Source organism: Clostridia bacterium (assembly GCA_019683875.1).
In the GTDB taxonomy this organism is placed as follows: Bacteria; Bacillota; Sulfobacillia; order RBS10-35; family Bu92; genus Bu92.
On the sequence record JADGHN010000001.1, the window covers coordinates 1 to 46,200 of the forward strand.

The 46,200-nt window shown below is 72.1% G+C and carries 46 protein-coding genes and 2 tRNA genes; 41 read left to right on the forward strand and 7 right to left on the reverse strand.

The features are described 5' to 3' along the window. Positions 1-19: 19 nt before the first annotated feature. Together IRZ18_00005 and IRZ18_00010 are read right to left on the reverse strand one after the other, a co-directional pair. Positions 20-95 (reverse strand) — tRNA-Ala (locus IRZ18_00005). A 67-nt stretch (positions 96-162) separates the two neighbouring features. Then, positions 163-921, reverse strand: a complete 759-nt coding sequence (locus IRZ18_00010; GenBank protein ID MBX5475495.1) for a hypothetical protein — start codon at positions 919-921, stop codon at positions 163-165. Positions 922-1,076: 155 nt separating this feature from the next. Here IRZ18_00010 and mraZ point away from each other — a divergent pair, with 155 nt between their 5' ends. The 13 genes from mraZ to IRZ18_00075 all read left to right on the forward strand — a co-directional run bounded on the left by mraZ (position 1,077) and on the right by IRZ18_00075 (position 16,145). After that, on the forward strand, positions 1,077-1,520 hold the full coding sequence (mraZ, locus tag IRZ18_00015) for a division/cell wall cluster transcriptional repressor MraZ (GenBank protein MBX5475496.1): 444 nt from the start codon (positions 1,077-1,079) through the stop codon (positions 1,518-1,520). Between the two features lie 75 nt (positions 1,521-1,595). Beyond that, entirely contained in the window at positions 1,596-2,555 is a 960-nt protein-coding gene (gene rsmH / locus IRZ18_00020; GenBank protein MBX5475497.1) for a 16S rRNA (cytosine(1402)-N(4))-methyltransferase RsmH, read from the forward strand. A gap of 102 nt (positions 2,556-2,657) precedes the next feature. Continuing rightward, positions 2,658-3,257, forward strand: coding sequence for a hypothetical protein (locus IRZ18_00025; GenBank protein ID MBX5475498.1), 600 nt, complete (start codon positions 2,658-2,660; stop codon positions 3,255-3,257). A gap of 55 nt (positions 3,258-3,312) precedes the next feature. Continuing rightward, positions 3,313-5,448 carry a PASTA domain-containing protein gene (locus tag IRZ18_00030; GenBank protein MBX5475499.1) on the forward strand — a complete coding sequence of 712 codons (2,136 nt, stop codon included), beginning with the start codon at positions 3,313-3,315 and terminating at the stop codon, positions 5,446-5,448. Between the two features lie 36 nt (positions 5,449-5,484). Continuing rightward, positions 5,485-6,999 carry a UDP-N-acetylmuramoyl-L-alanyl-D-glutamate--2,6-diaminopimelate ligase gene (locus tag IRZ18_00035; GenBank protein MBX5475500.1) on the forward strand — a complete coding sequence of 505 codons (1,515 nt, stop codon included), beginning with the start codon at positions 5,485-5,487 and terminating at the stop codon, positions 6,997-6,999. Positions 7,000-7,046: 47 nt separating this feature from the next. Beyond that, positions 7,047-8,426: a UDP-N-acetylmuramoyl-tripeptide--D-alanyl-D-alanine ligase gene (locus tag IRZ18_00040; protein MBX5475501.1), complete on the forward strand. Its 1,380-nt coding sequence runs from the start codon at positions 7,047-7,049 to the stop codon at positions 8,424-8,426. Positions 8,427-8,443: 17 nt separating this feature from the next. Next, a complete protein-coding gene (locus IRZ18_00045) occupies positions 8,444-9,400 on the forward strand; it encodes a phospho-N-acetylmuramoyl-pentapeptide-transferase (GenBank protein ID MBX5475502.1) in 957 nt (318 codons plus the stop codon). Next, complete coding sequence (ftsW, locus tag IRZ18_00050) at positions 9,401-10,495, forward strand: putative lipid II flippase FtsW (GenBank protein MBX5475503.1); 1,095 nt, start codon at positions 9,401-9,403, stop codon at positions 10,493-10,495. Between the two features lie 25 nt (positions 10,496-10,520). Next, positions 10,521-11,657 carry an undecaprenyldiphospho-muramoylpentapeptide beta-N-acetylglucosaminyltransferase gene (murG, locus tag IRZ18_00055; GenBank protein MBX5475504.1) on the forward strand — a complete coding sequence of 379 codons (1,137 nt, stop codon included), beginning with the start codon at positions 10,521-10,523 and terminating at the stop codon, positions 11,655-11,657. Positions 11,658-11,750: 93 nt separating this feature from the next. Next, positions 11,751-13,085: a UDP-N-acetylmuramate--L-alanine ligase gene (locus IRZ18_00060; protein ID MBX5475505.1), complete on the forward strand. Its 1,335-nt coding sequence runs from the start codon at positions 11,751-11,753 to the stop codon at positions 13,083-13,085. Further along, positions 13,082-14,038, forward strand: a complete 957-nt coding sequence (gene murB / locus IRZ18_00065; protein MBX5475506.1) for a UDP-N-acetylmuramate dehydrogenase — start codon at positions 13,082-13,084, stop codon at positions 14,036-14,038. The genes IRZ18_00060 and murB overlap by 4 nt, the downstream gene beginning before the upstream one ends. 20 nt (positions 14,039-14,058) lie before the next feature. Next, the gene (gene murA, locus IRZ18_00070) at positions 14,059-15,330 is read left to right on the forward strand and encodes a UDP-N-acetylglucosamine 1-carboxyvinyltransferase (GenBank protein MBX5475507.1); all 1,272 of its coding nucleotides are present in this window, start codon (positions 14,059-14,061) and stop codon (positions 15,328-15,330) included. Positions 15,331-15,422: 92 nt separating this feature from the next. Then, positions 15,423-16,145, forward strand: a complete 723-nt coding sequence (locus IRZ18_00075) for a ubiquinone/menaquinone biosynthesis methyltransferase (protein MBX5475508.1) — start codon at positions 15,423-15,425, stop codon at positions 16,143-16,145. Positions 16,146-16,230: 85 nt separating this feature from the next. Here the strand turns inward: IRZ18_00075 and folE are convergent, their stop codons facing one another. Continuing rightward, entirely contained in the window at positions 16,231-16,803 is a 573-nt protein-coding gene (gene folE, locus IRZ18_00080; protein MBX5475509.1) for a GTP cyclohydrolase I FolE, read from the reverse strand. A gap of 53 nt (positions 16,804-16,856) precedes the next feature. Continuing rightward, entirely contained in the window at positions 16,857-17,576 is a 720-nt protein-coding gene (locus tag IRZ18_00085) for a hypothetical protein (protein ID MBX5475510.1), read from the reverse strand. Positions 17,577-17,839: 263 nt separating this feature from the next. On the opposite strand from IRZ18_00085, the gene hemA reads away from it, so the two are divergent. From hemA to IRZ18_00135, 10 genes are all read left to right on the forward strand, one after another. Beyond that, on the forward strand, positions 17,840-18,763 hold the full coding sequence (gene hemA / locus IRZ18_00090; protein ID MBX5475511.1) for a glutamyl-tRNA reductase: 924 nt from the start codon (positions 17,840-17,842) through the stop codon (positions 18,761-18,763). 14 nt (positions 18,764-18,777) lie between these two features. Next, positions 18,778-19,284, forward strand: coding sequence for a hypothetical protein (locus IRZ18_00095; protein MBX5475512.1), 507 nt, complete (start codon positions 18,778-18,780; stop codon positions 19,282-19,284). Next, on the forward strand, positions 19,281-20,237 hold the full coding sequence (hemC, locus tag IRZ18_00100; protein MBX5475513.1) for a hydroxymethylbilane synthase: 957 nt from the start codon (positions 19,281-19,283) through the stop codon (positions 20,235-20,237). The genes IRZ18_00095 and hemC overlap by 4 nt, the downstream gene beginning before the upstream one ends. Continuing rightward, the gene (locus IRZ18_00105) at positions 20,225-21,154 is read left to right on the forward strand and encodes a uroporphyrinogen-III synthase (protein ID MBX5475514.1); all 930 of its coding nucleotides are present in this window, start codon (positions 20,225-20,227) and stop codon (positions 21,152-21,154) included. The genes hemC and IRZ18_00105 overlap by 13 nt, the downstream gene beginning before the upstream one ends. Before the next feature lie 6 nt (positions 21,155-21,160). Further along, positions 21,161-22,192: a porphobilinogen synthase gene (hemB, locus tag IRZ18_00110; protein ID MBX5475515.1), complete on the forward strand. Its 1,032-nt coding sequence runs from the start codon at positions 21,161-21,163 to the stop codon at positions 22,190-22,192. Continuing rightward, entirely contained in the window at positions 22,189-22,959 is a 771-nt protein-coding gene (locus tag IRZ18_00115) for a lipoate--protein ligase family protein (protein ID MBX5475516.1), read from the forward strand. The genes hemB and IRZ18_00115 overlap by 4 nt, the downstream gene beginning before the upstream one ends. A 92-nt stretch (positions 22,960-23,051) precedes the next feature. Further along, positions 23,052-24,662, forward strand: a complete 1,611-nt coding sequence (locus IRZ18_00120; protein MBX5475517.1) for a methylmalonyl-CoA mutase family protein — start codon at positions 23,052-23,054, stop codon at positions 24,660-24,662. After that, on the forward strand, positions 24,662-25,084 hold the full coding sequence (locus IRZ18_00125; protein MBX5475518.1) for a cobalamin B12-binding domain-containing protein: 423 nt from the start codon (positions 24,662-24,664) through the stop codon (positions 25,082-25,084). Before IRZ18_00120 ends, IRZ18_00125 begins: the two co-directional genes overlap by 1 nt. Before the next feature lie 46 nt (positions 25,085-25,130). After that, positions 25,131-26,129, forward strand: a complete 999-nt coding sequence (meaB, locus tag IRZ18_00130; GenBank protein ID MBX5475519.1) for a methylmalonyl Co-A mutase-associated GTPase MeaB — start codon at positions 25,131-25,133, stop codon at positions 26,127-26,129. Beyond that, on the forward strand, positions 26,126-27,271 hold the full coding sequence (locus IRZ18_00135; GenBank protein MBX5475520.1) for an acyl-CoA dehydrogenase family protein: 1,146 nt from the start codon (positions 26,126-26,128) through the stop codon (positions 27,269-27,271). Before meaB ends, IRZ18_00135 begins: the two co-directional genes overlap by 4 nt. A 40-nt stretch (positions 27,272-27,311) precedes the next feature. On the opposite strand, the gene IRZ18_00140 is transcribed toward IRZ18_00135, so the two are convergent. Next, positions 27,312-28,520 (reverse strand): D-alanyl-D-alanine carboxypeptidase, encoded by a 1,209-nt coding sequence (locus tag IRZ18_00140; GenBank protein MBX5475521.1) that lies wholly within the window; start codon positions 28,518-28,520, stop codon positions 27,312-27,314. Between the two features lie 149 nt (positions 28,521-28,669). On the opposite strand from IRZ18_00140, the gene IRZ18_00145 reads away from it, so the two are divergent. Then, positions 28,670-29,302: a CBS domain-containing protein gene (locus IRZ18_00145; GenBank protein MBX5475522.1), complete on the forward strand. Its 633-nt coding sequence runs from the start codon at positions 28,670-28,672 to the stop codon at positions 29,300-29,302. Next, complete coding sequence (locus tag IRZ18_00150; GenBank protein MBX5475523.1) at positions 29,293-29,733, forward strand: NUDIX hydrolase; 441 nt, start codon at positions 29,293-29,295, stop codon at positions 29,731-29,733. The genes IRZ18_00145 and IRZ18_00150 overlap by 10 nt, the downstream gene beginning before the upstream one ends. An 80-nt stretch (positions 29,734-29,813) precedes the next feature. On the opposite strand, the gene IRZ18_00155 is transcribed toward IRZ18_00150, so the two are convergent. Next, a tRNA-Pro gene (locus IRZ18_00155) sits at positions 29,814-29,890 on the reverse strand. Between the two features lie 69 nt (positions 29,891-29,959). Between IRZ18_00155 and IRZ18_00160 the strand changes: the two genes are divergently transcribed. Further along, a complete protein-coding gene (locus tag IRZ18_00160) occupies positions 29,960-30,169 on the forward strand; it encodes a hypothetical protein (GenBank protein ID MBX5475524.1) in 210 nt (69 codons plus the stop codon). A gap of 11 nt (positions 30,170-30,180) precedes the next feature. Further along, the gene (gene selB, locus IRZ18_00165) at positions 30,181-32,094 is read left to right on the forward strand and encodes a selenocysteine-specific translation elongation factor (protein ID MBX5475525.1); all 1,914 of its coding nucleotides are present in this window, start codon (positions 30,181-30,183) and stop codon (positions 32,092-32,094) included. A gap of 1 nt (position 32,095) precedes the next feature. Here the strand turns inward: selB and IRZ18_00170 are convergent, their stop codons facing one another. Beyond that, a complete protein-coding gene (locus tag IRZ18_00170) occupies positions 32,096-32,491 on the reverse strand; it encodes a hypothetical protein (protein MBX5475526.1) in 396 nt (131 codons plus the stop codon). A 128-nt stretch (positions 32,492-32,619) separates the two neighbouring features. Here IRZ18_00170 and IRZ18_00175 point away from each other — a divergent pair, with 128 nt between their 5' ends. From IRZ18_00175 to IRZ18_00240, 14 genes are all read left to right on the forward strand, one after another. Further along, entirely contained in the window at positions 32,620-33,258 is a 639-nt protein-coding gene (locus tag IRZ18_00175; GenBank protein ID MBX5475527.1) for an HD domain-containing protein, read from the forward strand. A gap of 138 nt (positions 33,259-33,396) precedes the next feature. Next, positions 33,397-34,665: a protein translocase subunit SecD gene (gene secD / locus IRZ18_00180; protein MBX5475528.1), complete on the forward strand. Its 1,269-nt coding sequence runs from the start codon at positions 33,397-33,399 to the stop codon at positions 34,663-34,665. Then, entirely contained in the window at positions 34,662-35,588 is a 927-nt protein-coding gene (gene secF / locus IRZ18_00185; protein MBX5475529.1) for a protein translocase subunit SecF, read from the forward strand. Before secD ends, secF begins: the two co-directional genes overlap by 4 nt. 25 nt (positions 35,589-35,613) lie before the next feature. Next, entirely contained in the window at positions 35,614-36,519 is a 906-nt protein-coding gene (locus IRZ18_00190; protein MBX5475530.1) for a cation transporter, read from the forward strand. A gap of 150 nt (positions 36,520-36,669) precedes the next feature. Then, the gene (fapR, locus tag IRZ18_00195) at positions 36,670-37,320 is read left to right on the forward strand and encodes a transcription factor FapR (protein MBX5475531.1); all 651 of its coding nucleotides are present in this window, start codon (positions 36,670-36,672) and stop codon (positions 37,318-37,320) included. After that, a complete protein-coding gene (gene plsX, locus IRZ18_00200; GenBank protein ID MBX5475532.1) occupies positions 37,317-38,348 on the forward strand; it encodes a phosphate acyltransferase PlsX in 1,032 nt (343 codons plus the stop codon). Before fapR ends, plsX begins: the two co-directional genes overlap by 4 nt. Before the next feature lie 26 nt (positions 38,349-38,374). Continuing rightward, a complete protein-coding gene (locus tag IRZ18_00205; GenBank protein MBX5475533.1) occupies positions 38,375-39,367 on the forward strand; it encodes a ketoacyl-ACP synthase III in 993 nt (330 codons plus the stop codon). A 53-nt stretch (positions 39,368-39,420) separates the two neighbouring features. Then, on the forward strand, positions 39,421-40,299 hold the full coding sequence (gene fabD / locus IRZ18_00210) for an ACP S-malonyltransferase (GenBank protein ID MBX5475534.1): 879 nt from the start codon (positions 39,421-39,423) through the stop codon (positions 40,297-40,299). Between the two features lie 13 nt (positions 40,300-40,312). After that, on the forward strand, positions 40,313-41,074 hold the full coding sequence (fabG, locus tag IRZ18_00215; protein MBX5475535.1) for a 3-oxoacyl-[acyl-carrier-protein] reductase: 762 nt from the start codon (positions 40,313-40,315) through the stop codon (positions 41,072-41,074). Between the two features lie 43 nt (positions 41,075-41,117). Beyond that, positions 41,118-41,354 (forward strand): acyl carrier protein, encoded by a 237-nt coding sequence (gene acpP / locus IRZ18_00220; GenBank protein ID MBX5475536.1) that lies wholly within the window; start codon positions 41,118-41,120, stop codon positions 41,352-41,354. A gap of 13 nt (positions 41,355-41,367) precedes the next feature. Continuing rightward, the gene (fabF, locus tag IRZ18_00225; GenBank protein ID MBX5475537.1) at positions 41,368-42,696 is read left to right on the forward strand and encodes a beta-ketoacyl-ACP synthase II; all 1,329 of its coding nucleotides are present in this window, start codon (positions 41,368-41,370) and stop codon (positions 42,694-42,696) included. Between the two features lie 143 nt (positions 42,697-42,839). Further along, positions 42,840-43,445 (forward strand): ribonuclease III, encoded by a 606-nt coding sequence (rnc, locus tag IRZ18_00230; GenBank protein MBX5475538.1) that lies wholly within the window; start codon positions 42,840-42,842, stop codon positions 43,443-43,445. Positions 43,446-43,560: 115 nt separating this feature from the next. After that, the gene (locus IRZ18_00235) at positions 43,561-43,821 is read left to right on the forward strand and encodes a stage V sporulation protein S (GenBank protein ID MBX5475539.1); all 261 of its coding nucleotides are present in this window, start codon (positions 43,561-43,563) and stop codon (positions 43,819-43,821) included. A gap of 32 nt (positions 43,822-43,853) precedes the next feature. Next, positions 43,854-46,200: AAA family ATPase (locus IRZ18_00240; GenBank protein ID MBX5475540.1), on the forward strand; the 2,347-nt coding region annotated here is incomplete at its 3' end.

Sequence of the window (46,200 nt, forward strand, 5' to 3'; positions counted from 1 at the left end):
TGCGGGGCTTGAAAATTCTTGGTGGAGACGAGGGGACTCGAACCCCCGACCTCTAGAGTGCGATTCTAGCGCTCTCCCAGCTGAGCTACGTCCCCGAAAAACGCTCAAAAATCGCGGCGTCGCGCGCCGCGTCAACCATTCTATCGGGCCGCCGCGAGACCGTCAAGGAACGCGTGGCATCGCGCTCGATTCAGCCGCGAGCCGTTCGCTTCGCCACAGTTGCCATCCGATGACAAAAAGCCATAGCCCGGCCGGCAACTGCGTCGACAGCAGCACGGCCAGCGCCGCGCGCGGCCACGCGGCGGCCGGCAAGAGGCCGGCCAGCGCAAGTCCGGCCAGCGCCGCGCCCACAACCGCAAGTCTCCGAGAGCCCGCATCGGCCGCGCGGCCGGTGGCTCGGGCCCATTCCAAAACGAAGACGGCGGCCCAGAACAGGAACGCGGCGACGTAACCCAGGAGAAGGTCTCTCGCGCCGTGTGCCCAGCCCACGGCGACGAGCGCGTCGCGGGCCTCGGGACTGACGAGGCGCGCGTAGCGGGCGGCAAGGGCCGTCATGCCGTTCGCTTCGTCGACGAGCACGTCCAGCCACAGGGCGAGCTGCGCCGCGATGAAGATCCGCCCGGCGCTTCCCGCCATCGATGCCCGGCACGGCCCGCAGGCGGAGTAGGCCCCGGCGAGCCCCACCGTGAGCGTCGCGGCGCCCACCGCGATGAGCCAGTGAATCGTGCCATAGTACGGCGTCGACGCGATGGTGGCCAGCTCCCTTTCCGCTTCGCCCGGGTCGAGGAGCGGGGGATGGAACGCCGTCGCGCCGCCGAAGAGCGCGGCGCCGATCCAAAGGCAGAGCGCCGCGAGCCGCGTCGACCGCACCCCTGCCGGTGTCTTGCCGCCTCCGGCGGCGACGTTCGCGGAGCCCGCCATCGCCGTTCCCCCTTCGCGCTGCTTGCCCGATCTGCCGTGCCCGCCCTTTCCCACATTCTTCCCGCCCCACTTGCAGGAGATTCCAACATGGGGGAGAATAGGCGCACCAAAGTGGTGGAAAGTGGTGTGAAGTGGTAGGAACGGGAGCGCCGGCCATGTTCATGGGCGAATACCGGCACACGATCGACGACAAGGGTCGTCTGATCATGCCGGCGCGCTTCCGCGAGGGCCTCGGGGAGACGTTCGTCATCACGAAGGGCCTCGACGCCTGCCTCTTCGCCTACCCGATGACGGAGTGGCAGCAGCTCGAGCGCAAGCTTCGCGCGCTGCCCTTCACGCAAGCCAACGCGCGCGCGTTCGTCCGCTTCTTCTTCTCCGGCGCCACCGAGTGCCAGCTGGACAAGCAGGGACGCGCGCTGATCCCGCCTCACCTGCGGGAGTACGCGAAACTCGAGCGCGACGCCGTCGTGCTGGGCGTCGCCTCAAGAGTCGAGATCTGGAGCCAGGCCGAGTGGGAGCGGTACGCCGACAAGGCGGCCGCCGAGTACGCGGCCATCGCGGAGCAGCTCGCCGGTTTCGACCTGAACTTCGATGCGTGAGACCGGCGGGCGCGGACGTGGGGAATGCTGTGGGGGGATCCGGCGATGGGCCTCGCGCTTGGGATGGCGGATGAGATGATCTACACGCACGTGCCCGTGCTGCTCGACGATGTCGTCCGCCTTTTGGCGCCCCGCGACGGCGACCTGATCCTCGACTGCACCGTCGGATCGGGCGGCCACGCGGCCGCGCTGCTGCACGCGGCCGGGCCCCGAGCGCGCCTTTTGGGCATCGACCGCGACCCGGAGGCGCTGGAGCGCGCCGCCCGCCAGCTCGCGCCGTTCGGCGAGCGTGTGCGGCTGGTGCGCGCGAACTACGCGCAGCTTGAGAGCGTGCTGGAGCGCGAGGGCGTGGAACGCGTCGATCGCGTGCTCTTCGACCTCGGCGTGTCCTCGCCCCAGCTCGACGACCCGGACCGCGGCTTCACGTACCGTGCCGACGCACCGCTGGACATGCGCATGGATCCCGCGGAGCCCACCACCGCCTACCACCTGGTCAACGGATTGACGGAAAGCGAGCTCACCCGGATGCTGCGCGATTACGGCGAGGAGCGCTGGGCGGCGCGCATCGCCCACTTCATCGTCGAGGCGCGGGCGAAGGAGCCCATCGCCACCACGGGGCAGCTGGTCGACATCATCAAGCGCGCCGTGCCGGCCGCGGCGCGGCGGCACGGGCCCCATCCTGCCCGCCGGACCTTCCAGGCGCTCCGCATCGCCGTGAACCGCGAGCTGGAGTCCCTTGCGGCAGGGCTGGAGGCGGCCCACCGGCGGCTGGCGCCGTGCGGGCGGCTGGCCGTCATCAGCTTTCATTCGTTGGAGGATCGGATCGTCAAGCACCGGTTCCGCCAGTGGGAAAAGGGCTGCCAGTGCCCGCCCGGCGCGCCTGCGTGCCGCTGCGGGGGCCGTCCGACGGTGCGCGTCCTGACGCGCAAGCCCGTGGTGGCCACGGAAAGCGAGATCGCGGCGAACCCCCGCGCCCGAAGCGCCAAGCTTCGCGTCGCGGAAAGGCTCGCGGGCGACGGGACGGGCTCGTTCTAGGAGAGACAAGGGGAGAATAGCGTGGTTACGACTCGTCGTGGATTGTACACTGGTGCCGCTGCGACGGCCGCCGCGGCGGGAACCTCCGCCCTGGCGGCGCCGATGCCCGCCACAGCGTGGGCCGGGCCGGGCTCCCTGGCGGAGGCGCCGCTGCGCCGGGACGAGTGGGAGCGCCTGCGCCGGCGCGAGGCGGCCGAGCGGGAAGCCGACGCCCGCCGGCGGGAGACGGCGCGCAAGCTCGAACGGGCGCGCCAGCGCGCCAGGGCCGGCCGCGCCTGGAGGCAGTTCCTGGGATCCGCGCTGACGATCGCCTTCGCGTTCGCCGTGCTCGTCGCCGTCGTGGCGCGCGGGTACGGCGTCATCGAGGCTGGATACCGCCTGGACAGCCTGCGGCAGAAGGTCCAGGAGGCCCAGTGGGAAGAGCAGCGGCTGGAGGCTGCCATCGGGCGCGCGAAGTCGCCGGCGACGGTCCAGGAAGCGGCAACCACGCGCCTCAGCATGGCCGTGCCGCCGCGCATGGTGAAGATCGCCGTCCACCCGGCCTCGCCGGAAGCCACGGCTGCTCCGGCCACGCGCGAGGCGACCGTCGCGCTGGCACCGCCGCCCAGCCCACGCGAGCGCACCGACGTCTGGACGGCCTTGAACGCGTGGCTGTACTCCTGGTTCTCCGGCGGCGAGGTGCAAGCCCGCACCCTGCGCTAGGGCGCCACCGGGTGCACGCCCAGGGCCGCCCATCGGGTGGGAGGAGACCACGTCCGTGCCCGTGCGCACCGTCCGGCGCCGCATCCTCTTCACGTTGTTCGCGACGTTCGCCGCCCTCGTGTTCCTCGTGGGCCGGCTGGCGTGGATCCAGTTCGTCGAGGGCGCCTCGCTGCAGAAGCGGGCGATGCAATCCCGCACCTTTGCCGTGCCCGTGCAGGCGAAGCGCGGGGACATCCTCGACCGGAACGGCCGGCCCCTGGCCCTGAGCATGGACCTGGAAAGCGTGTGGGCCAACCCGGCCGAGATCCCGCCGGATCGCGTGGACGCCATGGCCCATCAGCTCTCGCCCCTCCTGGGCATCAGCGAGAGGACGCTTCAGGCGCGGCTTTCGCAGTCCTCGGCGTTCGTTTGGCTCAAGCACGCCCTGGACGACGCGACCGCGCAGAAGGTGCGCGCCCTCGACCTGCCCGGCATCCACTTCACGCGCGAGACGGGACGCGTGTACCCCGAGGGGACGCTGGCGGCCAACGTGCTGGGCTTCGCCACCGTGTTCAACGCCTTCTACGGTGTGGAGCAGTACTACAACAAGGAGCTGGCCGGCACGCCGGGCAGCGTCCAGCTGCAGCGGGACGCGCTCGGCCGGCCGATCGCGGGTGCGGAGCACGAGATCGTTGCGCCGAAAGATGGCGAGACGCTGGAGCTGTCGCTCGACGCGACGATCCAGTACATCTGCGAGCGTGAGCTCGACAAGGCGGTGCTGGCGAGCCACGCGGTGGCGGGGTACGCCGTGGCCATGGACCCGTCGACCGGCGAGATCCTCTGCCTCGCGAACCGGCCGACGTTCGATCCCAACCACTACGCGGACTACCCGCAGGAGTCGTACCGGAACCGCGTCGTGACCGACACGCTCTCGCCGGGCTCCACGTTCAAGCCGATCACGGCCGCCGCGGCGCTGGCGGAGGGCGTCGTCACGCCGGACACCGGCTTTTACGACAACGGCGCCTACACCGTCCTCGGGAAGACGATCCACAACTGGAACGGGGCGGGCCTCGGGGCGACGACCTTCGCCAAGGGGTTCTGGGAATCGGCGAACACGATCTTCGCACGCGTGGCCGTGATGACGGGCAAGGAGCGCTTCTACGATTACCTCGAGAGGTTCGGGCTGACGAAGCCGACGGGCATCGACCTGCCGGGCGAGGTCTCGGGGATCCGGCCGGCCGAGAAGAGGGCGACGGACCTGGACCTGGCGATCATGGGCTTCGGCCAGACCCTCACCGTGACGCCGATCCAGCTCGTCACGGCGATCGCGGCCATCGCCAACGGCGGCGAGCTCATGTGGCCGCACGTGGCGAAGGCCTTCCTCGACGCCGACGGGCACGTGGTGCGCACGGTGCAGCCGAAGGCCGTCCGCCGCGTCATTACGGAGGCCACGGCGGCCCAACTGCGGGACCTGATGCAGAAGGTCGTCGACGAGGGCACCGGCCAGCTGGCGCAGATCCCGTGCTACACGATCGGAGGCAAGACGGGCACCACGCAGAAGGTCGTCAACGGCCGGGTGAGCGGCAGCGGCGCGTACATCGCCTCCTTCGTGGGCTTCGCGCCCGTCGACAGGCCACGCGTGGTGCTGTACGTGGCCATCGACGAGCCCAAGGGCGTGTTCTACGGCGGCCAGGTGGCGGCGCCGGTCTTCGAGGCGATCATGCGGGACGTGCTCCGCTACCTCGACGTGCCGCCGCACTGCACTCCGGGCGAGCAGCGCGACGCGTCGGAGGAGGCGCCCCGGCAGGTGGTCCCGTCGCTCGTGAACCTGCCGCTGCCGGAGGCGCTCGCCGCCGCCCAGGAGGCCGGGTTCACGGCCGTCGTCAAGGGTTCGGGCTTCCGCGTGGCGCGGCAGACGCCGCCGGCCGGAGCGCAGGTGGCGGCCGGGACGACGATCATCGCCTACACCGACGATTCGCCCCCGCCGGCGAGCGGCAAGGTGACGGTGCCCGACCTCCGCGGCCAGACGATGCGGGAAGCGGCGCGGATTCTGGGTCTCGAGGGCCTGAAACTCGACTTCGCGCCGGGGAGCACGGGGCTCGTCGTCTCCCAGGACCCCGCCCCCCTCACGCTTGTGGATCCGGGCACCGTGGTGCGGGTCGTCTTCCAGCCCCCCAACTCCAGCGAAGCGGCGCCGAATGGTCTAAGATGATGGCGATTTGGTAATTCCTACTAAGGGTTGACGCACATGGACGATTGGCTGCAGTTGATCCACGGGTTGGGGCGGCGGATCGGACCGGAGCCGGAGCGCATCGCCGGGATCGCTTACGACAGCCGCCGGGTCGAACCGGGCTTCTGCTTCATCGCAGTGCCGGGATTCCGCGTCGATGGGCACGACTTCATCCCGGACGCCGTGGCCCGCGGCGCGCGCGCGCTCGTCGTCCAGCGCGAGGACGCCGTGCCCGAGGGCATGGCGGCGGTCGTCGTCGAGGACGCGCGGGCGGCCATGGCGCGGTTGGCCGCGCGCTTCTACGACCATCCCTCGCGCGAGCTCGGCCTCGTGGGCGTGACGGGCACGAACGGCAAGACGACGACGACCTACATGTCCCGGGCCGTGCTGGAGACGGCGGGGCCCACGGGGCTCATCGGCACGGTGCAGAGCATCGTCGGGCGGCAGGCGCAGCCGGCGGAGCGGACCACGCCGGAGGCGCCGGACCTCAACCGGATGCTGAGGGCGATGCGCGTCGCCGGCGACCGCTTTGCGGTGATGGAGGTCTCCTCGGAAGGTCTCGCGCTCCACCGCGCCGACGGCCTCGACTTCAACGTGGCCGTCTTCACGAACCTCACCCAGGACCACCTCAACTTCCACGGGACGATGGAAGCCTACTTCGAGGCCAAGGCGAAGCTCTTCGACATGCTCGCCCAGGTGCCCGAGGGCGGCCACGGGGGCGGGCCGCGGGGCGCCGTCATCAACGTCGACGACGCGTACGGGCGCCGTCTCGCGGAGCGGTGCAGGGTGCCGCTCGTCACCTACGGCGTGGAGAGGGAGGCGGACATCCGCGCGGTGGACGTCGAAGCGGGCGGCGATGGGCTCGCCTTCACGCTGACGTTCCCCGGCGGGACGCTGCCGGTGCGCCTGCGGGTGGGGGGCCGGTTCAACGTGTACAATGCGCTCGCCGCGTTCGGCGTCGGCTGGGTGTTCGGGATCGAGCCCGAGCGTGCCGTGGCGGCGCTGGCGCGCGTGGAGGGGGCGCCCGGCCGCTTCGAGCACGTCCGGGCGGGCCAGCCGTTCACCGTGGTCGTCGACTACGCGCACTCGCCGGACGGCATCGAGAACGTGCTGCGCGCCGCGCGCGAGGTGACGCGCGGGCGCGTGATCGCCGTGTTCGGCGCCGGCGGCGACCGCGACCGGACGAAGCGCCCGCTCATGGGCGCGGCAGGCGCGAGGCTCGCGGATGTGGTCGTGCTGACCTCGGACAACCCGCGGAGCGAGGATCCGGAGCGGATCCTCGACGACATCGCGGCGGGCGCGAACGAGGCGGCCGCGCGTTCCGGGGCGCGCGTGCTCCGCGAGGTCGACCGGCGCGCGGCCATCCGGCTGGCGTTCGAGCAGGCGCAGCCGGGGGACATCGTCGTCATCGCGGGGAAGGGGCACGAGACGTACCAGATCTTCCGCGACCGCACGATCCACTTCGACGACCGCGAGGTGGCCCTGGAAGAGTTGCGCGCGATGGGCTACGGGGAAGGCGGACAGGGACGGTGAGCTTTGCGCAGCACGCGCCCGGCGCGCGGTACGAGCCCGGCTGGACGGTGGCGGAGCTGGCCGCGGCGACGCGCGGCCGCATCGAGGGGGCTCCCGCGGCCGAGTCCCTCCGCTTCCGGCACGTCAGCATCGACAGCCGCGAGGTGGAGCCGGGCGGGCTGTTCGTGGCCCTGCGCGGCACGCGCGCCGACGGGCACGACCATCTCGCCGCGGCCGCCTCGGCCGGCGCGGCCGTGGCGCTGGTGGAGCGGATTCCGGAAGGCGCGCCGCGCGGCGTCGTCTACGTCGTGGTCGACGAGTCGCTGGCCGCGCTCGGCCGCTTCGCCGCATGGCACCGCCGCCGCTTCCGGCCGCGCGTCGTGGGCGTGACGGGGAGCGTCGGCAAGACCACGTGCAAGGACATGACGGCCGGCGTCCTCGCCCGCCGCTTCCGCACGTACAAGTCCCCCGGCAACCTCAACAGCCACACGGGCCTGCCCCTGGCGCTGCTGCAGCTCGAAGCCGGGCACGAGGTCGCCGTGCTGGAGATGGCGATGCGCGGGCCGGGGGAGATCGCCTACCTCTGCGAGCTGGCGGAGCCCGAGGTCGGCGTCGTCACGGTGATCGGCGAGTCGCACCTCGAGCGCCTGGGTTCCATCGAACGGATCGCGGAGGCGAAGTTCGAGCTCGTCCGCGCCCTGCCGGCCGGCGGGCGCGCCGTGCTGAACGCCGACGACCCGTGGCAACGGCGCTTCGGCGCGGAGGCGCGCGTGGCCGTGACCTGGTACGGGCGCGGCGAGGCGGCCGAGGTCCGCGCCGTCGACATCGTGACGCTCGGCGCGCGGGGCACGCGCTTCCGCCTGATCACGCCGGACGGGGAGGCGGAGGTCCACCTGCCGCAACCCGGGCCGCACCTCGTGCAGAACGCGCTCGCGGCGGCCGGCGTGGGGTACGTGATGGGCGTCGACCCGGAGCGCATCGCCCAGGGGCTGCGCACGTACACACCCTCGGGCATGCGCGCGGAGCTTCTGCGCTTTGGCGGCGTCACCGTGCTCGATGACAGCTACAACGCGAGCCCCACCTCCACGCGGGCGGCGCTGCAGGCGTTGAAGGACGTCGCGGGGCGAGGGCGACGGCTGGCCGTGCTCGGCGACATGCTGGAGCTCGGCCCGGAGGCCGAGCGCCTGCACGAGGAGGTCGGCGCGGACTGCGCCGATCTCGACGCGCTGGTGACGGTCGGGCCGCTGGCGCGCCGCATCGGGGAGGGCGCGCTCAAGGCCGGCCTGCCGCCCCGCCGCTGGACGCACGCGCCCGGAGTGGAGGCGGCCGCGCTGTGCGTGGCCTCGCTGGCGCGCGAAGGGGATACGGTGCTCGTCAAGGCGTCGAGGGGCATGCGCTTCGAGCGCCTCGTCGAGCGACTCGCGGAAGAATGGGGTCGTGACGCGTGATCGTGAACCCGTGGGCGATCGCCGTGATCGTCGTGGCGGCCGCGGCTCTGACGGCCGTGCTGGTGTGGCTGCTTCTGCCGCTTCTCAGGGCCTTGAAGGTGGGGCAGCCGTCGAGGGAGTTCGACCCGGAGACGTATAAGGGCAAGCGGGGCACGCCCACCATGGGCGGGCTGGCGTTCATGATCGGCGCCTCGGCCGTCGTGCTCGCCACGGGCCTGTTCACCCCGGGCGTCGTGCTCTCTCTCGTGATGTTTCTCGGCTTCGGCGTGCTCGGTTTCCTGGACGACTACATCAAGGTCGTGCACCAGCGGCCGCTGGGATTGAAGGCACGGCACAAGCTCCTCGGCGAGACGGCGCTCGGCCTCTTCCTCGCGTGGGGCGTGGCCGAGTGGCTGCGCGCGCCCACCTGGGTGAGCATTCCGTTCACCGGCATCCACGTGGACCTCGGCGGCCTGTATTACCCGTTCCTCGTTCTGGTGGCCATCGCCACCTCCAACGGCACGAACCTCACGGACGGCGCGGACGGGCTGCTCGCCGGCGCCACGCTGCCGATCGGGGCGGCGCTCGGCTGGTACGCGTGGCAGCACGGCCAACCGGACGTCGTCGTGCTCGCATTCGCCCTGGTGGGTGCGCTCTTCGGCTTCCTGTTTTGGAACGCGCACCCGGCGCGTATTTTCATGGGGGACACCGGCTCCATGGCCATCGGCGGCCTGCTCGTCGCCCTGGCGGCGCTGACGAAGACGGAGCTGTGGCTCGTCGTGTACGGCGGCCTGTACGTGCTGGAGACGCTTTCGGTCATCGTCCAGGTCTTCTCGTTCCGGGTCTTCGGGCGGCGCGTGATCCGCATGAGTCCCGTGCACTACCACTTTCTCGTGGGCGGGTGGCCGGAGCGGCGGGTGGTCCTCATGTTTTGGGCCCTTTCCACCGCGTTCGCGGGCGTCGCGCTGTGGAATCTGCTGCAGGGAGGCGCCTAGGTGCCGGAACGGCGCGGTGTGCCGGACTACACGCTCCTCACCGCCACGCTGGGCCTGCTGGCGTTCGGCATCGTCATGGTCTTCTCGGCCAGTTCCGTGGTTGCGGGCGACAGCCTCGGCGACCCGGCCTTCTTCCTGAAGCGGCAGCTGGCATGGTCCGCGATCGGCCTCATCGCGCTCACCGCTGGCGCCAACATCCCGTACTGGTTCTGGCGGCGGCACGCCCGCAACCTTTTCCTCCTGACCGTCGGCCTGCTCATTCTCGTGCTTACGCCGGTCGGCATCACGAGCCACGGGTCCAGCCGCTGGCTGGGCTTCGGCACCCTCAGCTTCCAGCCCTCGGAGATGGCAAAGTTGTCGTGCGTCATGTTCTACGCCTACTGGCTGACGAAGCAGGGCCCGAAGCTGAAGAGCTTGTTCTCGGGCGCCGTGCCGTTCATGGTGACCCTCGGTGCGGTGGCGGGGCTCATCCTGCTGGAGCCGGACCTGGGGACGGCCGCCGCGCTCAGCGCGACCGCGTTTCTCATGTTCTTCTTCGCGGGGGTGCCGATTCGCCACCTGGTGGGCGTCGCCGCGCTGGCCGCGCCCGCCGCGGTCTACGCGATCTTCGGCGAGCCGTACCGGCGGGAACGCTTCTTCGCCTTCCTGAATCCCTTCGCGGATCCGCTCGGCAACGGCTACCACATCATCCAGGGCCTGTACGCGTTGGGCTCCGGCGGCCTGTTCGGCGTGGGGCTGGGCGGGTCCGTGCTGAAGCGGTACTATCTGCCCGAGCGCCACACCGACTTCATCTTCGCGATCGTCGGCGAGGAACTCGGGTTCCTCGGCGGCTTCCTGATCATCGCGCTGTTCACGGTCATCGCCTGGCGGGGCTACCGGATCGCCGTCATGGCGCCGGACAGCTTCGCGGCGCTGCTCGCGGCCGGCATCACGACGATGATCCTGCTGCAGGCGCTCATCAACATGGGGGTCGTGATGTCGGTCCTGCCGATCACGGGGATCACGCTGCCCTTCGTCAGCTTCGGCGGCTCGAGCCTCGTGTTCAGCCTGGCGGGCATGGGCGTGCTCCTGAACATCTCGAGATACATCCACTGAATCCAACGCGTGAGGAGTGCGTGACATGCGTCTGCTGGTGACCGGGGGCGGCACGGGGGGCCACATCTACCCGGCCATCGCGATCGCCAAGCGGGTCCTGGAGAAGGAGCCGGACTGCCAGGCGCTCTTCGCGGGCACGGCCGAGGGCATGGAACGCGACCTGGCGCGCCGCGCGGGCCTGCCCTTCGCCGCCATCCCGGCACGGGGCGTGATCGGAAAGTCGCCGGTCGAGCAGTTGCGGGGGGTGGCGGCGGCCGGAGCGGGTTTCCTGGCCGCGCTTCGCCTCGTCCGGCGCTTCCGGCCCGATGTGGTCGTGGGCACCGGCGGCTACGCTTCGGGGCCCGTCGTGGCCGCGGCGGCCGCGCTGCGCGTGCCGACGCTCATCCACGAGCAGAACGTGTTTCCCGGCGTGACGAACCGCCTGCTGTCGCGCGCGGTCACGTGCGTCGCCATCCCGCACCCGGACGCGGCGAGGCACTTTCCGCGCCGTGCGCGCCTGTGGCTGACCGGCAACCCGGTGCGCCCCGAAGTCCTTTCGGCGGACCGGGCGGCGGCCCGCCGCCGCCTCGGCCTCGGCCCGGAACAGAAGCTTCTCGTGATCGTGATGGGCAGCCGCGGGTCGGCGACCGTCAACCGCGTCGTCGCCGCCGCCCTGCCGGATCTCCTGGCGGAGCGCCGCGTCACGGTGTTCTGGGTCACCGGCGCGGCCCATCACGAGGCCGTCCGCGAGATGCTCGACCCGCGGATGATTTCGGAAAACCAGGGAAAATTACGCATTGAGCCTTACGTGCACGACCTGCCCGACGTGCTCGCGGCCAGCGACCTGGTCGTCGCGCGCGCGAGCGCGATCACGCTGGCCGAGATCGCGGCCCTCGGCCGGCCTTCGCTCCTCGTCCCGTCGCCGTACGTGGCGCAGCGCCATCAGGACTACAACGCGCAACCGTTCGCGCGCGAAGGGGCGGCGGTCGTGGCCGCGGAGGCCGAGCTCGACGGGCCGGCGCTCGCCGCGAGAGCGCTGACGCTGCTCAGGGATGACGGGCGGCTGGAGGCCATGGCGGCCGCGGCGCGCCGCCTGGCGAGGCCGGAGGCCCTCGACGTGCTCGCGGCGGGCGTCGTGGACCTCGCGCGCCGGCGTCTCCCGGACAAGCTTAAAAGGACATAAACTTATGCGTGTATGCATGCATGCGGTTGAGAAAGAGGACACCCTTTGAGTGAACGAACTTCCTGGCACTTCATCGGCATTGGCGGGGCGGGGATGAGCGGCCTCGCACACATCCTCCTGAACATGGGCGAAAACGTCAGCGGCTGCGATGCCTCGGACGGTTCCGCGCTGGAGAGGTTGCGCGCGCAGGGCGCCGCGGTGTGCGTCGGGCACGATCCCGCCCACCTGCGCGACGGCATGCGCGTCGTCGTCTCCTCGGCGATTCGTCCGGACGAGCCGGAACTCGTCGAGGCCCGGGCCCGCGGGCTGACCGTCGTCCACCGCGGCGATCTTTTGGCCGACCTCTTCCGCTCCCGGCGCGGCGTGGCCGTGTGCGGCACCCACGGAAAGTCCACGACCACGGGGCTCGTCGCCATGGTGCTGCGTTCCGCCGGCCTCGACCCCACGATCGTCGCCGGCGCCGACCTTCCGGACTTCGGCGGCAACGCCCACCTCGGACGTGACCCCTGGATCGTCGCGGAGGCGGACGAGAGCGACGGATCCTTCACGAAGATCGCGCCGACCGTCGCCGTCGTGACGAACATCGACGACGACCACCTCGATCACTACGGCTCCATCGACCGGTTGATCGACGCCTTCCGCACGTTCGTGCGGCGCGTGCCCGCCGACGGCTGTGCCGTCGTATGCGGGGACGACCCGCGCAGCCGCGCGCTGGCGCCGCTCGTGCCGTCCATCGTGTACGGGCTGAGGGAGCCGGCGGAGCTGACGGCCGCCGACATCGACTCGAACGGCTGGGGTTCGCGGTTCACCGTCCTGAGGGGAGGCCGGGTTCTCGGGCGGGCCGAGATCTGCCTGCCCGGCCTGCACAACGTCTCGAACGCGCTCGCGGCGCTCGCGGCCGGCCTCGCGCTCGGACTGCCGGCGGAAGCGCTCATCCCCGGCCTCGCCGCCTTCCACGGCGCCCGCCGCCGTTTCCAGGTCCTCGGCAGGGTCGGTGACGTGACCGTCATCGACGACTACGCCCACCACCCGACGGAGATCGCCACCACGCTGCGCGCGGCCCGCGCGGTGGCCAACGGGCGCATCATCGTGCTCTTCCAGCCGCACCGGTACACGCGCACGCGCATCCTCGCCGAGGAGTTCGGCCCGGCCTTCGCCGACGCCGACCACCTGCTGCTGGCTCCCATCTATGCGGCCGGCGAGCCGCCGCTGCCGGGCGTGGACTCCACCCTGATCCACGACGCCGTCCGCCGCTTCGGCCGGCCCGAGGTGGAACTTTTCGCGGACCGCGAGGCCATGGTCCGGCACGCCGCCTCGCTGGTCCGCCCCGGGGACCTGGTCATGTCCATGGGGGCCGGCGACATTCGCAAGGACGGCGAGCGGCTCGTGACGCTCCTCGCCGCGAGAGAGGAGCCGGTGCGCGAGTGACGACACCTCCGGAACGCGCCTCGGAAGCCCTGCATAGCATGCTGCGCGGCACCGTCTCAGAGGGTGAGCCTCTCGCGAGGCACACGACGATCCGCATCGGCGGGCCCGCGCGCTGGTTCGTCGAGCCGGCCGACGAGGACGACCTCGTCCGAACCCTTGAGTGGTGCCACAAGCACGGCGTCGCCTACACGGTGATCGGGTTCGGCAGCAACCTGCTCGTTCCCGACTCCGGATTCGACGGCGTCGTGATCTCGCTGCTGAAGGCGGCCAATTGGGCCCGGTTCGACGGCGCGACGATCGAGGCCGGGGCCGGCTATCCGATCTCGCGCCTCGTGCAGGAGGCGGCGCGTCGCGGCCTGGCCGGGTTGCTCGGCCTGGCGGGCATCCCCGGCACCGTCGGCGGCGCCGTGGCGATGAACGCCGGCACGCCGTACGGGGAGATCAAGGACGTCGTGGAGAGCGTGCGCTATCTCGCGCCTGACGGACGCATCGTCGAGGCCGCGCGCGAGGAGATCCGCTTCCGCTACCGGCACAGCCGGTTCCTTGAGGAGCCGTCGATCGTCCTCGCCGCGCGGCTGAAGCTGGAGCCCGCCGACGCGGCGGAGCAGGTGCGGGCGCTGCGCGACTACCTGGCGCGCCGCAACGCCGCGCAACCCGTGGAGTGGCCGAACACCGGCAGCGTGTGGACGAACCCGCCCGGCGACTACGCCGGTCGCCTGATCGAGGAGGCCGGCCTGAAGGGCGCCCGCCGCGGCGGTGCCCAGATCTCGCCGAAACATGCGAATTTCATCGTCAACTTGGGCGGCGCGAGCGCCGACGACGTGATCGGCCTGATGGCCAAGGCGCGCGCCGAAGTTCTCCGGCGTCGAGGAATCTTGCTCCAGCCCGAGGTCCGGTGGCTGGAGGGCCAGGAGGTGCTGGAACGGCGGCTTGCCGAGCCTCCTGGCGGGTGATGGAACGGGAGGCTGGCGCGGTGGACCATCTCCTCATTCAAGGCGGCACGCCCCTGTCCGGCGAGACGCGCATCGGAGGGGCCAAGAACGCGGTGCTGCCCGCCCTCGCAGCGACCGTGCTGGCCGCCGACACCACGACGCTCCTCAACGTCCCCGGCCTGCGTGACGTCGATGGCATGATGGCGATCCTTCGCGGCCTGGGCGCGGCCGTCCGCGAGGAGCTCGACGGCGGCCAGCGCGCGATCACGGTGGACGCCCGCAACCTCGCATCCTCGGTCATCCCCGACGAGCTCATGCGGCAGATGCGGTCGTCCATCTTCATCATGGGTGCGCTTCTCGCCCGGTGCGGCGAGGTGACCGTCACCCAGCCCGGCGGCTGTTCCATCGGGCCGCGGCCGATCGACCTGCACATCTCCGGGCTCCGGCGCATGGGCGCCGAGATCGAGGAGGCCGGCGGGCACCTGCGCGCCAGGGCGCGGCGCCTGCGCGGCGCCGACATCACGCTCACGTTCCCGAGCGTCGGCGCCACGGAGAACCTCATGATGGCGGCGACCCTCGCCGAGGGCACGACCGTCATCCGCAACGCGGCGCGGGAGCCGGAGATCGTCGACCTGGCGCAGCTGCTCACGGCCATGGGGGCGCGGATCCAAGGCGCCGGAAGCGACATCGTCGAGGTTCGCGGCGTCCGGCGCCTGCGGGGCGCGACCCACCGCATCATCCCGGACCGCATCGAGGCCGGCACGTACCTGCTGGCCATCGCCGCGACGGGCGGCGACGGCGCTGTCACGGGCGCCCGGCCGGACCATCTGGACGCATTGCTCGCCTTCCTTCGTGATACCGGCGCGACCGTCGAAACGGACGCCGAGCGGATCCGCGTGCGCGGCCCAGAGCGGCCGCAGGCCGCGGACCTGCGCACCCTGCCGTATCCCGGCTTCCCCACGGACCTGCAGAATCCCGCGCTTGCGTATCTCCTGCGCGCCGACGGAACGAGCGTCGTGACCGAGACCGTTTTCGAGAGCCGCTTCCGCGTGGCCGATGAGCTCCGGCGCATGGGCGCGTCCCTGCACGTGGACGGCCGAACCGCCATCGTCCGCGGCGTGCCGCGGCTGACCGGCGCGTGGGTGGAGGCGCACGAGTTGCGCGGCGGCGCCGCGCTGGTCATCGCCGCCCTGTCGGCGGAGGGGGAGAGCCGCATCGACGGCGTGGCGCACATCGACCGCGGCTACGAGCGGATCGAGGAGAAGCTGAAGGCCCTCGGCGCGCGGATCCGGCGCAGGCTGCCGGGTCAGTGAGGCCCTGGGGAGGGAAGACCGGTCCCGGTTGTCCCCGCTGCGGCGAACCCGTACACTAGCCATGCGGGTTTGAGGAGGAGGGCGGTCGCCGCATGGCCGACGTGGACGGCTGGGCCAAGGAACCCTTCGTGCGGGATCTCTTCAACCAGATCGCGCGGCGGTACGACGCGATGAACCTCCTCATGACCGCCGGCGCCTACCGGTACTGGCAGTGGCGTTTCCGCAAGCTCGCCGCTCTCCAGGGCCACGAGCGCGTGCTGGACGTCGGCACCGGCACGGCCGACCTGTGCCTGCTTCTGGCGCCGGACCTGAACGGCGGCGGGCGCATCCTGGGTCTGGACCTCGCCGAGGAGATGCTCCGCGTGGCCCGTGCGAAAGTGGCGCGCAGCCCGTACCGCGACCGCATCGAACTCCTCCAGGGCAACGCGCTGAGCCTGCCGTTCCCCGACGAATCGTTCGACGTCGTCACCACGGCGTTCGCCATGCGCAACTTCGCCGGCCTTGAACGGGCCCTGGCGGAGATGCGCCGCGTGCTGAAGCCGGGCGGCCGCCTTCTGGCCATGGAGCTCACGCAGCCGCCTTCGAAGCTCGTGAGCGTGCCGTACTTCTTCTATTTCCGTCGCATCCTGCCGCTTATGGGCCTCTGGGCGAAGAAGACGGGACCGTACGCGCCGTACGCCTGGCTGCCGGCCTCCCTGCAGCGCCACCCGGACGCGCCGGGCGTGGCGCGCATCATGCGGGACGTGGGCTGGCGGGATGTCCGGTGGACGTACCTGACGATGGGCATCGTCGCCGTACACCAGGCGACGAAGTGACGCGGGCGGGATGGTGTCACGCGGTCGCGTCGCGCGATCGCGTCGCGGGCCCCGCCGCGCGATTGCCCCGCGGATCCCGCCGCGGTCACGCGCGGCCCAGGAGGCGCAGGAACTCCATGCGCGCGGCCTCGTCCTGCGCGAACACGCCGCGCACGGCCGTCGTGGTCGTGATCGTCCCCGGTTTCTGGACGCCGCGCATCGTCATGCAGAAGTGCTCCGCCTCGACGACGACCATCGCGCCCTTCGGACGCAGGACGGCCATGATCGCGTCCGCCACCTCGGTGGTGAGGCGTTCCTGGATCGTCATGCGGCGGGCCGCCCGCTCCACGAGGCGCGCGAGCTTGGACAGGCCCACGACCCGGCCGTCCGGCAGGTACCCGACGTGCGCCTGCCCGAAGAACGGCATCAGGTGGTGCTCGCAGAGGGCGTAGAACGGAATCGCGCGCACCATCACCAGTTCCTGGTGGTCCTCGGCGAACGTGGTGGAGAGTTCCGCTTTCAGATCGGCGCCCTGCCCGACGAGCAGCTCCTCCAGGTACATCTTGGCCACGCGTCGCGGCGTTTCCCTGAGGCCCTCGCGTTCCGGGTCCTCGCCGAGGTCCCGAAGCAGGCGGCGGATGTCCTCCTCCACCTTCCGCAGGCGCGCCTCGTGCGTCATCGCGACGGCGGCGGCGTGCTCCGTTCCCTCGGACCGGGTGATGTCGGCGTCGTTCATCGTGTCTCCCCGCTTTCCATCGGCGTTCCCTGTGACCACGCGTGCTCGAATGCGGCTTCCAGCCATCGGACGAGGCCGGGCAGGTCGCCGTACACCGCGGTGGGCGGCTCCGCGGCGAGGTCGGCCCACAGCGCCGACGTTCCGTCCTGCGTGAGGAGCAGCGTGTGGGCCGGAAGCGTCCGCGCCGCCCGCATGATCTCCCCGCGGCAGGCGCCGCACGGCCGCGCGCACCCGGCCAGGCACAGCGTGCGCAGCCGGACGCCGCGCTCGGCCGCGGCCGCGATCGCCGGCGCGAGCGGCCGCGCCTCTGAGGGCGTGGGCGCGACGAGCGCCTCGCGCCGCGCGCCGGCCAGGAGCCCCCGGGCCAGGTTGAAGACGGCCTCGACGTCGTGGGTCTGGCCGAAGACGCAAGGGCGGCGGGCGGGCCGCATCTCTCCGAGACGCTCGCGCACGCCGTCGACGAGGTGGACGTAGTCGTCGACCATGCGCCGCGCGATGCGCTCGAACGGCACCGCGCGGCAGACGCCCCGGCCGCCGCGCACGACGGCCCCACGCCGCTCAAGCCGCTGCAGGGCGGCGTAGACGTTGGCCCGCGCGAGCTTCGTCTGCTTGGCGATCTCGTAGCCCGTCGCTTCCGAGAGCTCCACGAGCGCGAGGTACACGCGCGCCTCCGTCTCCGTCCACCCGACCGTCACCAGCGCATCGACGGTGTCCACTCGCTGCCAAGCCTCCCGGCCGTAGCCCCGGGCGCGCCGCCCGCGGCCGTGTTCCGTGCCGCCCGCGCCCCATGCGATCCACGGCGCGGCGCGGCGACAGAAGTAGTTGTTCGAGAAACTACCATAGGTCGTCGCGGATGTCCAGCAAGCGATCAAGCGACGAAAGATGGGCCGTTCGGCAAGGCCGATGTCAACTTGCGGCCGTTCTCGTGCTTGGCCTAAGATGGGTGCGGCCGAAACCGAGGCGAAGCGGGGCGAATCGCGTGCACATCATCCTGGTGGGCATCAGTCATCGCCAGGCGCCCGTCGCGGTGCGCGAGCGCTTCGCCGTCCCCGCGGGCGAGGCGCCGAGCTTTCTCCGGACCGTATCCGACCGCGCGCAACTCCGCGAAGCCGTCGTGCTGTCCACGTGCAATCGATTTGAGCTTTACGCCGTCGCGGACCGTCGCGCCGCGGCCGACGCGCTGCTGTCCGCGCTGCCCTCGATGTTCGACCAGCCGGCGGATGTCCGTCGCCACTTCTATGTCCTCGACGGCGTGGATGCCGTGCGCCACCTCTTCCGTGTGGCCGCCGGCCTCGATTCGCAAGTGCTCGGCGAGACGCAGATCCTCGGCCAGGTGCGAGAGGCGTACGCCGTCGCGCAGGACGCGGCGTGCGTCGGCAAGGTGCTGCACGCGCTCTTCAACCAGGCGCTGGCCAGCGCGAAGCGCGTGCACGCCGAGACGGCCGTGTCCCGCAGGCCCGTCAGCGTCGCGTCCGTCGCGGTGGCGCAGCTGAAGGACATCCTGGGCGATGTCGCGGACCGCGACATCCACGTCTGGGGCGCCGGGGAAACGGCGGCGGACGTCGTCGCGCACCTGTGCGCGGCCGGCGCGCGCGTGACCGTGTTCAACCGCACGGAGGCGCGGGCCGAGGAGCTGGCTGCGCGCTTCGGCGCGGGCCACGGGCGCTGGAGCGCGCGCCTGCAGGCGCTGTCCCGAGCCGATGCGCTCGTCACCGCCACGGGCGCGCCGCGGCCCGTTCTGACGGCGCGCGGCGCGCGCCCCGCGCGGGGGGGGGCGCGCCGGCGCCGGCCCCGCGCCCGCGCCCGGGCGCGGGGCGGCGCGCCCGCCCCGGGGGGGGGCGGGGGCCTGTTGGGGGGGGGGGGGGGGCGCGCCGCGCGCTGGGGGCGGCGCGGCGGCTCCTGATCCTCGACCTCGCCGTGCCGCGGGACGTCGAGCCGGCCGTCGTCGAGCTTCCCGGCGTGGAGTTGCACAACATCGACGAGCTGAACGCCGTCCTCGAGCGGAACCGCGCGGCGCGCCGCCGCGCCGCGGCGAAGGCGGAGCGGCTGCTTGAGGAGGATGTCGCGTCGTTTTCCGAATGGGTGCGCAGCCTCGCCGTCGTCCCCCTGATCCGCTCGCTGCGGGAGAAGGCGGAGGAGATCCGCCGCAGGGAACTGGAGCGCGCCCTGCGCCGACTGCCGCAGCTGGGGGAGCGCGAGCGCGCCGTCATCGAACAGCTGACGACCTCCATCGTGAACAAGCTGCTCAATGACCCGACCGTTCGCTTGAAAGAGCTTGCGGGCGACGGTCATGAGGACAAGTACCTGAAAGCCTTCAGCGAGCTGTTCAAGCTCGGCGAGGGACCGGGCGCGGACGGCAGCGCCGGTGCGGGCGAACCGGCTGCGGACGCCGGCCGCGTCGCGGCCCCGGCGGAGGCGCGATGAGCGCGCTGCGCATCGGGACGCGCGGCAGCCGCCTGGCCCTCTGGCAGGCCGAAGCCGTGCGCCGGCTCATCGAGGCGCGGCACCCCGGCGTCCGCGTGGAGGGCGTGCCGGTGCGGACGACGGGCGACGCGCACCGCGGCCCGCTGGGCGCGCTCGGCCCGACGGTCGGCATTTTCGTCAAGGAACTGCAGGAGGCGCTGTTGCGCGGGGACATCGACCTCGCCGTGCACAGCGCGAAGGATTTGCCCACCGTGTCGCCGGACGGGCTCGTGGTGGCGGCCTACCCGCTGCGCGCCGACCCGCGGGACGCGCTCTGCGGGTCGCGCCGCCTCGAAGAACTGCCGCCCGGCGCCGTCGTCGGGACCTCCAGCCCCCGGCGCGTCGCGCAACTGCGCGCGAAGCGACCGGATCTCCGGTTCGTCCCCCTTCGCGGCAACGTCGACACGCGGATCGAGAAGGTGGCCCGCGGTGAGCTGGACGCGGCCGTGCTGGCGGCTGCCGGGCTCGAGCGGCTCGGCCTTGGCTCGCACGTGCGGGAGAGGCTGGATCCGGACGTCTGCTGCCCGGCGCCGGCGCAGGCGGCCCTGGCCGTGGAGGCGCGCGCGGACGACGCGGCCGCGCTGGACGTGGCGCGGTCCCTGGACGACCCGGCCGTGCGGAGCGCCGTCGAGGCGGAACGGGCCGTGCTGTCGGCGCTCGGCGGCGGCTGCTTCCTCCCCCTCGGCGCGCTGGCGGTGCCGGTTCCCGGGGATGGCGGCGCCCGCGGTGGAGGGGGCGGCCTCCGGTTGCGAGCGGCGCTCGCCGGCCCGCGCAGCGGGGTCGTCGTGCGCGCGGATGCGCTCGCCCGTCCGGGCGAGGCGCCGGAGGCACTCGGCGCCCGCCTGGCCGAGGCCCTGATGGAACGCGGCGCGGGGCCGCTCCTGGAGGAAGCGCGCGCCGGATGGCCGTCGTGAGCGGCGGGATCCGCGGCGGGATGCCGGACGAGGCGCCGCTGGCCGGGATCGTCGTCTGGAACACGCGCCCGCGGGACGACGGCGCGGGCGAGGACGCGCTGTCGCGTGCGCTCGCCGCGGCAGGGGCGCGGGAACTGCGCCTCCCCACGGCGCGCGTGCGCCCGGCGGAGGATCTGGGCGAGCTGGACGCGGCGCTGCGCGAGGCGGAGCGCGTCCTCGCGTGGGTGTTCACAAGCCCGCGCGCCGTGCGCGTGACGGACGCGCGCGCGCGTGAACTGGGCGTGCGGCCGGCGTACGATGGGGGGCGCGGGCCGGCGCCGGCCGTGTGGGCCGTGGGGCCGCAGACGGCGCACGCCGTGGCGGGGAGCGTCTTTCGGGCGCTCCCGCTCCGCGCGCTGGAAGGGCGCGGGGGACGGGACCTCTGGCCCGCGCTGCGGGCGAAACTGCCGTCCCCGGCGCCGGCGCGCGACACGCTGGTGTGGCCGAGGTCGTCGCTCGCCGCGACGAGCGGGTGGAAGGCCCTGCTCGATCTCGGCTACCGCGGCCTCGCGCCGGTGGCGTACGAGACCGAACCCGTGCCCGAGGATCTGGAGGCGGTGCGCAGGGCGGCGCAGGACCCGCGGGGCGGCGTCATCTGGCTGGCCAGTCCCTCGGCCGTGCGCGGCCTGGCGGGCGCGTGGCCGGGTGCGGCCCGCGACAGATCCCGCTCTCCGGAAGCCTCGCCGTTGGGCGCGTGGCGCGTCGCCTGCATCGGCCCCACGACGGCCGCCGCCTGCGAAGCCGAAGGCCTGCCGGTGCACGCGGTCGCCGCCTCGCCCTCACCGGAGGCCGCCGTCGCCGCGATCGCCGCCGCCCTCGACCCGGCGAACGCGGCCGCGCGCGGCCTCGCCGCCCGAGACCGCCGCAAGAAAGGATGAAGCCGCATGCCGTTTCCCGTCCACCGTCCGCGCCGCCTGCGCCGCACGCCGGCCCTGCGCCGGCTCGTGGCGGAGTCGCGCCTCGCCCCGGACGCCCTCGTGTACCCGTTGTTCGTCGTCGACGCCAAGGGCGTGGCGGAGCCGATCGCGGCCATGCCGGGCCAGTTCCGCTACAGTCCCGACCGCGTCGTGGACGCCGCGCGTGAGGCCGCCGATCTCGGCATCCCGGCGGTGCTCCTCTTCGGCGTGCCGGACCGCAAGGACCCGGTCGGCAGCGGCGCGTACGCGGACGACGGGGTCGTGCAGCGGGCCGTGCGCAACCTCAAGGACGCCCTGCCGGACCTGCTCGTCATCACGGACGTGTGCCTTTGCGAGTACACCGACCACGGCCACTGCGGCGTTCTCGCCGACCGGCGCGGCCAGCGCACGGTCGACAACGACCCCACGCTGGAATTGCTCGCCCGCACCGCCGTCTCGCACGCGCGCGCCGGCGCCGACATCGTGGCGCCGTCGGACATGATGGACGGCCGCGTGGGCGCCATCCGCCGCGCCCTGGACGAGGAAGGATTCGAGGACGTCGCCATCCTCTCGTACGCGGCGAAGTACGCCTCCGCGTACTACGGGCCGTTCCGCGAGGCGGCGGAGTCGGCGCCGTCGTTCGGCGACCGCCGCGCGTACCAGATGGATCCCGCCAACGCGCGCGAAGCCCTGCGGGAGATGCGCCTCGACCTCGAGGAAGGCGCCGACATGCTCATGGTCAAGCCGGCCGGACCGTACCTGGACATCGTGCGCGCGGCGCGCGAGGCCTTCGACGTCCCCATCGCGGCGTACCAGGTCAGCGGCGAGTACGCCATGATCCGCGCCGCGGCCGAACGCGGGTGGGTCGACGGCGAGGCCGTGATGTGGGAGTCGCTGCTCGGCATCGCCCGGGCCGGCGCGGACGTGATCATCACCTACTTCGCCGTGGAAGCCGCCCGGCGGCTCCAGGGGGGCGGGCCAGCGGCCGCCGCCGCGAAGGGAGACCGGCCCGCACGGTGACGGATCGACCGCGGTACCGCCTCGTCGACGTTCGGCTGGATTCGCCCGTGCTGCCGCTCAGTCCCGTCCTCGCCGAGACGCTCGCCGCGTCCGCCGCCGAGGACGGGCGGCCCGTGGTCCTCCTGCGGCGCCAGCGGCCGTACGTGCTCCTCGGGCCCAAGGACCGGCGGCTGCCGCGCGTCGCCGACGGCCTGCGCTGGCTCGCGGCGCGCGGGCTTCCCGTCTACCAGCGCATCGGCGGCGGGAGCGCCGTGTGGCTCGACGAGTCGTGCCTCAGCTTCGGCGTCGCTCGCCCGTGCCGCGATCTCACGCAGATGGACCGCAACTTCCGGGAACTGGCCGAAGGCGTCGTCCGCGGCCTGCGGCGGCTGGGCGTGGAGGCCCGCTTCGGGGCGGCGCCGGGCTCCTACTGCGAAGGGCCCTACGACCTGGTGGTGGGCCAGCCGCCGCGCAAGATCGCCGGCGTCGCGCAGGCCATCCGCGGCGGCTTCGCGCTCGTCAGCGGCATGGTGCTCGTTTCCCAAGATCCGTTCGCCGCGACGGCGCTCATTCAGGGGTTCTACGACGCGGCGGGCGACGGGCGCGTCCTCGACGCGGGGGCGGTCACGTCCCTGGAGAGGGAACTCGGCCGCGCCGTCGGCGTCGACGAGGTGGCCGACGCCCTGCGCGCCGGATTCACGGAAGTGTTCGAGCTCGTGGACGAGCCCCTGTCGGCGCGGGAGATCGCGCGCGCCCGCCGGCTGGCGGCGGAGCGCCGCCTCGCGTGATCCGTAAGGAGGAACGTCCGGAGTGCCCGCCGGCCTATGTTAATCTAATAGATGTGGCAGATTCCGCCTGTGGGCGGCTGGAGGCGAACGACATGGCCGTAACGCGGCCGACCGATCGGGACGACGCGTTTGTCACCCTCTCCGGACTGCCCGTGAAACGGGTCTACGGGCCGGAGGATCTCGCCGGCTTCGACCCGGAACGCGACCTCGGCGAACCGGGGCAGTACCCGTTCACCCGCGGCATCCACGAGACGATGTACCGCGGCCGGCTTTGGACGATGCGCCAGTTCGCCGGCTACGGCACCGCAGAGGAGACGAACGCCCGCTTCAAGTACCTCCTTGAGCAGGGCCAGACCGGGCTCTCGTGCGCGTTCGACTTTCCCACGCTCCTCGGCTGGGATTCCGACAGCCCGCGCGCGGAGGGAGAGGTCGGCCGGCTCGGCGTCGCCGTCGACACCCTCGCAGACATGGAGCGCCTGTTCGACGGGATCCCCCTCGACCAGGTCAGCACCTCGTTCACGATCAACTCCTCGGCGCAGATCATCCTCGCGATGTACCTCGTGGTCGCGGAGAAGCAGGGCGTTCCCTGGGACAAGGTCCGCGGCACGGTGCAGAACGACATCCTCAAGGAGTACACGGCACAGAAGACCTACATCTACCCGCCGAAGCCGAGCCTGCGCATCATCACGGACATGTTCGCCTTCTGCTCCAAGCACGTGCCCAACTTCAACACGATCAGCATTTCGGGCTACCACATCCGCGAGGCCGGCGCGACGGCTACGCAGGAGCTTGCCTTCACGCTCGCGGACGGGTTCACGTACGTGGAAGAAGGCATCCGGGCGGGCCTGGACGTCGACGCGTTCGCGCCACGCCTCTCGTTCTTCTTCGACGTGCACAACGATTTCTTCGAGGAGATCGCCAAGTTCCGCGCCGCCCGGCGCATTTGGGCGCGGGAGATGCGGGAGCGGTTCGGGGCCAAGGACCCGCGCTCGTGGAAGCTGCGCTTCCACGCGCAGACGGCGGGCGTGACCCTGACGGCGCAGCAGGCCGAGAACAACATCGTGCGCGTGGCGCTGCAGGCGCTGGCGGCCGTGCTGGGCGGCGCGCAGAGCCTGCACACGAACTCCATGGACGAGGCCCTCGCGCTGCCCACGGAGAAGGCCGTGCGCATCGCGCTGCGGACCCAGCAGATCATCGCGCACGAGACCGGCGTCACGAACACCGTCGACCCGCTGGGCGGCTCGTACTTCGTCGAGGCCCTCACGAACAAGCTGGAGGAGGGCGCGTACGAGTATTTCCGCCGCATCGACGAGCTCGGCGGCATGGTGGCCGCCATCGAAAAGGGATTCATCCAGCGGGAGATCGCGGACGCGAGCTACCGGTACCAGCGCGCCGTGGCCGCGGGAGACGTCACCATCGTCGGCGTGAACCGCTTCCAGATCGAGGAGGACACGCCGATCCCCCTCTTGCGCGTCGACCCGGAGCTGGAGCGCAAGCAGATCGCCCGGCTGAAGGAGGTCAAGCGCACGCGCGACAACCGCCGCGTCGCGGAGACGCTGCGGGAGCTGAAGCGCGTCGCGTCCTCGAACGAGAACATCATGCCGGCCATCCTCGAGTGCGTGCGCGCGTACTGCACGCTGCAGGAGATGGATGACGTCCTCCGCGAGGTGTTCGGCACGTACGAGGAGGAGGCGATCATCTGATGCCGGAGCGTCCGATCCGCGTGCTCGTCGCCAAGCCGGGCCTGGACAGCCACGATCGCGGCGCGAAGGTGCTGGCGCGCGCCCTGCGCGACGCCGGAATGGAGGTCATCTACACCGGCCTGCATCGCACGCCGGAGGAAGTGGTGCGGGCGGCCGTGGACGAGGACGTCGACGTCGTCTGCATCAGCCTGTTGTCCGGGGCGCATCCGGTGCTCGTTCCGAAGGTGGTGCGCGGCCTGCGCGAGGCGGGCCTCACGGAGACCGTGGTGCTGCTGGGCGGCACCATCCCCGACGCGGATATCCCCGACATGCTCGCCGCCGGCGTGGCCGGCGTGTTCGGACCGGGTTCCGACATCGACCGCATCGTTGCCTTCATCCGGGAGAAGGTCGCGGAAGCGCGCGCGGGTGCGGCCCGTGCCTGAGCTGCGCGAACAGCCTTCGGCCGGAGGCGGCGGGGCGGCAGCCGGCGTGGACGACTGGGCCGGGCGTCTCCTCGCCGGGGACCGGCTCGCGCTGGCGCGGGGCATCACGTGGGTGGAGAACGGCGACCCCCGCGGGGCCGCTCTCCTGCGCGCCGTGTACGGCCGCACGGGCCGCGCCTGGGTGGTCGGGGTCACGGGCGCGCCGGGCGCCGGCAAGAGCACGCTCGTCATGGCCCTGGCCGCGCGGTTCGCGGCGGGCGGCCGCACGGTGGGCGTCGTCGCGGTGGATCCCAGCAGCCCCTTCACGGGCGGCGCCGTTCTCGGGGACCGCGTCCGCTGGACGCGCCGCATCGAAGGCGACGTCTTCTTCCGCAGCCTCGCGAGCCGCGGCCAGCTGGGCGGGCTGTCGCGCGCCGCGTTCGACGCGATCCGCCTCATGGACGCGGCGGGCCGGGATGTCGTGCTCGTGGAGACGGTCGGCGCCGGTCAGGCCGAGGTCGACGTCATGCGGGCCGCGCACACGACGCTCGTCGTCTCCGTCCCCGGTCTCGGCGACGAAATCCAGGCCACGAAGGCCGGCATCCTCGAAATCGGCGACATCTACGTCGTGAACAAGGCCGACCGCGAGGGGGCGGACGACACCGCCCGCGACCTCCGCATGATGCTCGGCCTCTCTCCCCTCGCACAGGGGCGGCGCGAAGGGCTCACGCCCGCGAGGGACGGCGAGGGCCCCCTCTGGTTTCCGCCCGTCGTCAAGGTCTCGGCGGCGCACGGCACCGGCCTCGAAGAGCTCCTCCGGCACATGGAGGACCACCTCGTGTACCTCAAGGAGAGCGGGCGCTTCACGCAGCTCGGCCAGGAGGAGGACCGCGCCCGCATGGAGGAGCGCCTGAAGGAACTCGCCTTCCGCGAGGCGCTCGAGCGCGCGCGGAGGCGCGGCGCGCTGGACGATGTCCTCCTCCGCCTCGCCGCGAAAGAATTGGATCCCGAGACGGCCGCGCGGCTGGTGCTGGACGCGTCGCGTCCCGAGGAGGCGGAGACGTGAACTTCGCGCTGACGCCGGAGCAGCGCGCGCTGCAGGAAGCCGCGCGGGACTTCGCGCAACGGGAGATCCTGCCGGGCGCGGCGGAGAACGACCGGACGGGCGATTTCCCCTGGCCGAGCCTGCGAGCGCTGTGGGACGCGGGCTACCTGGGCCTGACGATTCCCGAGGCTTATGGCGGCGGCGGGCTCGACATCCTCGCGCACACCCTGGTGCTGGAACAGATCGCCAAGGCCGACGCGGCCGTCGCCGTCCTCATGGAAGTGCACAACACGCTGCACGCCGAGGCCGTGGCGCGCTGGGGCTCCCCCGAGCTCAAGGCCGAGGTCCTGCCGCGCCTGGCCGCCGACCGGCTCGGCGCTTTTGCGCTGACGGAGCCGCAGGCCGGCTCGGACGCGGCCGCGATCCGCACGCGGGCGCGCAGGGACGGGGACGGCTGGCGCATTACGGGCGAAAAGGCGTTCATCACGGGCGCCGGCCAGGCCGACTATTACCTCGTCTTCGCCGTGACGCAGCCGGACCGCGGCACCCGCGGCATCACCTGCTTCGAGGTGGAGAAGGGCAGCGAGGGCCTGTCCTTCGGCCGGCCGCAAGCCAAAATGGGCATCCGCGCGGCGCACACCGCCTCGCTGGTCCTCGACGACGTGTTCGTGCCGGACGCGCGCCGCGTCGGCGAGGAAGGCGCCGGCTACCGCATCGCCCTCTCCGTATTGGACATCGGCCGCATCGGCATCGCGGCCCAGGCGCTGGGCATCGCCGAGGCCGCGCTGGAACGGGCCGTCGCGTTCGCGGGCGAACGGGAACAGTTCGGGCGCAAGATCGGCGAGTTCCAGGGCATCCAGTGGAAGCTCGCGGAGATGGCCACGGAGATCGAAGCGGCGCGCTGGCTCGTGTACCGCGCCGCGTGGCTCGCCACCCAGCCGGGCCGGCACACGCCGGAGATCTCGAAGGCAAAGCTCTTCGCCTCGCGCACGGCCGTGCGCGCCGCCCTCGAAGCCGTCCAGATCCACGGCGGCTATGGGTACATGCAGGAGGTGGGGGTGGAGCGCCTCCTGCGGGACGCGAAGATCACCGAGATCTACGAGGGCACGAGCGAGATCCAGCGGCTGGTCATCGCGAACAGCCTGTTGCGCGGCCGCGCCTGACGCTGCGGCGGCGCGACGCCCGCCCCGGTCCGCGCGCGGCTCACAGGTCCGTGGAGGCCAGCCGTCGCACCCAGTCCCACGCCCAGTGCCACCAGGCGGGGCCGGCGCCTGCGACGGGCGTCGCGGCGGCGCGCGGCACCTGCACCCCGACGAGCATGGGATAGCTCGCCACCCTGCGCCCGCCCACGTACACGGTCAGCGTGCCCACGCGCAGGCCGCGCGGCACCGGGGCGCGCATGACCGTCACCGCCTCCGTCCGGATGGCCACCGTGTCCCACGGGGCGGCCCGGACGGTGACACCCGCGGCCGCGGGGACGACGAGCGGCGTATAGTATCGCGTGCCGCCGACGACCTGCACCTGGCCGACTTCCTGCCCCGGAGCGAGGAGGCGGCGCGGCTGGAACTGGGCGAAGCCCCAGTCGAACAGCCGCATGGCGTCGTCGTACTTGCCCTGCTTCGAGTCGCCGAGCACCACGACGATCAGTCGGCGCCCGTCGCGCGTGGCCGAGGCCACGTACGTGTGTCCTGCGGACGTGGTGTAGCCCGTCTTGACGCCGTCCACGCCGTCGCGGCCGAGGAGCTTGTTCTCGTTCACGTACCGGTGGACCGGGCCGCCCCTGCCGCCGATGGACGCCTCGCGGGTGGCGACGATCTTCGCGATGAGCGGCGACTGCAGGGCGGCGCGCGTGATGAGCGCCATGTCCAGCGCCGTCGTCTCGTGCGCGGGATCGGGCAGCCCGTGCGGATTCGTGAAGTGGCTGTGCGCGGCGCCGGCGTCCCGCGCCGCCTGGTTCATCCACGCGGCGAACGTGTCGATCGACCCGCCCAGGCCGCGCGCGATCGTCTCGGCCGCGTCGTTGCCGGACACGAGCAGGAGCGCGTAGAGCAACTCGCGGAGCGTCAGGCGCTCGCCGGGCACGAGCCCGGCGGAGGACCCGGGCGCCGCCGCCGACGCGCGGTCGACGGTCAGAACCTGCTCCGGGTTCCCGTGGCGCAGCGCCACGAGGGCCGTGACGATCTTGGTGATGCTCGCCGGCTCAAGCCGCTCATTCGCATGTTTCTGATACAGCACGCGGCCGCTCTCGGCGTCGAGCAAGACGGCGGCTTCCGCCGTGACTTCAGGCGGTCCCGCCGCTTCGGCCACCGGCGGGCCCCAGGCGCGGAAGGACCCGGCGTCCCGGGGCAGCGGCACGCACGTCAAGCACGCCGCCGCAATCCCCGCGGCCGCGATGCGGATGAATCGCCGCAAGCGGACCTGTCCCCTTTCCGTGCGATCCACTGTATGCGCCCGCGCGCGTGCGCAGAACGGCCGCATGTGGAGTTGCCAGGGAAAAGGAAGGACGCCGGCGGAAGGCGAACGTGGCCCTAGCATCGATTTCTGGATCGGGGTGGCGCGCGATGTTCGTTTCGAATCGGATGGTCACGGACGTGCCGACGCTGCGCGAGGAACAGACGCTCGCCGAGGCCCTGAACATCATGGACGCCGACAACTGGGAGGCCCTGCCCGTCCTGGCGGAGGACGGTTCGCTCCTCGGCGTCCTCACCATGGAAGCGATCGTCCATCGCCTCTTGAAGGAGCGGAGCTTCGAGGGTCTCGCCGCGGCGCGGGTGGGGGAGGCGGCCGTCCGCGGGGTGGCGATCGAAGCGGGCGACATCATCGAAGAGGCCGCCTTCCTCATGAAGAAGCACGACCTGAGCGCCCTGCCCGTCGTGGACGAGAACGGGCGCGCCCTCGGCGTCATCACCGAGCGCATGCTGTACGGGACGTTCATCGACATGATGGGCCTGCGCGAGCGGGGCAGCCGCATCACGCTGGTCGTGGAGGACCGCATCGGGGCGCTCGCCGACATCGCGCAGGTGGTGATGCGCAACCGCACGAGCATCGCGAGCCTCGCGACCTTCGTCCCGCCCGACCGGCCGCGCTTCGTCCAGGTTGTGCTGCGCGTGCGCACCACGACGCCCGAGAAAATCGTCGAGGACCTGCGCGCGGAAGGCTACCGGGTGACGCACGTGTCCCAGGTCTGGGAGTGAGGCGGTTGAACGAGGTCCGTCGCGAGCGGTCGGCGGGCGGCGTCGTCGTGCGCTGGCGCCCGCGCCCGGAGGTGCTGCTGATCCACGACCGCTACGGCCGCTGGTCGTTGCCGAAGGGCCACCTGGAGCCGGGGGAGACCGACGAGGAGGCGGCGCTCCGGGAGATCGCGGAGGAGACCGGCATCCGCGGGCGCGTTCTCGCGAGGGTGGGCGAGACGCGGTACACGTTCAACGCCGGTGGGACGCCGGTCGAAAAGACGGTCGCGTACTTCCTCATCGCCGCGGAGCACGGGACGGAACGGCCGCAGCCCGGCGAGGTGACGGCGCTCCGCTGGGTCCGTGCGGGCGACGCGGCGCGCGAGGTCGGCTACGACAACCTGCGGGCGCTCGTCGAGCGCGCCGTCGTGATGGCGCAGCGCCACAGGCCTTGAGCACGCCGGCGCCGCCGCGCGAACAAAACGGCCGCACCGTGCGAACGGTGCGGCCAAATTCGAAACCGGGCCAAAAAATCTGGTCGGGATGGCGAGATTTGAACTCGCGACCTCCGCGTCCCGAACGCGGCGCCCTGCCAAGCTGGGCCACATCCCGACGTGCGTGGTCATTATACGGACCAACCCGAAACGTGTCAATTTGCGGGCACTGAAAGCGGTGATGCGAATGTCGTGGTTTTCCGTCGCGGTCGGCGCGGCTTGGGTCGCCGGCGGGCTCTTCTTCATCGCCGTGCCGCGCTCCGGCTGGTACGCGCGCCGCCTTGAGGACGCCTTCGGCGACCGCGCGGCGGAGGTGCGCGCGGAACGCATCCGCTGGTACGCTCTGGTCGGATACCTTTGCCTGCTGCTTGGCGCATTCCGTATCGTGACCGCGTGAGGGGACGCCTCGTGACGGATCGCACGCACATCATCGTCGGCACGGCGGGTCACGTGGACCACGGCAAGACGGCCCTGATCAAGGCGCTGACGGGACAGGACACGGACCGGCTGCCGGATGAGAAACGGCGCGGCATCTCCATCGACATCGGCTTCGCGCACCTCGACCTGCCCGGCGGCCGGCGCGTGTCGTTCATCGACGTGCCGGGCCACGAACGGTTCGTGCGCAACATGGTCGCCGGCGTGCACGGCATCGACGCGTGCCTCCTCGTGGTCGCGGCGGACGAGGGCGTCATGCCGCAGACGCGCGAGCACCTCGAGATCCTGCGGCTCCTCGGCGTCGATCGTGGCGTCGTGGCGCTGACGAAGACCGACCTCGTCGACGGGGAGTGGCTGGACCTCGTGCGCGACGAGGTGCGCGCGGAGATCGCGGGAAGCGGCTTCGCCGGGGCGCCCATCCTGGCCGTGTCCAGCCGCACCGGCGAGGGGCTTGAGGCGTTGCGCGCGGAGCTGGCGCGGCTCTTCGCGCTGGCCGGCGAACGGCCGGCGCACGGCCCGGCGCGGCTGCCGATCGACCGCTCCTTCACGGTCGCCGGGTTCGGCACGGTGGTGACGGGGACGCTGGTGTCCGGCGCCATCCGCGAGGGCGATCGCCTCGAGTGGTTGCCGAAAGGCGCGACGGTGCGCGTGCGGGGCCTCCAGGTGCACGGCCACCCCACGACGGAGGCGCGCGCCGGCCAGCGCGTGGCCGTGAACGTGACCGGCGCGGAGTGGCGCGAGGTGCACCGCGGCGACGTCCTCGCGGCGCCCGGCGCCTTCCGGGCGGAGTCGGTCCTCGCCGCGCGCGTGCATCTCCTCTCCACGGCGCCCGCGCCGCTGGCCGACGGCGCCCGCGTCCGGCTGCACGCGAGCACGCAGGAGACGATCGCGCGCGTCGTCTGGCTGGAGGACCTCCCCGAGGGCCGGCTCGCGCCGGGCGGCTCGGCGTTGGCCCGGCTGCATGCGGCGCGGCCGATCGTCGCCACGTACGGCGAACGCATCCTGATTCGCTCGCTGTCCCCGGCGACCACCATCGGCGGCGGCGTCGTGTTGGACGCCGGGCGCCGGTATCGAAAGAAGTCGCGCGACGACCTGCGCCGGCTCGAGGCGCTGGAACGGCGGGAAGCCGGGGCGCTGCTGCTGCAACCCCTGGACGAGGGGCCGCACGCGGTGGAGGACCTCGCGCGCCAGGCAGGCCTGACCGTCGGAGAGTGCCGCCGGGCGCTGGAGGCCTGGGCGGCGGAGGGGCGTGTGGTGCTGCTGCTCGACGGCGAGGTCGCCGTCGGCGCGCGGCGCTGGGCGTCGCTCCTGGAAGCGGCGACGGACGCGGCCGTTGCGGAGCGGGCGCGCCACCCGCTGCGCAGGGGCTGGCCCCGGGAAGAGGCGTGGCGCGCGCTGTGGCCCGGGCTCGAGCGGCGATTGGGCAACCGCCTGCTGGCGGAAGCGGAGCGCGCGGGCGCGATCGAGCTGCGCGGCGACGTCGTGCGGCCGCCGGCCGGCCGCGAGCCGCCGTTGCCCGAGGCGCTTGAGCGGGCGGTGGAGCGCGTGGCCGCGATGTTCGCGTCCGCGGGCCTGGCGCCGCCCTCCCTCGAGCAGGTGCAGGCGGAGCTGGGCGGCGTCGCCGCAGCGGAGGACGTCGTCGCGCACCTCGTCGACCAGGGCCGTCTGGTCGCGGTCGCGGACGGCCTGTGGTTCGCAAGCGAGGCCGTCGACGCCGCCGCGGAGCGCGTCCGCGCGCACCTGGCCGGCGGCCGCGCGGCGACGATGTCGGAGCTGCGCGAGGTGCTCGGCACCACGCGGAAGTACGCCCTGCCGCTCGCCGAGCACTTCGACCGCGTGCGCCTCACGCGCCGCGACGGCGATGTCCGCCGTCTCGCGTCTCCCTGAGTCAGACCTCGCCGCCGTGCCGCCTCACGACGTCCTCGACGCGCCGGCGCATGTCGTCGTCCGCGACGGGCACCGTGACGCGCCACACGGCGCGGCCCAGGCGCCCGGCCGGCGTGGCGGCGGCGCTGCGCAGGCCTGCATCGTCGCTCTCCTGGGACGCCACGGCGTTCGCCGCCGGCTCTTCGAGGAGCGTGCGCGGGAAGGCCTCGTCCCGCGGCTGGCGCAGGTCGGAGCGGTCCACCGGCGCCCCGCTGACCTGGACGACGTCGACGGTGTATCCTTGTTCGCGCAGCTCGCGCGCGGCGGCCTGCGCCGCCCGCGGGTCCGCAAATGAGGCCATGACGGATCGGGCAAGGTATTGCGGTGGGCCGCCGGGAATGAATTCGCGCGGATCCACTCGGACACCGCTCCCTTCGTCATCATCCTGCCGCGCCGCGCGGCGTCTCATGCGGACGCCGGGACGGCGCCCGGACGCGAGGTGAGATCGTGGCTCCCGAAACGCGACGGGTCACGCTTGAAGAGGTCATGGCGCAGCCGGAGATCAAGGAGCTCATCGAGCAGGCGAACGCGCACCTCGGGGCGATGGGCTTCACGGAGCACGGCCAGCGCCACGTGCGGCTCGTCAGCCGCATCTCCTACAACATCCTCAAGCGCCTCGGCTTCCCGGAACGCGAGGCGGAGCTGGCCGCCATCGCCGGCTACTTGCATGACATCGGCAACGTCGTCAGCCGCCACGACCACCCCGAGTCCGGCGCGGCGATGGTCTTCGTCTTCCTGCGCGAGATGGGCATGCCGGCGCAGGAGCTGGGCAAGATCCTCGGCGCGATCGGCAACCATGAGGAGCCCTACGGCGAAGTGGTGAACAACATCGGCGCCGCCGTGATCCTCGCCGACAAGTCGGACGTGCACCGGACCCGCGTGCGCAACACGGATCCGACCACCTTCGACATTCACGACCGCGTGAACTACGCCGTGCTGAAGTCGTTCCTCGACGTCCGGCCGGAAGACAAGGTCGTCAACCTGGAGCTGCAGATCGACACGGCGATCTCGCCGGTGATGGAATATTTCGAGATTTTCCTGTCCCGCATGGTGATGTGCCGGCGAGCCGCCTCGTTTTTGGGCTGCCAGTTCGAGCTGACGATCAACAACGCGCGCCTGCTTTGACAAGCTCGCGCGCGCGTTCCTATAATGAACGTTGTCTTGCACTTATGTCACGGCGTCCGGCCGTCCCCGCAGACGGTCGGGTTTTTTGTGGCCGGTCAAGGCTTCTGGCCGATTGGCGCCAGGGGGAGGTTGCCCAGGATGAGAGCGAAGCGGCGTCAGCGCAGCCTGATCACGCTTGTGGCGCTGTTCGTCGTCGTGACGGCGGCCCTGCTGTACGCGGTGCTGCCGCAGCGGAGCGGCGGGTACGGGCTCTGGGGGCGCATCAACAAGGGGCTCGACCTCGTCGGCGGCGTGCACATCGTCTTCCAGGCCCACCCGACGGAGAAGACCAAGGTGGACGACGACTCGATGAACGCGGCCGTGGCGATCCTGACGAAGCGCGTCAACGGCCTCGGCCTCACGGAGCCGGTGATCCAGCGCGAGGGCAGGGACCGCATCGTGCTCGACCTGCCGGGCGTCAAGAACCCGGAGGAGGTCGCGACGAGCATCGGCCGCACGGCGGTTTTGGAGTTCCGCGATCCTGCGACGAACAAGCCCTTCCTCACGGGCAAGAACCTCATCAAGGCCACGCCGGCCTATGACCAGCAGCAGGGCTGGGTCGTGCAGCTGCAGTTCGACCAGGAAGGCGCCAAGGCCATGGACGCGTTCACCAAGACGCACATCCAGCAGCCGATGCCGATCTACTTGGACGACCAGCTCCTGCAGGCGCCCACGGTGATCAGCGAGATCCCGAACGGGAACGGCGTGATCACGGGATACGAGTCGCTCGACGCCGCGAAGAGCATCGCGGTGGCGCTGAATTCGGGCGCGCTGCCTCTGAAGCTTGAGATCATCGAAAACCGCACCGTGTCGGCTTCGCTCGGCCAGGACTCGCTCGCGGCCAGCCAGAAGGCGATCATCCTGGGCGCGGCGCTCGTCGTGGCGTTCATGTTCGTCGTCTACCGCATCCCCGGATTCTGGGCCGACTTCGCGCTGGCCGTCTACGCCGTGCTGCTTCTGGCGGTGCTCTACGGCCTGCACGCGACGCTGACGCTGCCGGGCATCACGGGCGTCGTGCTGTCCCTGGGCATGGCCGTCGACGCCAACGTGATCATCTATGAGCGCATCAAGGAGGAGCTGCGCCTCGGCCGCACGCTGCGCAACGCGGTGGACGCCGGGTTCAAGAACGGATTCCGCGCCGTCTTCGACTCGAACGCGACGACCGTGCTGGCGGCCGCCGTCCTGTTCTGGCTCGGCACCGGACCGGTGCGCGGCTTCGCCGTGACGGTCGCGCTCGGCGTGCTCATCTCGATGTTCACGGCGATCACCTTCACGCGGTGGATCCTGCACCTGCAGGTGGACGCCGGCGCACAGCCGAGCGCCTGGTTCTTCGAACGCAGGACGGCCGAGGGGGCGGATGCTCGATGAACGAGGCGCGGTTCCACTTTCCGTTCATGCGCTGGCGGAAGTACTGGATCGCCCTGTCGACGGTCTTGCTCGTCGTCACGGTCGCGGCGCTCATCGTGAACACGGCGACCCTCGGCATGCCGCTCAACTTCGGGATCGACTTCACCGGCGGGACGCTCGTCGACGTCAAGTTCGGCAAGCCGGCCGCGCTCGCCGACATCCGCGCCACGTACGAGGCGCATGGCGTCAGGGACATCGTCGTGCAGGCGTTCGAGAGCTCGGGCAACCGCGAGTTCAAGCTGACAACCCCGGCGATCTCCGAGGACGAAGAGGTGAAGATCCTCGAAGAGCTGGGCAAGAAGTTCGGCGGGTACGAGCTCGTCAGCAAGGACAAGGTGTCGCCGGTCATCGGCTCGGAACTGCGGCGGGACGCCATTTTGGCGGTCGGCCTGGCGACCGTCGCGATGATCGTCTACCTGACGATCCGCTTTGAGATCCGCTTCGCCATCGCGGCGATCGCCGCCATGCTGCACGACATCCTCCTCACGGTCGGCACGTTCGCCGTCTTCCGGCTGCCGGTGGACACGTCGTTCGTCGTCGCGGTGCTGACCGTCTACGGGTACTCGGTCAACGACACGATCATCATCTTCGACCGGATCCGGGAGCGCCTGCACGCGCGCCGCAAGGAGCCGCTGGAAGAGCTGATCAACGTGAGCATCAACCAGACGCTTTCGCGGACGATCAACACCGTCGTGACCGTGTTGCTCGCGCTGTTCGCCGTCCTGATCTTCGGCGGCTCGTCCATCCACGTGCTGGCGCTGGCGCTGATCGTCGGCATCGTGCTCGGCACGTATTCCTCGATCTTCGTCGCGAGCCCCGTCTACCTGTACCTGGTGCAGCGGTCGGAGCGGCGCGCGCAGGCGAGGATCGCCCGGGCATCCTAGACGTCGGACCGGAGGGATGGAGCGCATGGCCCCCGCCTCGCAGGGCCTTCGTGGGCGGCGGTCGCTTCATCGCGCGGCATGGATCGCGCTGTGGGCCAATCTGGCGCTGGCGGTCGGCAAGGGGATCGCCGGCGCCGTTTTTGCCAGCCACGCGCTCGTGGCGGACGCCCTGCATTCCCTGGGAGACGCGGCGGGCTCGTTCGCCGTCGTGTTCGGGGTCCGCGTCGCCGAGCGGCCGCCTGACCGGCAGCACCGGTACGGCCACGCGAAGGCGGAGTCCCTCGCGGGGCTGGCCGTGGCCGTGCTCCTCATCCTCGCCGGCCTCGCCATCGGGGGCGAGGCGGTCGTGGCGCTGTTTGCCCCGCGCCGCGAGGCGCCCGACTGGGCGGCGGCCTACGCGGCGGCGGGCGCGCTCGTGGTCAAAGAGGGCCTGTACCAGTGGAACGCGAGGCTCGGACGGCGGCTGCGCTCGCCCGCGCTCTTGGCCAACGCCGCCGACCACCGTTCGGACGAGTGGACCTCCGTGGCGGCCGTCGCCGGCGTCCTCGGCGCGCGCCTGGGCATGCCGCTGGCCGATCCCCTGGCCGCGCTGCTGGTGGCGGCGCTCGTCCTGTTTTACGCCGTCCAGCTCGCGGGGGAGAACGTCGACGAGTTGCTCGACCGCGAGGCGGACAGCCCGACGCGCGCGCTCGTCCGCGAGACGGCCCTCTCCGTCCAGGGCGTGCGGCAGGTGCAGCGGCTGCGCACCCGGCGCTCCGGGCCCTTCGTGCACGTCGACATGGAGATCGGCGTCGACGGCCACCTCTCGCTCGTGGAAGCCGACCGCCTCGCGCACGCCGTCATCCACGCCGTCGAAAACCTGGACGTCGTCCAGGACGTCGTGGTGCACGTCAACCCCATCCACACACCGAAGTCCGGATCCCAGGTCTAGGAACGCACATCCGACCCGAATCCCCGGCACCCGGCGCGCCCGACGCGGCGGGCATGGTCCCACTTGCCACTCGCGCCCGCGGGTCGTATACTTCGTGGCGATAACGATGAGTCATATGACCTACTGCTAACGACGGGCGGGGACGCGATCATGGGACTTGAGCGACCGGCCGCCTCCCTCTCGCGGCGCGAGCGCCAGCGCGCGCTGCGGGAAACGCTGCGACGCGAGCCGCTGCTGACGGACGAAGAGCTGGCGGAGCGGTTTCACGTCAGTGTGCCCACGATCCGCCTGGACCGGGCCACGCTCGGGCTTCCCGACGTGCGCGAGCGGGCGCGCTCGCTGGCCAGCCAGGCGCTCGGCCGCGTGCGCGCGCTCGGGCCGCAGGAGATCGTCGGCGAGATCGTCGACGTCGAGCTGGGCCGGCACGCCGTCTCCATTCTCGAAGCCGAGGCCTCCCATGCCTTCGAGCGGAACGCCACCGTCCGCGGCCAGCATCTGTACGCGCAGGCCGAGTCCCTCGCCATGGCCGTCGTCGACGCGGGCGACGCCGTGCCGGAAGTGGTCAACGTGAAGTTCAAGCGCCCGGTGCGCATCGGCGAGCGGGTCGTCGCCAAGGCCGAGATCCTTCGCCAGCCGCGTCCCGGACAGTGGGTCGTGCTCGTCCAGTCGCGGGTCCAGAACGACATCGTCTTCCGCGGCAAGTTCCTCGTGACGCAGGTCGCGCCGGCCGCGGGCGACGATCCCGCAGCCGCCGCGATCCGTGACGAGCATTCACCCGTCCAGGAGGAGGCGAACCGTTGACCGGCCTCACGCTGGCGCTCGACGTCATGGGCGGCGACCATGCCCCGCAGGCGACCGTGGCGGGTGCCCTGGCCGCCCTGCGCCAGGACCCGGAGTTGCGCCTGATTCTGGTGGGCGACCGCACCACGATCGACGACGAGTTGCGCCGGGCAGGGGGAGAACCGTCCGATCGCCTCGCCATCCGCCACGCGAGCGAGGTCATCGGCTACGACGAGGTTCCGGTGCACGCCTTCCGCCGCAAGCGGGACTCGTCGATCGCCGTGGGGCTGCGCCTGGTCCGCGAAGGCGAGGCGGCCGCGTTCGTCTCGGCCGGCAGCACCGGCGCGCTGATGGCCGGCTCGCTTCTCACGTTCGGAAGGATCCCTGGCGTTCGCCGTCCGGCCCTCGTGCAGGTCATGCCGACGTTCGCCGGCCCCGGGCTCGTGTTTCTTGACATGGGCGCGACCGTGGGGGCCTCGGCCGAGGACCTCGTCCAGTGGGCCGTCATGGGCTCCATCTACGCGGAGCGCGTGCTCGGCCGGCCCGCCCCGAGGGTGGCGCTGCTCAACGTCGGCACGGAGGCGGAGAAGGGCCCCGAAGAAGTGAAGCGGGCCCATCAGGTCCTTTCACAGCTTCCCTTCCTGAACTTCGTCGGCAATGTCGAGGCGAGAGAACTGCTGGCCGGCGCCGCGGACGTCATTGTCGTGGACGGCTTCGCCGGAAACATCGCCTTGAAGACGGTCGAAGGCCTGGCGCGCGATCTCATGCGCGCGCTCAAGCGCGAGCTCACCTCGACCTTCCGCACGAAGCTGGGCGCGTGGCTCGCGATGCCCGCCCTGAAGCGCCTGGCGGCGCGGTTCGACGCCCAGGAAGCCGGCGGCGCGCCGCTTCTGGGCGTCAACGGCCTGTGCGTGAAGTGCCATGGAAACTCGACGGCGCGGGCCATCGCGGCCGGGCTGAGAGTCGGCGCGGAAGCCGCCCGCGGGCGGCTTGTGGACGAAATCGCCATGCAGCTGAAAGAGATCGAAAGCGGGGAGACGAGCGAGTGACGACGCTGCGACAGACGCCCTGGGGCGTGGCGGTCCGCGGTCTGGGTCACGCAGTGCCCGAGCGGGTGATCACGAACCACGACCTGGAACGCATCCTGGACACGAGCGACGAGTGGATCCGCACCCGAACCGGCATCGCCGAGCGACGCGTGGCGGCCCCGGACCAGGCCACGAGCGACCTGGCCGTCGTCGCCGCCCGCGAAGCGCTGGACGCCGCCGGATGGTCGCCCGAGGATCTCGACCTCATCGTCGTGGCGACGGCCACGCCGGACATGATCTTCCCCAGCACCGCCTGCGTGGTGCAGGCGGCGCTCGGCGCCCATCAAGCAGGCGCCTGCGACATCTCGGCCGCCTGCAGCGGGTTCATCTACGCGCTGTCGTCCGTCGCAGCGCAGATCCGGGCGGGAGCGGCGCGACGCGCCCTCGTGATCGGCGCGGAAACCCTGTCCAAGATCGTGAACTGGCAGGATCGCTCGACGGCCGTGCTCCTCGGGGACGGGGCCGGCGCCGTGGCGCTGGAGCGCGTGGACGCGGAGGACGGCGCCGAAGGGCTCCTGAGCGTGTACCTGGGCGCCGACGGCCGCGGCGGCGACCTTCTCAAGCAGCCGGCGGGCGGCTCGCGGCTTCCGGCGTCGGTGGAGACGGTGACCCAGGGCCTGCACTACCTCCAGATGAACGGCCGCGAAGTGTTCAAGTTCGCCGTGCAGATCATGGGCGACGCCGCGGAAGAAGCCTTGCGTCGCGCCGGCCTGGCGTTCGCGGACGTGGATCTGTACGTGCCGCACCAGGCCAACGTCCGCATCATCGAAGCCTCCGCCAAGCGGTTCGGCCTGCCGATGGACCGCGTCTGGGTCAACATCGACCGGTATGGCAACACGTCCTCGGCCTCGATTCCCATCGCCCTGTACGAGGCGCACCAGGCGGGCCGCCTGCGCCCCGGGGACGTCGTGCTCCTCGTCGCGTTCGGCGGCGGCCTCACGTGGGGTGCGGCCGTGCTGAAGTGGGGCGGGCGCGCGTGAGCCAGTGGCGCACGGCAGCCATTTTTCCCGGCCAGGGGGCGCAGTACGTCGGCATGGGGCGCGACGCCTACGAGGCGTTTCCTGAAGCGCGCGAGGTCTTCGATCGGGCCGACCGGGCCCTCGGCTTCTCGATCACGCGGCTGTGCTTCGAGGGGCCGGCGGAGGTTCTCCAGCGCACGGAGATCACGCAGCCCGCGATCCTCACGGCGAGCTACGCCCTGTACGCCGCGCTGGCGGCGCGGGGCTTCCGGCCGGACGTGAGCGCGGGCCTTTCGCTGGGCGAGTACACGGCCGTCGTGGCGGCCGGAGCGCTGGCGTTCGAGGACGCGGTGCGGCTCGTCCATCTCCGGGGGAAGTACATGCAGGAGGCCGTGCCCGAAGGCGAGGGCGCGATGGCCGCCATTCTGGGGCTTCCCGACGACGTCGTGGAGGCCGTGTGCGCCGAGGCGGCCGCAGGGGAAACGGTGCGCGCCGCCAATTACAATTGCCCGGGGCAGGTCGTCGTCTCCGGGACGCGCGCGGCCGTCGAGCGGGCCGTGGCGCTGGCGAAGGCGCGGGGGGCGCGCCGCGCCGTCACGCTCCCGGTGAGCGCGCCGTTCCATTGCGAGCTCATGCGGCCGGCCGCGGAACGACTGGTCCCGGAGCTGGAGGCGCTGAGCTGGCGCGAACCGTCCTGGCCGGTGGTGGCGAACGTGGACGCGCGGCCGCACGGGACGGCGGCCGAGATCAAGGACGCGCTCCTGCGCCAGGTCGACGCGCCGGTGCGCTGGTCGCAGAGCGTGCGGGAGATGGCCGCGCGCGGCGTGCGGCGCTTCGTGGAGATCGGCCCCGGGACGGCCCTCACGGGCTTCGTGCGGCGGATCGCGCCGGACGCTGAGGCCGTGTCCTTCCAGGGCCCGGAAGACCTGGAAACTTGTTTGCCTCAGGTTTAGGGGGTCTGCTAAAGTGAGTCTGGCTCAGGAGGCGGCGCGCGTCGCCGTCGTCACCGGAGGCTCGCGGGGCATCGGCCGGGCCGTCGCGCTCGCCCTCGCGGATGCCGGCATGGACGTGGCCGTCACGTACGTCTCGCGCCCCGAGGCGGCGGCGGACGTGGTCGCGGAGATCGAGCGCAGGGGGCGTCGCGGTCTCGCCCTGGAAGGGGACGTCGCCCGGGCGGGCACGGCGGACGCATGGGTGGAGGCGGTGCTCGAACGGTTCGGCCGCCTCGACGTGTGGGTGAACAACGCCGGCATCACGCGGGACAACGTGTTTCTGCGGTTGAAGCCGGAAGACTGGGCGCAGGTGATCGACACCGACCTGACCGGCGTGTTCTGGGGCGTGAAGGCGGCGAGCCGGCCGATGCTGAAACAGCGAAGCGGCCGGATCATCAACATCGCGTCCGTCGCGGGCATCGTCGGCAACGCCGGCCAGGCCAACTACAGCGCCGCAAAGGCCGGCGTCATCGGCCTCACGAAGGCCGTGGCAAAGGAACTGGCCCCGCGCGGCATCACCGTGAACGCCGTCGCGCCCGGATTCATCGAGACCGAGATGACCGGCGCGCTCGCCGACGCCGTGAAGGAGCGGGCGGCCCAGGCCATCCCGCTCGGGCGCTTCGGGCGCCCGGAGGACGTGGCCGCGGCGGTCGCGTTCCTCGCGTCGGACGCGGCCGGCTACATCACGGGCCAGGTCCTGGTCGTCGACGGCGGCTTGTGCACGTCGATGTTTTAGACGGTTTGGCGGCCTTGAGCCGCGCTGGGAAGGGGGTGCCCCCGTGGCCGACGAGATTTTCAACCGGATCAAGAAGATCATTGTCGAACAGCTGGGCGTCGAAGAAGATCAAGTCACGCCCGAGTCGTCGTTCATCGACGACCTCGGCGCCGACTCGCTCGACATCGTGGAGCTCGTCATGGCGCTTGAGGAAGAGTTCGACATGGAAATCCCGGACGAGGACGCCGAAAAGATTACGACGGTCGGCGATGCCGTGAAGTACGTCCAGGCGCACAGCTAGTCCGGCCTCGTACATGTTCAGATTGCTCTCGGGCGAGTCGTCGGGTGGACTCGGCGCTCGCCCTTCTTTCCATTCGGATCAGGGGGAGTCTTGGGTGCAGGAGCGGACACGCGTGGTCGTGACGGGCATGGGCGTCGTCACGCCGTTGGGCGTCGGCGTCGATGCGTTCTGGGAGGGCTTGCTGAGCGGCCGCTCGGGCGTCGGTCGCATCACGCGCTTCGACACCAGCGGGTTCGACGTCAAGATCGGCGCCGAAGTGCGCGACTTCGACCCGCTTCAGTTCATGGACCGCAAGGAGGCGCGGCGCACCGACCGCTACGCCCAGTTCTTCGTCGCCGCCGTGCGCATGGCCGTGGAGGCGTCGGGGCTCGACTTCTCCAAAGAAGACGGCGAGCGCGTCGGCGTCGCGTTCGGCAGCGGCATCGGCGGCATGGAGACGCTGTATCAGCAGGTCCAACTGCTCCTGGAGCGCGGGCCGGACCGCGTCAGCCCGTTCCTCGTGCCGATGATGATCGCCAACATCGCGGCCGGGCAGACGGCGATCGACTACGGCCTGCGCGGCCCCAATGCCGCGTACGTGACGGCCTGCGCCTCGTCCGCGCACGCCATCGGGGAGGCGCTGCGCATCCTGCAGCGCGGCGACGCCGACATCATGGTCGTCGGCGGCAGCGAGGCGGCGTTCGTGCCGATCGCCATCGCCGGCTTCTCCAGCATGAAGGCGCTCTCCACGCGCAACGACGAGCCCGAGCGGGCCTCGCGCCCGTTCGACGCCGAACGCGACGGGTTCGTCATGGGCGAGGGGGCGGGCGCCCTCATCCTGGAGACGGAGGCGCACGCGCGTCGCCGCGGGGCGCGCATCCTCGCCGAACTGTGCGGGTACGGCTCCACCGCCGACGCGTATCACATCACGCAGCCGGCGCCCGGCGGCGAGGGCGGCGCGCGCGCCATGCGGCTCGCGCTGGAGGATGCCGGGCTCGGCCCCGCGGACATCGACTACATCAACGCCCACGCCACCTCGACGCCGGTCGGGGACGCGGCGGAGACGGCGGCCATCAAGGCGGTGTTCGGCGAGCACGCCCGCCGCCTGGCCGTGAGCTCCACGAAGTCGATGACGGGCCACTTGCTCGGCGCCGCCGGCGCCGTGGAGGCCGTCGTGTGCGTGAAGGCGCTGCTCGACCAGGTCCTTCCGCCGACGATCAACTACGAGCACCCGGATCCGGAGTGCGACCTCGACTACGTGCCGAACCGGGCGCGCCAGGCCGCGGTGCGCGCGGCGCTGACGAACTCCTTCGGGTTCGGCGGCCACAACGTGTCGCTGATCTTCAAGCGCTGGGAGGAGTAAGAGGGGGGCGATCCCGGACGAGCGACCAGACCGCGCTGACGAAATCCGCGATCGAAGCCATCGTCGGGGAGCCGGTCGGCGACCTGTCGCTCTACCGGCTGGCCTTCACGCACGCCTCGCGGGCCTTCGAGCGCGGGGATCCGGTGGCCACCGGCTCGTACGAGCGGCTGGAGTTCCTCGGCGACGCCGTGATCGAGCTCGCCGTGAGCGACTACCTCGTGACGCACTTCCCGCACGCTTCTGAAGGCGAGCTGACGCATTGGCGCGCCGCCTCCGTCCGGGCTCACGCCCTCGCCGAGGCGGCCGCGCGCCTCGACCTGCCGCGTTTCGCCGTCCTGGGACGCAGCGAGGAGGCGACGGGCGGACGGCGCCGCCGGAAGCTCCTCACCGATCTCTTCGAGTCCTTCGTGGGCGCGATCTACCTCGATCGGGGATGGGAGAGCGCGCGACGCTTCGTCCAGAGGGAACTCAGGGAGACGATCGTCGCGGCCGCCAGCCGCCCGCCCGCCAACGCGCGCGGCCAGCTGCAGGAGATCTTGCAGCAGCACGGCTCGGTTCCCATCGAGTACGTGGTGGTCGCGGAGGAGGGACCGGCGCACCGCCGCCGGTTCACCGTCGAGGTTCGCGTCGCGGGCCGCGTCCTTGGACGCGGCGAGGGCGGCTCCAAGAAAGAAGCCTCGCAGCGCGCGGCGGCGGAGGCGCTGCGCGCGATCGAATCCTCGCCCCGTCTCCCGATTTCCTTCATTTGACTTGCCGACTTGTCGGAACGCCGGCAGGTAATTTCCGTAAATTGGCGAATGGCCTTTCCACATCCACGCGGCCGGATGACAGGCGTCAACGCGGAGGTCGGGAGGTCGAAACATCGTGGAAGTCCTGAAAGTGTCGGCCAATTCGAACCCCAAAGCGGTCGCCGGCGCTTTGGCCGCGGTGCTGCGCGAACGGCGCTCTGCGGAAATCCAGGCTGTCGGCGCGGGCGCGGTGAACCAAGCCGTCAAGGCCATCGCCATCACGCGCGGCTTCGTCGCCCCGAACGGCATCGACATCGTCGCCATCCCCGCCTTCGCGGAGATCGAGATCGACGGCGAGGGGCGCACGGCGATCAAGTTCATCGTCGAGGAGCGCTGAAACCGCGCGCTGCGGCCCAACGCGCCGAACCTGTGCGGTACAATTCCGCACAGGTTCTGTTTTTTGAGAGGGGTATCCGCCTGCACCTCCGGCGGTTGCAGATCATCGGGTTCAAGTCGTTCGCCGACCGGACCGTCCTGGAGTTCGGGCCCGGCCTGACGGCGGTGGTCGGGCCGAACGGCAGCGGCAAGAGCAACATCGCCGACGCCATCCGCTGGGTCACCGGCGAGCACAACGCCCGCCACCTGCGGGGCGCCAAGCTCGACGACATCATCTTCGCGGGCACGGAGACGCGCCGCCAGGCCGGTTGGGCGGAAGTGGAGCTCATCCTGGACAACGGCGACGGCCTCCTGCCCGTCCCCTCCTCCGAGGTCTCCGTCACGCGGCGCGTCGACCGGGCGGGCGGCAGCGAGGCGCTGATCAACGGCGCGCCCTGCCGCACGCGGGACATCGTCGACCTGTTCGCCGGCACCGGCGTGGGTCCGAGGGCCTACGCGTTCGTCGGACAGGGTCAAGTGGAGACGGTGCTGGACGGCCGCCCCGAGGACCGCCGCACGCTCGTGGAGGAGGCGGCCGGCATCACGCGGTACCGCGCCCGGTGCCTGGAGGCCGAGCGCCACCTGCAGCGCGTCGAGCCCCTGATCGAGCGCCTGCGGGATCGGGTGCGGGATCTTGAATCACGCCTCGGGCCCCTCGCGCGCCAGGCGGAGCGCGCGCGGCGGCGGGAGCTTCTGGACGCCGAGGCCCGGCGCCTGGGATTGGGCCTCCTACGCGCCGAATGGGAGGACCTGCTTCGCCGTCTGGAGCGGTTGCAGGAGCGCGCCGCGCGGGAAAACGAGGCGCTGGAGGCGCACAGGCGCGAAGCGGAGGAACTGGAGGCGGAGCTGGCCGACCGGGAACGCGCCCGGGAGGCGGCGGAGTCGGAGGAAGCGGCGGCCGTGGAGACCGCGGAACGGTTGCGTCGCGACCTGGACGCGGCCGCGCGCCAGCTGGCCCTCGCGCGGGAGCAGCTTTCGCTCCGCGCCGCGGAGCGGCGGCAGGCGGAGGCGCGTCTGGACGCCCTGCGGCAGAATCTCGCGCGGGCGAAGTCGCGCCAGGCTGAGGAGGACGCGCGCTGGGCGGAAGCCCGCGCGGCGCTGGAAGCGGTGGAGCAGGAGACCGAGCCGGCCCTCGCGGAACGGGCCGCGGCCGACGCGGCGCTGGCTGCCGCCCGCCAGCGCCTGCGGGCGGCCCAGGAGACGCTCGTGGAGGCGGAACGCCGGCTCGCCTCCCTGGAAGCCGACGCCCGCGGCCGCGCGGAGCGCGATCGGGAGGCGGCGGCGCGCCTTCAGGAGCGGTTCGAAGAGGCGGCGCGGCGCTGCGAGGAGGCGGAGCGGGAACTGCAGCGCGCGCAGGAGGAGCGGGACTCCGCCCTGCGCCGCGACGAGGAATGCCGGGCGCGATGGCAGGAGGCCGAGGCGCGCCGGGAGCGCGCGGAAGCGGCGCACCAGGAGGCGCTGCAGGCGTGGACGGCCGCGCAGCGCCGCGAGGCCGAGGCGCGCTCCCGCGCGGAGGTGTGGGACGACGTGCGCCGCAGCGCGGCCGGCTACGCGGACGGCCCGCGCGCGGTGCTGCAGGCCTGGCGGCGCGGCCACCCCGACCTCGCGGAAGTGCTGGGCGCGGTCGCCGAGCTCGTCCGCGTGCCCGCCGAGTTGGAACGCGCCATCGAAGTCGCCCTCGGCGGCAGCGCCCAGGACATCGTCGTGCGGACCGGCGCCGGCGCCGAGCGCGCCATTAACTGGCTGAAGCGCGAGAAGGCCGGCCGCGCGACGTTCCTCCCGCTCGGCGGCCTGCGCTCGTCGGGGCCGGGGGAGCGCGAGCGGGATCTGGCCCGCCAGCCTGACGCTCTGGGCTGGGCCGCCGATCTGGTCGACGCGCCTGCCGAGGCGGCGCCGGCCGTGCGCCACCTGCTGGGCCGGGTGCTCGTCGCCCGGACGCTGGAAGCCGCCCGGCGGCTGGCCGCGGCGTCCGGATACCGCGTGCGCGTCGTCACCCTGGACGGCGAGGTCGTCCACCCGGGAGGAGCCATGACGGGCGGCGTCGCGCGGCGCGCCGGCCCCGGGCTCGTGGCGCGGGAGCGCGCCGCCGCCGAGGCCGCGGCCGCCCTCCGCGAGGCCGCGCAGGAGGCTGCAGCCGCGGCGGCCGCCGCCCGCCGGGCCGCCGCCGAGCTGGAGGCCGCGCGCGCGGAGGCGGCGAGGCTGGCGGCCGAGGCGCGGGACGCCGAGCGCGCGCGCGCGTTCGCCGAGCGGGCGTACGCGGAGGCGGCCGCGGCCCTGGACCGGGCGAGGGGGGCCCTGGAGGACGCCCGCTCGGCGCGGGAGGCGGCGGCCCGGCGCGCCG

Bases quoted from the DNA above. Each gene is read 5' to 3' on its own strand.
- murG (MBX5475504.1), top strand. From the start codon at position 10,521: ATGCGTCTGCTGGTGACCGGGGGCGGCACGGGGGGCCACATCTACCCG.
- IRZ18_00120 (MBX5475517.1), top strand. From the start codon at position 23,052: ATGGCCGTAACGCGGCCGACCGATCGGGACGACGCGTTTGTCACCCTC.
- IRZ18_00125 (MBX5475518.1), top strand. From the start codon at position 24,662: ATGCCGGAGCGTCCGATCCGCGTGCTCGTCGCCAAGCCGGGCCTGGAC.
- rsmH (MBX5475497.1), top strand. From the start codon at position 1,596: ATGATCTACACGCACGTGCCCGTGCTGCTCGACGATGTCGTCCGCCTT.
- fabD (MBX5475534.1), top strand. From the start codon at position 39,421: ATGGGGCGCGACGCCTACGAGGCGTTTCCTGAAGCGCGCGAGGTCTTC.
- mraZ (MBX5475496.1), top strand. From the start codon at position 1,077: ATGTTCATGGGCGAATACCGGCACACGATCGACGACAAGGGTCGTCTG.
- hemC (MBX5475513.1), top strand. From the start codon at position 19,281: ATGAGCGCGCTGCGCATCGGGACGCGCGGCAGCCGCCTGGCCCTCTGG.
- secF (MBX5475529.1), top strand. From the start codon at position 34,662: ATGAACGAGGCGCGGTTCCACTTTCCGTTCATGCGCTGGCGGAAGTAC.
- fapR (MBX5475531.1), top strand. From the start codon at position 36,670: ATGGGACTTGAGCGACCGGCCGCCTCCCTCTCGCGGCGCGAGCGCCAG.
- folE (MBX5475509.1), bottom strand. From the start codon at position 16,803: ATGACGCACGAGGCGCGCCTGCGGAAGGTGGAGGAGGACATCCGCCGC.
- IRZ18_00035 (MBX5475500.1), top strand. From the start codon at position 5,485: ATGGACGATTGGCTGCAGTTGATCCACGGGTTGGGGCGGCGGATCGGA.
- IRZ18_00025 (MBX5475498.1), top strand. From the start codon at position 2,658: ATGCCCGCCACAGCGTGGGCCGGGCCGGGCTCCCTGGCGGAGGCGCCG.
- secD (MBX5475528.1), top strand. From the start codon at position 33,397: ATGAGAGCGAAGCGGCGTCAGCGCAGCCTGATCACGCTTGTGGCGCTG.
- IRZ18_00105 (MBX5475514.1), top strand. From the start codon at position 20,225: ATGGCCGTCGTGAGCGGCGGGATCCGCGGCGGGATGCCGGACGAGGCG.
- IRZ18_00190 (MBX5475530.1), top strand. From the start codon at position 35,614: ATGGCCCCCGCCTCGCAGGGCCTTCGTGGGCGGCGGTCGCTTCATCGC.
- IRZ18_00060 (MBX5475505.1), top strand. From the start codon at position 11,751: ATGAGCGGCCTCGCACACATCCTCCTGAACATGGGCGAAAACGTCAGC.
- hemB (MBX5475515.1), top strand. From the start codon at position 21,161: ATGCCGTTTCCCGTCCACCGTCCGCGCCGCCTGCGCCGCACGCCGGCC.
- IRZ18_00145 (MBX5475522.1), top strand. From the start codon at position 28,670: ATGTTCGTTTCGAATCGGATGGTCACGGACGTGCCGACGCTGCGCGAG.
- IRZ18_00075 (MBX5475508.1), top strand. From the start codon at position 15,423: ATGGCCGACGTGGACGGCTGGGCCAAGGAACCCTTCGTGCGGGATCTC.
- IRZ18_00010 (MBX5475495.1), bottom strand. From the start codon at position 921: ATGGCGGGCTCCGCGAACGTCGCCGCCGGAGGCGGCAAGACACCGGCA.
- IRZ18_00160 (MBX5475524.1), top strand. From the start codon at position 29,960: ATGTCGTGGTTTTCCGTCGCGGTCGGCGCGGCTTGGGTCGCCGGCGGG.
- fabF (MBX5475537.1), top strand. From the start codon at position 41,368: ATGTTCAGATTGCTCTCGGGCGAGTCGTCGGGTGGACTCGGCGCTCGC.
- IRZ18_00175 (MBX5475527.1), top strand. From the start codon at position 32,620: ATGGCGCAGCCGGAGATCAAGGAGCTCATCGAGCAGGCGAACGCGCAC.